Raw genomic sequence first — 53646 nt, 5'->3', positions numbered from 1 at the left:
TGCCGTTTGGGGAGGACGGCAACCACCCCATCTCCTTGGTCAGTCCAAGGTGTCCGGTCGAAATGGGGGCCAGTTCAGCTTGCAGTTCAGTGGTCTTTGCCGGGGGCACTCACCACTCACAATTGCTGGGGCAGTTACGGTCTTGGCGCGCGCCGCGTGCGCTACCGTATTCCGTTTTTATCCCAGACGCCCCTGTGGCGGCTGGAAACCATCGCCATGCCGGGTGAAGCTGCTATCCCGCCTACGGCTCAGTTCGGGGTTTGGTCCTGTCACCGGCAATCACGGCGATCCGCGGTCGCCCTTTATCCCATTGACCCGCAAAATATCGGACCCGCGCAACTTGACCAGCGTGTCGAGCCCAGAGGCCGATCCGATCCGCGCCTTGCTCTGGTGTGTTTGCATCACGGGCGCAACTGCCGAGGGCGCGTGATACGACCGGGCAGGCCGCCCCGCCCCATGCGCTTAGCGCCCAAATTTTAGGAGCTCGACCTCAAATTGCCCAATCGAAAGGCGTTATTGCTGCGCCGCAGAAAGCGACCCCAGGTTAAGGCTTGTTAGAACGCCCCCGGGAAATCGAGGCTGTGGGTGCCTCGCTATGGGGCGGCGCCAAGGGAGTTGTCCGGCAAGGGGGAATCCGCGCGCGATAACAATAAACGCTGTGTGGAGAAGGCGTCTTCGCGTCTTTGCTTTTCCGCACACCAAACGGGGATACCGTCATGAAGTTTTTCACCAAACGCACAGTCACGGCGACCGCTGCCTTTCTACTCGCAGGTTCAGCCGCCGCCGCGGCCTGCGACGATCCGATCAAGGTTGGCGTGCTGCACTCCCTCTCAGGGACGATGGCCATTTCCGAGACGACATTGAAAGACACGATGGAGCTTTTGATCGCGCAGCAAAACGCCGCGGGCGGCTTGCTGGGGTGTGAGATCGAAGCGGTCGTTGTCGACCCGGCTTCCGACTGGCCACTGTTCGCCGAAAAAGCGCGCGAGCTTCTGACCGTCTCCGAAGTGGATGTCATCTTTGGCTCTTGGACTTCGGTCTCACGCAAATCCGCGCTGCCCGTTCTGGAAGAGCTGAACGGCCTGATGTTCTACCCGGTCCAGTATGAGGGCGAGGAAAGCTCGCGCAATGTGTTCTACACCGGTGCGGCGCCGAACCAGCAGGCGATTCCAGCCACCGATTATTTCCTTGAGGAACTGGGCGTCGAGAAATTCGCGCTGCTGGGCACCGACTATGTCTATCCCAGAACCACCAACAACATTCTTGAGCAATATCTGCTGGATAAGGGCATTTCCAAAGAGAACATCTTCGTCAATTATACGCCTTTTGGCCATTCCGACTGGTCCACCATCGTGGCGGATGTGGTCGAACTGGGTGCGGATGGCTCGCAGGTGGGCGTGATCTCAACCATCAATGGCGATGCGAATATCGGATTTTACAAAGAACTGGCGGCTGCCGGTATCTCCGCCGATGACATTCCGGTCGTCGCCTTCTCGGTCGGGGAGGAAGAGCTTTCGGGCCTCGATACCGCTGACCTCGTGGGGCATCTCGCCGCGTGGAACTACTTCCAATCGGCTGAATCCGATCAGAATGACGAATGGGTCGCCGCGTGGAAAGAGGCGATGGGCGAAGACCGGGTGACCAATGACCCGATGGAGGCGCATTACATCGGTTTCAACATGTGGGTGAACGCGGTCACCGAAGCGGGCACCACGGATGTGGATGCGGTGCGCGCGGCGATGTATGGGCAGGAATTCCCCAACCTTACGGGCGGGACGGCTGTCATGCTGCCCAATCACCACCTCGCCAAGCCTGTACTGATCGGCGAAATCACCGAAGACGGCCAATTCGACATCATCAGCCAGACCGAAGAAGTGCCGGGCGATGCATGGACGGATTTCCTGCCTGAATCGGCGGTTCTGGTCTCCGATTGGAAAGACCTCGAATGCGGCATGTACAACAAAGAGACAGAGACCTGCGTTCAGTTGACTTCGAACTACTGAACCCAAGGGCCGGGCGCGTGCTCAGCCGTGCCCGGCATCTGTTTTGACCAGTCCCTCTCCGAAAGCCCCATACCTCATGGTTCGAATGCTGCTCAGCCTGATGTGCTTGCTGGCCTCTGTCGGTCTTGCATCCGCTCAGGATCTCCAGTCCCTTTTGCAGGCCCACGAAACAGAGGTGGTCAAACCCTCGCGTAAATCGGTCGGTGTCCTATTGGACGATCTGGTGGCCTCGGGTCTGCCACAGGTGCCGGCCTTTCTGGAGCAATGGGCCGAGCGGAACGTCTGGCAGGACGATGCCTCGGGTCTGTTCTACTTTGGGACCGAGGACGGCAATACACTCGCGCTGCGCGACGTTGATACGGGCGAAGAAACGACTGCGCCCTCGGATGGATACAGCCAATTGCGCCCCAATGGCGGTGTGCGGCGGGTCATCGGCACGGCGCTGGTGCAGTTCCAACTCTCCGATCCTGACCCCGAACGCCGTCGGGCTGCGCTTGAAAGCATCGCGCGCCGTAGCGATGCCAGCCAGCTTGACCCGCTCGTGGCTTCGCTCGACGGGGAGGATGACCCCGCCCTGCGCGCCCGCAAAGAACAGTTGGCCAATTTCCTGACCGCGCGCTTTGGACAGGCGGCTGATAATCGCATCCGTGCGATTGAAAGCCTGTCCTCCGACACCTCACTCGAAGCGCGGGCGGTACTGAGCCAGATCCTTTCGGTCAAGACCGGCGTGGCCAAACAGCAGCCCGAGGGGAACATCGCCCGCATTCTTGATCCAATGGCAGCACCCTTGGCAAGCTATGAGGCGCTGGTCGAGGCAGGGCTTGCCCCTGCGATCGTGCCACAAGGCGAGATACGTGCGGCGCTGGAAGCCAATATCGTCGATGGCCGTGTGGGCGGCATTCCTTTAACGCAATTGGATGACCCGGCGCGGCGGGTGGATGCCTATCGCGCGCTTGTCGAGGCAGGCAGCCTGCCGCCTTTGGTGACGCAGGATGATATCGACGCCGCTTTGCAAAACGCCGTCTTTTACGAACGCTTCGAAGAGGATGATACCGCGATCACCGACGCGGCCCGCGCCACGCTCGACGCGGTCGAAACGCGGGTTGGCTGGGCGCAGACGTTGGATTTGACGCTCGACGGTCTTTCGCTGGCCTCGATCTACTTTCTCGCCGCGATTGGGCTTGCGATCACCTTTGGGCAGATGGGGGTCATCAACATGGCCCATGGCGAGTTTATCATGATGGGTGCCTATACGGGCTATGTCGTGCAGCTCATCATCCCCGATTACACGGTGTCGCTTCTGATCGCGCTGCCACTGGCCTTTGCCGTCACCTTTGGCGCGGGCGTCGCGATGGAGCGGCTGGTGATCCGGCATCTCTATCATCGCCCGCTTGAGACCCTTTTGGCGACCTTCGGCATCTCGATCGCTTTGCAGCAGATCGCCAAGAACATCTTTGGCACCCAGGCCCGCCCGCTGACATCGCCCGAATGGCTGCGCGGGGCGCTGGTGATCTCGGATGTGATTCAGATCAGTTTCATCCGCATCGCCATTTTCGTGCTGGCGCTGATCTTTCTGTTCCTGCTGCTGTACATCCTCAAGCGCACGCGCCTTGGCTTGGAGGTGCGCGCGGTGACGCAGAACCCCGGCATGGCGGCCTCTATGGGGATCAATCCCGATCGCATCAACATGATGACCTTCGGACTGGGCTCCGGCATCGCCGGGGTCGCGGGCGTCGGCATCGGGCTTTATGCGCAGGTCACCTCCGAGATGGGCACGAATTACATCGTGCAAAGCTTCATGACCGTCGTGGTGGGCGGTGTCGGTTCGGTCTTCGGCACGCTGGCGGGCGCGGGGCTGATCGGCTTCCTGCAAAAGGGGATCGAGTGGTTGAACCCCTCCAACACGCTGGCGGCCCAGACCTACATGATCCTTTTCATCATCCTGTTCATTCAATTCCGGCCCAAGGGCATTGTCGCCCCCAAGGGCCGGGCAGCGGCGGATTGAGCCATGACCCAGACGCACAGCCAAGGCAGTTCCTTCATCGGGCGCAATCCTTCGGTTCTCTACTTCCTTGCCGCGCTTGGCCTGTTCACGGCCCTGGTCACGGTGATGTCCGAAGCGGTCGGCACCGGGCTTGCCTCGACCTCTTTCGTCAAGACGCTGGGCAAAACCCTTTGCCTCTGCCTTGTGGCCATCGCGATGGATGTGGTCTGGGGCTATTGCGGTATCCTCAGCCTCGGGCATTTCGCCTTTTTCGGGATCGGGGGCTACGCCATAGGGATGTGGCTCATGTATGCGCGCACCGAGATCATTGTGGCCGACAGTCTTGCCGGTCAGACCATCCCGCCCACTCCGCAGGAGATATCGGACGCCATCGGAAACCAGATTTTCGGGGTTGTCGGCTCATCCGACTTTCCGCTGATCTGGGCCTTTGCGGACAGTCTGTGGATTCAATTGGCCTTCGTCGTGCTGATCCCCGGCGCGCTGGCACTGGTCTTTGGCTGGCTTGCCTTCCGCAGCCGCGTCAATGGGGTCTACCTGTCGATCCTAACCCAAGCCATGACGCTGGCGCTGGCGCTTTACCTCTTCCAGAACGACAGCGGGCTGCGGGGCAATAACGGCTTGTCGGGGCTGCAAAACATCCCCGGTTTCGCCGATAGTGGGCAAGATGTGGTCTCAATCGTCTTCTTTCTCGCCTCTGCCTTGGCGCTCGCATTGGGCTATCTGTTCTTCGCTTGGATCACCGACAGCAAGCTGGGCAATATCATCCAAGCCATCCGCGACGATGAATCGCGCGTCCGGTTCCTCGGCTATCATGTGGAGAGCTATAAGCTTTTCGTCTTTACCATCACCGCCATCGTCGCAGGCATCGCAGGCGCGCTCTATTATCCGCAGGCGGGCATCATCAACCCGGCGGAAATCGCGCCCATCGCCTCGATCTATCTGGCAGTCTGGGTCGCCATCGGCGGGCGAGGGCGGCTTTACGGGGCGGTCATCGGGGCGGCGGTGGTCTCTCTTTTGTCCAGTTGGTTCACGGGGGGTGGTGCGCCCAGCATTGATCTGGGAGTCTATACGATCCATTGGGTCGACTGGTGGCTGGTGCTGCTTGGACTGAGCTTTGTACTTATCACGCTGTTTGCACCCAAGGGCATCGGCGGCCTCTTTGACAAACTGGTGCGCAAGTCATGACTTCTCTTTTGGAAATGTCCGGAATCTCGAAATCCTTTGACGGGTTTCAGGCGATCAAGAACCTCAGCCTGCAGATTGGGGAGCCGGAGTTGCGGGCCGTCATCGGCCCCAATGGGGCGGGCAAGACCACCTTCATGGATATCATTACCGGCAAGACGAAGCCGGATGAGGGCTATATTCGTTTCGGCGAAGACAGCCGCTCGCTCATCGGTTTGTCGGAAAGCCAGATCGCCATGCTGGGGATCGGGCGGAAGTTTCAAAAGCCCACGGTGTTCGAGGCGCAGAGCGTGCGCGAAAACCTTGCCATGGCGCTCAAGAACCCGCGCGGCACCTTCTCGGTCCTGTTTCATCGCAAAAGTGCAGAGGGGGCGGCGCGGCTGGAACAGATCGCCGATGAGATCAACCTGACCGCCCATCTCTCCCGCCCGGCAGGAGAGTTGAGCCATGGGCAAAAACAATGGCTGGAGATCGGGATGCTGCTTGCGCAATCGCCGCGCCTGCTGCTGGTGGATGAGCCCGCCGCGGGCATGACCGCGCATGAGCGCGAACACACCACCGACATCCTGAAAAAGGCGGCAAAGACCCGCGCCGTTATCGTGGTGGAGCATGATATGGAGTTCGTGCGGCGGCTGAACTGCAAGGTGACCGTGCTGCACGAAGGATCGGTGCTGGCCGAAGGGTCACTGGATCATGTGACCAACAATCAGACCGTTATTGACGTTTATTTGGGGCGCACCGATGCTGCAGATTGAGAACCTGAGCCTGAAATACGGGCAATCGCAGATCCTCCATGACATCACCTTGAACGCGCCCGTGGGGCAGGTGACCTGTGTGACCGGCACGAATGGGGTCGGCAAGACGAGCCTGCTGAAAGCCATCGCGGGGCGGCACCCTTTCTCAGACGGGGCGATCAGGCTTAATGGCGTGGAATTGCAACCGGGGCGTGCGGCAGTCTCGGCCAAGGCGGGCGTCGGGTATGTGCCACAGGGGCGTGAGATTTTTCCGCTGATGACCGTGCAAGAGAACCTTGAGACGGGCTTTGCCTGCCTGCCCAAGTCCGAGCGCAGGATCCCGGATGACATTTTCGACCTCTTCCCCGTCCTCGCTGAGATGAAGACCCGGCGCGGGGGGGACTTGTCGGGCGGGCAACAACAGCAGCTTTCCATTGCCCGGGCGCTTATTGCCCGCCCCAAGGTGCTGCTGTTGGATGAACCCACCGAGGGGATTCAGCCCAATATCATCCAGATGATTGGCCGCACCATCCGGCTTCTGCGCGACCGGGGGGCGTTGGCCATCGTGCTGGTCGAGCAGAACTTCGATTTCGCCTATAACAACGCGGATCATTTCCACGTCATGCAGCGCGGGCAGATCACCCAATCAATCCCAAAGGCCGAAGCGAAAAGAGAGCAGCTTTTGGACGCGCTCGCGCTCTAGCTGACCTTTCAAAGCAGGATCACACGCAGCCTTGGGCGACGCTTTCGTCTCGGAAACCTCCTATTATTGTGGGGCGCGTGGCAGCAAAGTCTTGACTTCCCGACCGTCAAACGGTGTACCTGCGCGAAACCTGAAATAGCCCTAGGAAGGGACCATCATGCACGCCTATCGCAGCCATACCTGTGCCGATCTGAGCCTTGAGAACAAGGGTGACAATGTGCGCCTGTCCGGCTGGGTGCACCGGGTGCGGGATCACGGCGGTGTGCTGTTTCTGGACCTGCGCGACCATTATGGCATCACGCAGGTGATCTGCGACCCCGACAGCCCGGCCTTTGCCGAGATGGAAAAGGTGCGCGCGGAGTGGTGTGTGCGCATCGACGGCACCGTCAAGGCGCGCGACGAGAGCCTGATCAACCCCAAGCTGCCCACGGGCGAGATCGAAGTTTACGCGCGCGACATTGAAATCTTGGGCTCTGCCGCGGAACTGCCGCTTCAGGTCTTCGGTGATCAGGAATACCCCGAAGAGACACGTCTGCGCTATCGCTACCTCGACCTGCGCCGCGAGAAGATGCAAAAGAACATGGCGCTGCGCTCGGATGTGGTGGCCTCGATCCGCAAGCGCATGTGGGATCAGAACTTCCGCGAGTTCCAGACGCCGATCATCACCGCCTCCTCCCCCGAGGGCGCGCGCGACTTCCTCGTGCCGTCGCGTCTGCATCCGGGCAAGTTCTACGCGCTGCCGCAGGCGCCGCAGCAGTTCAAACAGCTGCTCATGGTCTCGGGCTTTGACAAATACTTCCAGATCGCGCCCTGCTTCCGCGACGAAGACCCGCGCGCCGACCGGTCGCCCACCGATTTCTATCAGCTCGACATGGAGATGTCCTTTGTCACGCAGCAGGATGTGTTCGACACGATCCAGCCGGTGATCGCGGGCATCTTCGAAGAATTCGGCGGCGGCAAGAAGGTCGACGAGACGTGGGAGCAGATTTCCTACAAGGACGCCGCGCTGTGGTATGGCTCCGACAAGCCTGACCTGCGCAATCCGATCAAGATGCAGGTGGTGAGCGATCATTTCCGCGGCTCGGGCTTTGCGATTTTCGCCAAACTGCTTGAGCAGGAAGGCACCGAAATCCGCGCCATTCCCGCACCCACAGGCGGCAGCCGCAAGTTCTGCGACCGCATGAACGCCTTTGCGCAGAAGGAAGGGCTGCCCGGCATGGGCTATATCTTCTGGCGCGATCAGGGCAACGGGATGGAGGCGGCAGGCCCGCTGGCCAAGAACATCGGACCCGAGCGCACCGAGGCGATCCGCCAGCAGCTTGGCCTTGGCGTCGGCGATGCGGCCTTCTTCCTCGGCGGCAAGCCGAAGAGCTTCGAGGCCGTCGCGGGCCGTGCGCGCAACGTCATCGGCGAGGAGTTGAACCTGACCGACAAGGAGCGTTTCGCCTTTGCATGGATCGTGGATTTCCCGATCTACGAGCGCGACGAAGAGACCGGCAAGATCGACTTCGAGCACAACCCCTTCTCCATGCCCCAGGGCGGAATGGAGGCGCTGGAGGGCGACCCGCTCAAGGTGCTGGGCTATCAGTACGATCTCGCCTGCAACGGCTACGAACTGGTCTCTGGCGCGATCCGGAACCACAAGCCCGAGATCATGTTCAAAGCCTTTGAGATCGCGGGCTATGGCGAAGACGAGGTGCGCAAGCGTTTCGGTGGCATGGTCAACGCCTTCCAATACGGCGCGCCGCCCCACGGTGGCTGTGCTGCGGGCATCGACCGTATCGTCATGCTGCTGGCCGAAGAGCAGAACATCCGCGAAGTCATCCTCTTCCCGATGAACCAGCGCGCCGAAGACCTGATGATGAACGCCCCTTCCGAACCCACCAGCGATCAGCTGATGGAACTGGGGCTGCGGGTCATCCCGCAGGAGTAATCCTGTCTGAATGAAACGTCGCCCCCGGCTTAACCGGGGGTGATATTGCCCGGTAGGATGCCCAGCACCAGAACCGGGCAGCCGCCGCTGCGCCCGGCGGCGATACGGCTGATCAGCTTGTGGGTGCCGGTGGTGCTGGCCCCGAATTTCGCGCTGACGGTCTTGTCGGTCTCATTGCCGAATTTGTCCAAGCAATTGCCGAGCGATTTGAAAAAGTCGTTCGACAGTTCGCGCGTCACGATGACGCCCACGTCGATCACCCCCGCTTCGAAGAAGCTGCGAAAGGCATAGAGGTCGCGGTCGTAGGTCTGATCTTTGCTGTTCCACTCATAGTCGAATGCCACCCGGCCCCGCCAGAAATCGACCATATGATTGTGGATGAAGTCTTCGCGGATGATGCGGTCAACCTCCGGCGCGCTGTCGCCCTTGCCCGCGGTGAGTTGCACCAGCAGGTCGGCCTTGATCCGCACCTCTTCGTGGAAATTCTCGGCTGCCGCATATTGCGCGAAACGGGTGGTGGCCGACATGCGGTTGCCCCCCGGCGCGCGGATTTCATTGCGGCTGATCGTGAACTGTCGCAGCACCCGGATGATCGCGGCCAGTTCCTCGGGCGCGCGCTGTTGCAGCACGGCGGCGGCGCTGCGGTAACTGGTGACGGAATAGCGGTCGCGCAGATCGACGGGCAGCAGGTCTTCGACGAGCCTGTCGCTGTCGAAAACCGCGTCGTCGATGCGCCGCGCCAGATTACTCAGCCGCGACACTGGAATTGTAGCTGTAGGTCTTCCAATCGGGCTTATAATCCGCTTCGGCCTGATTGCCCCAAACGGTCCAGCCCTCGCGCACGCCGCGCCCGAAAAGTTCGAGGTAGGGGCCCCAAGAGCAGCTTTCGATCAGGTCATATTGCTCATCCGGCTTGCGCGAATGTTCGCGCTTGCGGGTTTGCAGCATGTTCACCTGCCGCCGCCCGGCGTCGAGCGTGCGCACGTTCTTACCGCGCACGCCGAAAAGCAAAATCTCGGTCACATTGCGGAAATAGAAGCCCACGCCGCGCCCATCACTGCCGCCATCCTTGCGGATTTTGTGCCAGATGATGTTGGATTTATACTCAAACCCCCAAGCCTTGAGCACCTGCAAACCTTCGGGCAGCAGCGCATTGGGCACCCACATGTAGCAATGCGCGCGGTCTTCGAGGTGATCGGCCACGGGCAGGGCGCAGATATCCTCAACCGTCATCGTGGGATAACGGGCCAAGCGCTTATGCTCGGGCGCGACCTTTCCGGTGCGGTTGGTAAAGCGCCACGGCGGGTCCGCCATGACGCATCCAAACCGGTCTTTGCCCAGAAAGTCGCGTAGGTCTTGTGATGGATTATCGCTCATATCCAATATATTGCGTTCCCTCGGGCTTTCTTGCAACCGCAACCTGCCCGGCGGGGCTGGATATCCACAAGAACGTTAAGGGAACACATTTAGCAGGGAAGAGCGGCTTGGGTCAATCCTCAAGGCTGTCTTCGCGCTTTTCCTCGATGAGTTTGGCTTCCTTTTCCTTACGCTTCAGGAACTTGTCGCCAAAGGCGTCGTTGTGTTCCTCGCCGATCACCTTCTTTGCGCGGGTGAAAAGCTCGTCTTCTTCCTCATCCATGTGATGCTCGTAATCGTGCTTGAGCTGCTTGAAACGAGTCAGCCAAGCAGACGAGGACATATCGGTTTCGCGCAGCTCTTCCATGATATCGTCAAGCTGCTGGTGCTCATGCACCGAATGGCGCGCGTGATCCTGGCCCCATGTCTCGGACATCAGCGTGGAATAAGAAGTCTCTTCCTCGGCGGCGGCGTGGGATTTCACGTCATGGTAAAAACGGTCCCAAGCTTCGCGGCGCTCGGCGCTGTCGCCTTCGGTGTCGGCAATGGTGTTCAGCAGGGCGCGGTGCTCATCATGATCTTCTTTGATCGCGTCATAGATGGAGGGCATGGGAAAATCCTTTGGTGTTACCTGTGGCTAACGCCGCAGCCACCGGCAGGTTCCCGCCTTAGAAGACCGCGCCCTGGGCCGCTTGGCTGGCGACCTCTTGGAACAGCCCGCCGGTTTGTGCGTGAAATGCCGCCAAGGCGACGACGATCAGCCCAAGCGCATTCGCGCCCACAACGATCCAGTCGACCGGCTTTGCGGGTGTCGCGCTGTCCTTTCTGTGCTGCTGGCTCATCTCACCCTCCCGGGCCTTTGCGGTTGCGACGATGCTGAAGGCCGATTGTGGCATCAATGTGTAGCTTGGATGCCAAGACTGGGGTCTGATGCGATTAATTCAAGTTTATTCAGCTTGGCGGCTCGAAAATGCCGGTGCATAACTTTTCCATGAACAGCAAATCTGACCCGCGCCCCGTTGGCCCCCTTGTCGAGAATTGGTCCGAGCCGCCGCGCCCGGGGGGTGAGGTGCTCACCGGGCAACATGTGGTGTTGGAACCGCTTTCGGCCGAGAAACACGCGGCACTGCTTTACCCCGCCTATGTGGGGGAGGATCACGTTTGGGATTATCTGCCCTACGGGCCATTCTCTTCGGCGGCGCAGTACCACCGCTGGGTGCGCGACAATGCGGAAAAGGCCGATCCCTATTTCATGGCCGTAAAGGACCGCGCGCGGGAGCAATGGCTCGGCGTGGCGAGTTTCCTGCGGATCAAGCCCGAGGCGGGCAGTATCGAAGTGGGTCATATCAACTTCAGCCCCGCGCTTCAGCGCACCCCGGCGGCGACCGAGGCGATCTTCCTGATGATGCAATGGGCCTTCGAGGCGGGCTATCGCAGGTTCGAGTGGAAGTGCGATGCGCTCAACCGTCCGTCGCGCCGCGCGGCGCAGCGTCTGGGGCTAAGTTATGAGGGCGTCTTTCGGCAGGCGACCATCGTCAAAGGGCGCAACCGCGACACGGCTTGGTTCGCCGCGATCGACGCGGAATGGCCCGCGCTGAAAGAGGCGTTCGAGGTTTGGCTTGCCCCCGGCAATTTCGACGGGCAGGGGCAGCAGAAAGAGCGGCTTGGCGATCTGACCCGCCTTGTCCGGGTGGCCGGGGATCCGACGCTTTAACCGCGCGGGCTAGATTGCCAGCTTTTCGGCAAGGCGGTGCTGGATCATCCCGGTGATGGCTGCGGTCTCTGGCCCCGCGGATTGGCCGAGGGCGCGTTTATGGGCCAAGGCGCGGGCGGCCTCTTCCAAACGCTGGTCATTGGCCGAACGGGCCACCCCGCACAGGAATTGCGCAACGTAATCCAGTGTTTGATTGTCAGGCGCGTCCCCCAGCACGTCGGCGATATGGGCGATGTCATCTTGGAAACCGATCCGGTCGGGGGTGACATCCTCATCCGGCAGAATGCGCGGCCCCCGGGGGCGGCGCTCGTCGGACAGCGCGGCGAGGATGGCTTGCTGAAAGGACGATAGCGAGGTGATCGGTTTGAGCAGGAACCCATCCACCCCCGCCGCGCGGGCGTCAGGCTCCATATGGCTGTCGCCCGAGATGGCGATGATCGCCTCGACCCGGGGTGTGCTTTGCATCAGCTCGGCAATCAGGTCCAACCCGCTGCCATCGGGCAGGCCAAGGTCGACCAGCGCCACGCTGGGGCGGTAGACCTGCAAATGCCGCCGGGCCGAGCGCAGGCAGTCCGCCCGTCTGATCCGCGCGCCCGAGCGCAGGCAGAGCAGGCGCATCGCCTCACAGGCGAAACGGCTGTCTTCCACCACCAGAACGGTAAGGCCCAGCAATGGCCGCTCCGCCGTGGGGGTGAGGGTCGGTCTTTCAAAGGGGTCGGTATCGTCCATCATCGCCTCCAACAACAACAACTGCTGCGCCATCGTTACGCCGCGTTGGCTAATGACGCGTTAACGTGACGCATTGTTGTTTACCGGGGTGGCGGGCATAAAGCTGGCAAATCACGAGGAGCATTCAGGATGATCGGACGTCTTAACCATGTGGCCATCGCGGTGCCGGATCTCGAAGCGGCGGCGGATCAGTATCGCCACGCGCTTGGCGCAAAGGTCGGTGCGCCGCAGGCCGAACCGGACCACGGGGTGACCGTGATCTTCATCGAACTGCCGAACACCAAGATCGAATTGCTGCACCCCTTGGGCGAAGACAGCCCGATCAACGGCTTTCTTGAAAAGAACCCGGCGGGTGGCATCCACCATATCTGCTATGAGGTTGAAGACATCCTCGCGGCGCGGGACCATCTGAAATCCACCGGCGCGCGTGTCTTGGGCTCGGGCGAGCCGAAGATCGGGGCGCATGGCAAGCCGGTGTTGTTCCTGCACCCCAAGGATTTCAACGGCGCGCTCGTCGAACTTGAGGAGGTCTGATCATGGGGATCGTTTCGGGGCTCGTCCTCTTTGCCGTCATCTGGTCGATGACATTCCTGATCGCCTTGCCGATTCGGGTGCAGACCCAAGGTGACGCGGGCGCGGTCGTGCCGGGCACCCACGCGGGCGCGCCCGAGCAGCATCATCTGGGCCGCAAGGCGCTGTGGACCACATTGGTCGCCGCAATCATCTGGGCGATCTGCGCGACGATCATTCTGTCGGGCTGGATCAGCGTGGCGGATATCGAAGGCTGGCTGCATCCGAATGCGGCACCAACGCATGGTACAGGTGGGTAAAGGTCGCCGCCCCTAGGATCGGGATCAGCAGGTTCAGCAGCGGCACCGAAAGCGGCACCGCCATCAGCACTCCGGCCATCCAGATCGTGCCCGCATGGCGGCGACGCAGGCGCTTGGTCTCGTCCCGCCCGTGGCGGCGCAGCGCGGCGAGGGTGAAATACTCCCGCCCCAGTAGAAACCCGTTCAGCCCCCAGAAGATAAACAGCGCCGCTGGAGCGAAGAGCAGGTAGAGCACCAGCGCCAGCAGGTTCGCCCCCACCAGCACGCCCATGAAATTGACCGTATCGCGGATGGCGTCGCCGATGCCGACTTGGTTCGCGGGGGGCAGATGGGGGTAGTGCACCTCCTCCACCGCATCGGCCACCTCATCGAGAAACATCGAGGTGATCGCCGAGGCCACGGGCACCATCAAAAAGACCGAGAGCACCATGAGCAGGATCAGTGCGCTCCAACTCAGCAGATCGTCGAGCCAGTGGACCTCGCCCAGCACGGGCAGCCAAGCGTCTTCGGGGGTGACCCAATCCACCAGATAGGCAAAGCCCGCCGTGGCCGCGATCAGCAGCGCCAGCGACAGGCCGACGCCCAAGAGCACCACCTTGCGAAAGCGCGCATCGCCCAATTGGCCAACTGCGCGGGTGAATGACCTGAAGATCGCGTTTACAGCCATGTGGTGATCCCGTCGATGTCCGGGCGCGGACGCTCCGGCGGAGCGGCGGTCTCGGTGCCGATGTGAATGATGCCCGCGATGCGCTCATGCGGGGCGAGGGACAAGCCCTCTTCCATGAAACCCCGGTCATGGGCGGGCCAACCGCTCAGCCAATTGGCGCCCCAGCCTGCGGCGAGGGCGGCATTCAGAAGCGCAAGGCAAACCGCCCCGGCAGAATAGGTCTGTTCCAGCGGCGGAATTTTGGGAGAGGGTTTTTGCACCTCGATCACGGCCACGGCGAGGTTGCCCTGATCGAACTGGCCACGCCCCTTGGCGATGTCTTCGGCCCCAAGGCCAAGCGCCGCGCCGCGTGTTTCGACCACCTCGGCCAAACGCGCCATCGCAGCACGGTCGATGATCACGAAACGCCAGGGCTCCAACTTGCCATGATCCGGCGTGCGCGCGGCAGCGGTGAGAAGCGGGTGCAGGGCTTCGGCATCGGGCACCGGCAGGCCCAATGTCTTGGCCGGGCGCGAGCGGCGATTTTGCAAAAAGGCGAGGGCGGAAGGGTCGGCTACGGGCATCGGGGTCTCTTACAGGTCCAGTTGCTGCGCCATATCGTCAATCGACTGGCGGAGGAAGGCATCAAAGGCGGGCGAGGGTTGGCGCGCATTGAGCGACCGCGCCATCGGGTCCGGCGCGTCAATCGCGCTGCCGCTCAGCGCGGCGATGGTGGCATGGCCGCAGAAGGGGACATAGGCCTCGGAATAGCCGCCCTCATGGACCAGAACCAGCTTGCCATCGCAAAGCCGCTCGGCGGTGCTGCGGATGCGTTTGGTCATCTCGCCAAAGGTCTCTGCGGTGGCCTGCATCCGCGCCAGCGGGTCGATGATCGCCGCGTCATAGCCGCAGGCGACGATGATCATGTCGGGGGCGAAAGCCTCGATCGCCGGGATCACAACGCGGTCCATCGCGTGGAGGTAGGCGGTATGGCCCGCGCCTGCGTGCATCGGCAGGTTGATGTTATGGCCTTCGCCCGCCCCGCGTCCGCGATCCTTCAGGCCGCCGGTGTCGATGGGGTAATTCCCCTCTTGATGGAGCGAGATGGTCAGCACGTCATCGCGGTCATAATAGATCGCTTCGGTCCCATTGCCGTGGTGCACGTCCCAATCCAGCACGGCGACGCGCTTTGCCAGCCCCTTGGCCTGCGCGGCCTCGATGGCGATGGCGATATTGGCGAGAAGGCAAAAACCGTTGGGCAGATCCGGCAGGCAGTGATGCCCCGGCGGACGGCTGAGGGCATAGGCATTCTGAAGCTCGCCCCGCGCCACGGCATCGACGGCGGCGATGGACAGCCCGGCAGAGAGCGCCGCCAGTTCATAGCCGCCGCGGGCGAAGGGGACCGCATGGCCCAGCTCCCCGCCCCCCGCATCCGAAAGGCGCTTGAAATCGTCAAGATAGGTTTCGGGATGCACCCGCGCCAAGGCCTCCCGGCTTGCCGGGGCGGCGCTGCGGGTGTCGAGTTCGGCGAAAAGCCCGGTCACCTCCATCAGGTTTTTCAACCGGCGTTTGGTCTCGGGGTTTTCCGGCAGCCCCCCGGCGGCGAGGGGCTGCACCAGCCCGCCCACCGGCATGGTAAAGACGTAGTTCCCCCCTGCGTGCCAGAAACAGCGTTCGTCCCAGAAAAAACCTGCGGTCATCTTGTGCTCCCCTTCATCCTTGCGGGGAAGGTGGCGCAGGGCGGCGGGATTGTCCATGGCGCGGGGGCTCACGCGGGCGGTGGCGCGTGAGGTGGGTGCGGGATTCGGTATTTGAGAAAGGATGAAGGGGGGAGGGGGCGCTTTGGGTGGAAAGCGGGGGGCTTGGGGCGGCCCTAGCACCTTTGGGGGGGGGGGGGGGCTAGGGTTTCTGGTGGTTAGCCGACCATGCCGACGATCTCATAGGTGCGTTTGAGGATCGGGGCGGTGATCTCGCGCGCTTGTTCCGCGCCGCGGGCGAGGATGCGGTCGATCTCGGCCGGATCGGCCATCAGGCGCTGCATCTCGGCGGTGATCGGGCCCATTTTCGACACGGCCAGTTCGGCCAGCGCGGGTTTGAAGGTGCCGAATTGCTGGCCGCCGACCTCCGCCAGCACCTGATCGACGGATCGGTCGCTGAGGGCGGCGTAGATGTTCACGAGGTTGCGCGCCTCGGGGCGGTCCTTCAGCCCCTCGGCCTCGGACGGGAGGGCGTCGGGGTCGGTCTTGGCCTTCCGGAATTTCTTGGCGATCGTGTCGGCATCGTCGGTCAGGTTGATGCGGCTGGCGGGCGAAGGGTCGGACTTCGACATTTTCTTGGACCCGTCGCGCAGGGACATGACGCGGGTGGCCGCGCCTTCGATCACCGGTTCGGTGAGCGGGAAGAAGTCGACGCCGTAGTCGTGGTTGAACTTCGCGGCGATGTCGCGGGTCAGCTCAAGATGCTGTTTCTGGTCCTCGCCCACCGGCACATGGGTGGCGTGGTAGATCAGGATGTCGGCGGCCATCAGTGCCGGATAGGCGAAGAGGCCCAGCGAGGCGGCCTCGGCGTTTTTGCCGGCCTTGTCCTTCCACTGGGTCATGCGGCCCATCCAGCCCATGCGCGCGACGCAGTTGAAGACCCAGGCCAGTTGCGCGTGTTCGGGCACTTGGCTTTGGTTGATCAGGATGGATTTTTCCGGGTCGATGCCCGAGGCGATGAAACCGGCGCAGAGCTCGCGGGTGCTGCGCTTGAGGTCCGCCGGGTCTTGCCAGACCGTGATCGCGTGCAGGTCGACCATGCAGTAGATCGATTGCACGCCCTTTTCTTGCGCATCGGCGAAGCGTTTCAGCGCGCCGAGGTAGTTGCCCAGATGCAGGTCGCCCGAGGGCTGGATGCCGGAAAACACGCGCGGGGTGAACTGGGTCTCGGACATCGGGAGGCACCTCTGGGCTGGAAAGTCTTGCGCGGCAGGCTTACTTCTGGCCGCGAACCCCGTCAAGGAGCGCCCATGCAAGACCCCGACCTCCAGCCCCCCGTGAACCCGCTGCCGCCCGCCGTTGTCATTTTGTTTCTGGCCATTGCCGGGGTCGAGGTGGTGCTCTCTCTGGCCGAGGCGGGGCTGGTGGGTGGCCCCGCGGCCGTGGGCTGGCGGCTGGCGCTGGTGCGCGACTTTGGCTTTTCGGGGCTGATCTTTGACGCGATGATCGGCGCAGGCCAGTACCCGATCGAACATATCTGGCGGGTGGTGACCTATCCGTTCATCCATCTGGGCTTTACCCATGCGATCTTTGCCGTGGTGCTGCTTTTGGCCTTGGGCAAGATGGTGGCCGAGGCGATGGGGCAGATGGCGTTTTTGGCGATCTTCGTGCTGTCGGGGATCGGCGGGGCGCTTGTCTATGGGGCGCTGTTGAACGATCCGGTCTGGCTCGCCGGGGCATATCCTAATGTTTACGGGTTGATCGGCGGCTATAGTTTCGTGATGTGGCGGCGGCTGCTGGGCTCTGGCGGGCCGCAGTATCAGGCCTTCACGCTGATCGCCCTGCTGATGGGGCTGCAATTGTTCTGGGGCATCTTTTTCGAGACCGGCTTTCTTTGGGTGGCGGAACTGGCCGGGTTCATCTGTGGTTTCGGCCTGAGCTTTCTGGTCGCGCCCGGGGAATGGGCGCGACTGCGGGCGCGGTTGCAGCAGCGTTAACCGCGCCGCATGGCGGATTTGAACTCGGACAGCCGGAATGCGCCGATCAATTGGCCGACGCCGAAGTAGCTGACCGCAGCGATCGCAAGCAACAGCACCAGCGCCAGCCCGCGCCACCACGGTAGGCCCAGCATCGGTTGCAGTGCCGCATTGCCGAGCCAGAGCGCGCCGCCCATGGCGGCAGAGGCGGTGAGGATGCGCCAGATGCGTTTGTGAAACCGCGCGTCGAACTTGACGGCGTCGCCAAAGCGCCGCGCCCCGATGGCGAGGCAAGCAAACATCGTCCAGCCTGCCAGCGTCGTGGCGACCGCCGGGGCGATCCAGCCGATGAAGGGGGCGAGACCCACAGCGAGGGCCGCGTTCACCACCATGGCGACAACGGCGAAGTGGAAGGGGCGGCGGGTGTCTTCGCGGGCGAAATAGACCGGTTGCAGGATCTTTTGCAGCACGAAGGAGGGCAGTCCTAGGCCGTAAACCATCACCGCTGTGGCAATCGCGGCGGTGTCATCGACGCCCGAGGCGCCGCGTTCGAACAGCACGGTGACCAGCGCGAAGGGGATCACGATCAGCGCGACCGACGAGGGGATCGTCAGGGCCAGCGAAATTTCGGCGGCGCGGCTCAGCGCGGTTTGGGCGCCTGCGTCGTCTCCGGCCCGCAGGCGGCGCGACAGGTCGGGAAGCAGCACGATGCCCACGGCGATGCCCACCACGCCCAAGGGAAGTTGATAGAGGCGGTCGGCGGCGAAGAGCCATGAGACGGCCTTGTCATATTGGCTGGCCACCAATTGCCCGACCACGAGGTTGATCTGCATCACGCCCGAGGCCAGCGCGGCGGGCAGGGCGATAACGATCATCGCGCGCATGTCGGGGGTCCAGCGCGGGCGGGAAGGGCGCAGCGGGAAACCCGCTTGGGCCGCGGCGCGCCATGTCAGCGCCAGCTGTGCCACACCGGCGACCGGGATCGACCAGATCAGCCAAAGCGCCACCTCACCCCCGGTGAGGGCAGCGAAGGTCATGGCTGCGATGACGAAGATGTTGAGCAGCACCGGTGCTGCGGCGGCCACGGCGAAGCGCCCGGTGGCGTTGAGGATGCCCGAAAACAGCGCCGAGAGCGACATGCAGAGGATATAGGGAAAGGCGATGCGGCCAAAGGCGACCGTCATGTCGAAGCGCGGGTCTCCGACGAAGCCTTCGGCGGTCAGCCAGACCAAGCCGGGCATGAAAATCATGCCCAGAGCGGTCAGCGCCAGCACCACCAGCGACAAGCCGTTGAAGGCATCGCGGGCGAATGTCCCGGCGCCTTCCTCGCCCTCCAGCTTTTTGGCGAACATTGGCACGAAGGCCGCGTTGAACGCGCCCTCGGCAAAGAAGCGGCGGAACATATTGGGCAGGCGGAAGGCTGCGACAAAAGCGTCCATGACCGGGCCGGGGCCGATGAGCGACAACAGCAGCACTTCGCGCAGAAAGCCGAGCAGGCGGCTCAGCAGGGTCCAGACCCCGACAGTGAAAAAGCCGGACATAAGACGGATAGGTTTCATCGCAGGAGCCTTAAATTGCGCTGCGGTGATCCCTAGCGCGGGCGTTCATCCGGTGCAATCGCGGTGAGCGGGGGCAGATGCCCCAGCCACCCGTTGTGGCAAGGCGGCGCTCATTCGCCGGTGGGGTAGATGAACCCATTGATCGGATAGGTGCCGCCAAAGGCTCCGGGCTGGCTTTCCAAACGCACGGCGGACCAATCGTTGTTGTCGGAGACGTCGATCACCGCCATTTTCAGTGAGACTTCATTGCGCTTCCAATTGGCGTGATCCACCCGGATTTCGCGCGGAGAGACGATGTCGGAAACCACCGCGATATGGCCCATCGGCATGGAGCGGGTGGCGCTGAAGGCCATCACGGCACCGACGACGGGATCATCGCCGCGCGGATAAAGCCCCTTGGCCTTGCCCCACCATGTTTCTGCATTGCCGCGAATCTGGATGCCGCTGACATTGCGGGCGAAGGGCACGCACCAAACACGCTGGCCCTTGGCGCGCATGTCTTGGGCGGTTTGTACGGCCATGAAATGCCGCTGGGGATCGATGCCGCCGAAATCGTAGGTCTGTGGGATATCAGGCGCTTTGGCGCAGGCTGCCGTCAAAAGAAGTGTGGCGCAAAGAGCCATCAGGCCCCGGTTCGGCAGTGCTACGCGTGTGACGCTCATATGTCCCTCATTCATGGAATCCCGCGCTTTTGCCGGGTTGAAAGGGATTTTCAGGATCCGAAGTCAAAAACAAAGCGCGAAAATAGCCGGTGGCGGTATTTCGCCGGTCGGGGCAAGCCGAAGGAACCCTAGCCTTCGGCCCGCTCCACCCCTGCGGCAATCGCTTCGCGCAGACGTTTTTCCAAGGTGCGCTGCTTGGCCTCGGTATAGTATTTCAGGCCGAACATATCTTTGACGTAGAAGGTGTCGACCACCTGTTCGCCATAGGTCGCGATCACTGCATTGGCGATATAGACGTTAGAGGCCGCCAAGGTACGCGTCAGGTCATAGAGCAGGCCGGGCCGGTCGCGGGTGTCGACCTCAATGATCGTGTAGATTTCCGAGCCTTCGTTGTCGAAGGTGATATGCGTGGGCACCTTGAAAGCGCGTTCGCGTTTCTTGACCTTATCGCGGGATTTCAGCGCATCGCGGGCGACGATTTCACCGCGCAGGGTCTTGAGGATCATCTCGCGCAGCCGGGGCAGGCGGCTGGCCTCATAGGGGTGATCCTCGCTGTCCTGAATCCAGAAGGCATCGGTGACGAAACCGTCCTTCGTGGTATAGCTGCGCGCATCCACCACATTGGCGCCGACCAGCGCCAGCGCGCCGGCGAGCCGGGCAAAGATGCCGGGGTGATCGGCCATGACGAAACAGGCCCGTGTCGCGCCGCGGTCCTCATCGGGGTGCAGATCAATGCGGATATCGTCATTGCCGATGTCGCGCAGCAGTTCCGCAAAAGCGACATGGGCGGTGACGTGCAGACCCTGCCAATAGGGCGGATAGTGCCGGGCCGTCTCGCGCTGCAGATGTTTGCGCGGCCAATCGGAAAGCGCGGCGCGCAGGGCTTTCTTGGCCTCCGCGCCCCGGTTTTCGCGGTTGAGGTCTTCGAGCCCAGTATCCAACGCCCGCTCGGTCTGGCGATAGAGCGCGCGGATCAGCACCGCTTTCCAATTGTTCCATGTGTTCGGCCCGACACCGCGAATGTCACAGACCGTCAGCACGCAGAGCAGGTCGAGCCGTTTGACCGTCTGCACCGCCTTGGCAAAGTCGCGCACCGTGCGCGGATCGGCGATGTCGCGTTTCTGGGCCATGTCGGACATCAGCAGGTGATAGCGTACCAGCCATTCCACCGTGTCGACCTCATCGCGTTTCAGCCCCAACCGGGGGCCAATGCGCCGCGCCAGTTTCGCGCCGATGATGGAATGGTCCTCGGGCCGCCCCTTGCCGATGTCATGCAAGAGCAGCGCCACATAGAGCACCTTGCGGTTCACCCCACGTTTCAGGATCGAGGAGGCAACGGGCAGTTCCTCTTCCAGCTCGCCCTTCTCGATCCGGGCGAGGTTGGCGATACATTGGATCGTGTGCTCGTCGACTGTGTAGGAATGATACATGTTGAACTGCATCATCGCGACGATCGGCTCGAACTCGGGGATGAAAGCGCCTAAGACGCCCAATTCGTTCATCCGCCGCAGTGAACGTTCGGGATTGCCGTGTTTCAGCAGTAGGTCGAGGAAGATGCGACGCGCCTCGGGCGTGCGGCGCATGTCGTCGTCGATCAGCGCGAGGTTGGCCTTGATCAGACGCATCGCATCGGGGTGGATCAACATCCCCGTGCGCAGGGCCTCTTCGAAGATGCGCAACAGGTTCAGCTTGTCTTGCAGAAACTCTGCGTCGTCCTTCACCGCGATGCGGTTGTGCACCACCTGAAACCCTTCGCGCATTTTCGGGCGGCGGCGGAAGATGCGTTCCAGCAGCGGTTCGGCCTTCATATGCGACGCTTCGAGCCCGCTGACGAAGATGCGCGTCAGATCCCCCACCGCCGTTGCGTGGCGGAAATAGGCCTGCATGAAGATCTCGACGCCCCGCCGGCCCCCGATGTCCTGATAGCCCATGGCTTGGGCGACCTGCACCTGCATGTCGAAGGTCAGCTGTTCGGTCGCGCGCCCGGCAATCAGGTGAAGATGCCCGCGCACGGCCCAGAGAAAGGCCTCGGCCTCGCGGAAAGTGTCGTATTCATCGGCGCGGAAGACGCCGAGATCGACCAGATCCGCGACCCGGTCCACGTCATGGATGAATTTGGCGATCCAAAACAGCGAATGCAGATCGCGCAGCCCGCCTTTGCCTTCCTTGACATTGGGCTCGACCATATAGCGCTCACCCTGTTTCAGGTGCCGGTTGTCGCGCTCTTCCAGTTTGGCTTCGATGAAATCCTTTCCCGCGCCTGAGAAGAGTTCGTTCTTGAGCCGTTCGGAAAGCTCTTGGGCAAGGGTCACATCGCCGTCGATGAAGCGGTTCTCCAGCAGGGCGGTCTGAATGGTGAAATCATCCGCACCCAGCCGCAGGCAATCCTCAATAGTGCGGGTGGCGTGGCCGACCTTTAGCTTCAGATCCCACAGGATATAGAGCATCGATTCGATCACGCTCTCTGACCAGGCGGTGGCCTTGTAGGGGATGAGAAACAGCAGATCGACATCTGAAAAGGGCGCCATCTCTCCCCGGCCATAGCCGCCGACGCCAATCATGGCGAGCCGTTCACCCTCGGTCGGGTTCGGGTTGGGGTGCAGCACCTGCGTGGCGATTTGCAAGACGCAGCGCAGCAGTTGGTCGGTAAGAAAGGTGTAGGAAGAGGTCATTGCCCGCGCGTCGAAGGGCGATTCAGCAAAGCCTGCCGCGATGGCCTTGCGGCCCGCCTGCCGGGCGTCTTGGATCAGGGGGACAATTTCGGCCCTGAGGGCCGCGCCCTCCAACGTGCTGTCGCGCTGGGCGAGGGCCTGCCAAATGGCCGTGTCGTCAAAGATTTGCTCGGGCGGGCAAATCAGGCGCGGGTGTCGACGCGCGCCTGATGTCGTTGTCGGTTTCGCGAGGTCCAATTCAGAAACCAGCTCCGCCAAAGCCGCGGGGTGCCGGGTCGAGCACGACGACGCGGTTGTTGCGGATCGTGGCCACGGACAATGCGCGTTCGTTGGTGCCATCGCGGCGCAGGCGGAAGATGCCGCTCGCCCCTTGGAAACCCGCCCCTTGGGTCAGCGCGGCCCCGGACAGCGCGTTGGATTTGCCACCCTTCACCAAGGAGCCGATCGCCGCGATCCCGTCAAAGGCCAGCCCGGCCAGAGGGTGCGGATCACTGCCATAGGCCGCGGTGTAACGGTTGGCGAAGGCTCCGCTCGCCGCCGTGTCGGGCAGGGCGAACCAGCCGCCCTGAACCCCGGGCAGTTCCAGCGTTTGGGCGGGGATGTCCCACCGGGTCAGGCCGACATATTGCGTGGTGGCCGATTGAATGCCCGCCTCGGGCAGAAGCTGCGCGAAAAGCGGCAGGGCACTGGCCGAGGAGGTGGTGAGGAACAGCGCATTGGCGCCGCTGCCTTCGATGGTCGCCTTGACGCGCGGCACGGCGGCCACGACCGACTCTTGGCTCAGCGCGTAATCGACGGTGCCCGCCAGTGTCGCGCCATTGGCGCTGATCGCTTGAACGATTGCGTCACGGCCCAGTTGTCCGGCAAGGTCCTGACTATGCAGTACCACCATTTTGTCCTTGCCGTTGCGCTTGGCAAAGCTCACCAACCGATTGGCGGTATTGGCAAAAGTCGGCCCAAGCACGAAAACATTGCCGCCCGCGATGGTCGGGTTGTTCGAGAATGAGATCACGTTGACCCCGGAGGAGGCCACGGCCACCCCTGCGGCATTGGCCGCCTCGCCGTAAACCGGGCCGAGGATGATCTTGGCCCCTTCATTCACCGCCTGCGCGGCGACGGAAGCGGCTGTGCTGGCGTTGCCCGCAGTGCCATAAACGCGCAGGTCGATCTGAACGCCGTCCAGATCGCGCATCGCAAGGCGCGCGGCGTTTTCGAGGTTCTTGGCCAACAACTCATCACCGGCCGAGCCGCCCCGCGGGACCAAGAGCGCCACCGGAACGGGGGCGGCGGGATCGATGCGCGGGCCGCCGGAATTGGCGCCGCCGATGGCAACAGGCTGACAGGCCGCCAGCAGGACCGCGAAGAGCGGCAGTAAGAGCAGGTGCATCTTCTTGCGGATGGCGCGGAAACAGGCAATCATTTGTATTCACTCCCCGGTGGTGGCAAGACGACGATGGTCGCCGGAACATGGCCGCGATCATAGTGACTGCGAAAGGCGGGTCCAGCGTTGAAATTCGACAAGACAGAGCTAGCCCCGGGACTTTATTTCGTGGGCGTCCCCATCGGCACCGCGCGCGATATCACGCTGCGCGCGCTCGACACGCTGGCCTCGGCGGATCTGCTGGCGGCAGAGGATACGCGCAGCCTGCGGCGGCTGATGGAGATTCACGGGGTGCCGCTCGATGGGCGCAAGGTGTTGGCGCTGCACGATCACAGCGGCACATCGGTGCAAGAGCGGCTGATCGCGGCCATCCGCGAGGGCAAATCTGTCGCCTATGCGTCGGAGGCGGGCATGCCGCTGATCGCCGATCCGGGGTTTGAACTCAGCCGCGCCGCGGCCGAAGCGGGGGTGATGCAGACCTGCGCGCCGGGACCATCGGCCGTGCTGACCGCGCTGGCCTTGGGCGCCCTGCCAACGGATGCATTTTTCTTTGCGGGCTTCCTGCCCAATAGCAAATCGGCCCGGATCGCAGCGCTGGAAAAGCTGCGCGACGTGCCGGGGACACTGGTGTTCTACGAATCGCCCAAACGGCTCGGCGCCATGCTGCGCGATGCGGCAACCGCACTGGGCGCGGGGCGCAAAGCGGCAATGTGCCGGGAATTGACCAAGAAATTCGAAGAAATTCAGCGCGATACCCTCGAAAGCCTCGCCGATCTTTATCAAGCGAAGGCGCCGAAAGGCGAGGTGGTCGTGCTGATTGATCGCAGCCGTTCAGACTCTGTTAATCACCTTGACTTAGAAACAGATTTGCAACGGGCGCTAACCGAAATGTCGATGCGTGACGCCGTCGATTTGGTGGCACAGGCCCATGGCCTGCCGCGGCGACAGGTGTATCAAGCGGCATTGGCGCTCGGCAAAGGGTAGAACAGGGATCGGAGCGATGAAAATGGCGCAGGGTGAGACAGGGATACGAACTGCGGCCAAACGCCAACGGGGGCGCATGGCCTATCATGCCGGGATCGCCGCCGAGAACCGGATCGCGCAGGACTATGAAAGGCGCGGTTTTGCCATCGCCCGCCGCCGTTGGCGGGGCCGCGCTGGTGAAATTGATTTGATCCTGCGCGACGGGGCTGCCTTGATCTTTGTCGAGGTGAAGCAAAGCCGTAGTTTTGCACGGGCCGCCGAAAGCCTTTCTGCCAGACAGATGCAGCGCATCTACCGCTCCGCTGAGGAATTTCTTGCCGGCGAACCTGCAGGAAGTCTGACCGAGGTGCGCTTTGACGTGGCGCTTGTCGATGGGCAGGGGGCCACCGAAATCATCGAAAACGCCTTTGGCCACGGCTGACCCATTGCGCATAGGCCCCTGTTGCGCCATCTAAGAAGCGATCCCAAATGCCTGCACCGTCGGTCCGGGTCGGATCACGACAAAGGTAAGCAGCGGGGGACGCCGATGAAAATCGCCTTTCAAATGGACCCGATCGGGGACGTGAACATCAATGCCGACAGCAGCTTTCGGTTGGCCGAAGAGGCGCAGGCGCGGGGGCATGAACTGTTCTTTTACACGCCCGATCATCTGGCGTATCAAGAGGGGCGGATCACCGCGCGGGGCTATGACTTTACCGTGCAGCGCCTGCAGGGCGATCACGCGCGGTTCGGAGAAGAGCGCGAGGTCGATTTGGCGGATTTCGACGTGGTCTGGCTGCGTCAGGATCCGCCTTTCGACATGCATTACATTACCTCGACCCATCTGCTGGATCGGCTGAAAGAGACCACCTTGGTGGTCAACGATCCCTTTTGGGTCCGCAATTACCCCGAAAAGCTTCTGGTCCTCGATTTCCCCGATCTGACACCGCCCACCACGATTGCGCGCGACCTTTCGACCATCAAAGCCTTCAAGGCGAAGCATGGCGATGTGATCCTGAAACCGCTTTACGGCAATGGCGGTGCCGGTGTGTTCCGGCTGGACGCCAATGACCGCAACCTCACCTCGCTGCATGAACTCTTCACCGGCTTCTCGCGTGAGCCTCTGATCGTTCAGAAATTCCTGCCTGCCGTATCCAAAGGCGACAAGCGCGTCATCCTCGTGGATGGGGAGCCGGTGGGCGCGATCAATCGCGTTCCGGCGGAGGGCGAGACGCGGTCGAACATGCATGTCGGCGGGCGGCCTGAGAAGGTCGGGCTGACGGAGCGCGATCTGGAGATCTGCGCGGCCATCGGTCCATTGCTCAAGGAAAAGGGCCAAATCTTTGTCGGGATCGATGTGATCGGCGACTATCTGACCGAGATCAACGTGACCTCTCCCACCGGCATTCAAGAGTTGGAACGGTTCGATGGCGAAAATATTGCCGGAAAAATCTGGGAGGCGATCGAGGCCAAGCGCGGGTGAGCCTGCGCCAGCATCTTCTGAACCGTTACCTGCGTCTGACAGAGAAACCTTTGCTGGCGCATGGAAATCCGCAATTCCTGCGGGCCACGATGGAGATGCAGGCGCGGCTCTTTTTCAAAGGACCGCGCGCGGTGCATGCCGAATGGCGGGGGCTGCCGGGGGCGGGATCGGCGCTTTGGCTGACCCCGCCGCAGGCCTCTTCGGGGCGTGTGATCCTTTACGTCCATGGCGGCGGGTTCGTGTTTGGCAGTCCGGAGACGCACCGGGCGATGGTCGCGCGCCTATCCCTGCTGACCGGTGCGCGGGCGGTGCTGCCGCGCTATGCGCGGGTGCCAGAGGCGGCTTTTCCCAAACCTGCGCAAGATATCCGCGCGGCTTGGGATGCGCTTGGTCAGATGGGCATCGCGGCGGGGAACATCGTAATTGGTGGCGACAGCGCGGGCGGCGCGCTGGTCTTTGACCTGTTGGCGCAGCTTTGCCGCGAGGGGGCGGCGCTGCCTGCTGGCGCCTTTGGGCTGTCCCCCTTGTTGGACCTGACGTTTTCGGGCCCAAGTTTCACGCAGAATGCCGAACGCGACGTGTTGTTGCCCGCCGCCCGCGCTAGGGAAATGGCGCGGCTCTATCTTCGAGGGCAGGATGCGGAGAGCCCCCGGGCGAGTCCCATTCTCGCCGATTTCAAAGGCGCGCCGCCCGTCTGGCTCACCGTAAGTGACAGCGAAATCCTGCGTGATGACAGCCGCCGCTTGGCGGCCCGCCTACGCGAAGCGGGCGTGTCGGCCAGTTTGCAGGAGGTCCATGATCTGCCGCATGTCTGGCCGCTGTTTCAGAACCACCTGCCCGAGGCGCGGCAGAGCCTTGCGGCCCTCGCCGATTGGATCAATGCCCTGCCGCCGGATCGGGCAGGCGAAAGCTGATCGCCTCGGCCATATGGGGGCGGCGGACCTCGGGTTCTCCTGCAAGATCGGCGATGGTGCGCGCGACACGCATGACCCGGTGATACCCGCGAGCCGACAGGGAAAACCGTTCCGCCGCGCGCAGAAGCAGCGCCCGCGCTTCGGCATCTGGGCTGACAACGGTTTCGAGCAAGTCGCCCGGCGCATCGGCATTGACTGAAATCCCGTCATGCGGCGTGTAGCGGGTGGATTGCAACGCCCGCGCGGCAGCGACCCTTGCCGCGACCTCGGCCGAGGTCTCGCCAGTAGCGGGCAGGTCAAGATCGCTGTAGCTCACGGGCGGCACGTCGACGCGCAGGTCGAACCGGTCCATCAAGGGGCCGGAGATGCGCCCGAGGTAGTCTTCGCCGCAGGCCGGAACACGGGCGCAGGCGCGGGCCGGGTCAGGCAGGTAGCCGCATTTGCAGGGGTTCGCCGCCGCGACGAGCATGAAGCGGCAGGGATATTTCACATGGGCATTGGCCCGCGCGATCATGACCTCGCCAGTCTCGATCGGTTGGCGCAGGGTTTCGAGGACCGTGCGGTTGAACTCGGGGAACTCGTCCATGAACAGCACACCGTTATGGGCCAGAGATGCCTCCCCCGGTCGCGCTTGCCGACCGCCTCCGATGATCGCGGCCATAGAGGCCGTGTGATGCGGCTCGCGAAAGGGGCGGCTGCGGGAAATGCCGCCCTCATCCAGCAGCCCGGCGAGGGAGTGGATCATCGAGGTCTCAAGCGCCTCGGATGCCGTGAGCGGGGGAAGGATGCCGGGCAGCCGCGCGGCCAGCATGGATTTGCCCGACCCCGGCGTGCCGACCAGCATCAGGTGGTGCCGCCCGGCGGCGGCGATCTCCAACGCGCGTTTGGCGCGTTCTTGGCCCTTAACCTCGCGCAGGTCGCGGCCCGCCAATGCGAGGGGCACTTCGCCCGGCTCGGCGGGGGCGATCGGCACCTGCCCGGTGTAGTGGCGCACCACGTCGCCCAGATTGGCGGCGGCGATGACCTGTGTCTTGCCCACCCATGCGGCCTCCGCCCCCGACCCTGCGGGGCAAAGCAGGCTGCGGTCCTCGGCGGCGGCGGCCATGGCGGCGGGCAGGGCGCCGACAACGGGCATCAGAGTCCCGTCGAGCGAAAGCTCCCCCAAGGCCACCACATACTGGGTGATGTCATCCGGCAGGATATCGAGGGCCGAGAGCAGCGCCAGCGCGATGGGCAGGTCGAAATGGCTGCCTTCCTTGGGCAGGTCGGCGGGGGAGAGATTGACAGTGATACGTTTGGAGGGCAGCGCGATGGCCAAGGCGCTGAGCGCCGCGCGCACCCGATCGCGGGCTTCCGATACGGCCTTGTCCGCCAGCCCGACGATGGAAAAGCCCGGCAGCCCGGCGGTGACGGCGCATTGCACCTCGACGATGCGCGCCTCGACCCCTTGAAATGCGACCGTATAGGCCCGCGATACCATCACCCCTGCTCCGTCTTGCTATGGTTAATCGGTAGGCAAGACGGGTTTAGGAATGGTTAACGGCACTGTGGGTCAGGGCACTGTGGGTCAGGGCACTGTGGGGTCAGGGCGTGTGATTGATCCCTTCGACCCGCCATTGGCCGTTGGCGTGGGACAGATGCGTGACCGAGAGGTTGTCGATCTTATGGGCCATCGCCTCCAGCGCCCCGCCGCCTTGGGCCTGCTGCACCTGCGTGAGGATTACGCCGAAATGGGCCACGGCGATCACATGGGCAGTGGGGTGGGCGGCGTTGATCCGCGCCACCACCCGGTCGACGCGCGCCTTGGTCTGGTTCCAGCTTTCGCCCTCGGGGGCCATGACATCGCCGGGGGTTTCCCAATAGGCGCGGCTGAGGTCCGGGTCGCGTGCGGCGACTTCTGAAAAATGCAGCCCGTCCCAAGCGCCGAAATGCAGCTCGCGCAGCCCAAGCTCGTGGGGTAGGCGGCGGCGCGAAGGCAGGGCCAGCGCATCCGCCGTATGCACGGCGCGGATCAGGTCCGAAGAGACCAACAGCGCCTCATCCGGCAGGTGTAGGTTCAACCGTGCCAGTCGGGGCGCATCGGAAAGATCCGCCGGGACATCGCGCCAGCCAACGAAGTTCTTCTCATGGGTCGGGCCGTGGCGCACCCAGTGCCAAGTGGTCACGGCATTTCCCCTTTCAGCAGTTGTGGCAGCCCGACGACGACCTGCACCACCGTCTCAGCCTCGGCGGCCAAGGCGATGTTGAGCCGCCCCTGCGCCTCGCGGAACTGGCGCGCCATGGCGTTGTCGGGCACGATCCCTTGGCCGACCTCGTTCGAGACCACGACCCAATGTGCCGCACAGCCCCGCAGGGCCTGCAAAAGCTGCGCCTGAGCGGCTTCCAGATCGCTCCCCTCCATCAGGTGATTGCTGAGCCACATGGTCGCGCAGTCGATCAGCACGATTTCGCCGGCGGGCAATTTCGCCAGCGGTTCGGTCAGATCGAGCGGAGATTCCACGGTGCGCCACCCCGCATCGCGCCTTGCTTGATGTTTGTTCACGCGTTCTTGAACTTCGTCATCCCAGATGCGCCCGGTGGCGAGGTAAGTCTTTGACATGCCGCTGGAATTCACGAGGGCCTCTGCCCATTCCGATTTGCCCGAGGCCGCCCCGCCTAGGGCAAAGGTAGTTCTAGGCAACATCTTCTCACCAAATATTTGAACCAAATGGCATGTCTCTGCGTATCTCCACCAACGGCCCATCACAAGGTGCGCCACGCATTTCTCAAGGGGGATACCAAATGTCATTGCAGACCGCTCGCGAATTTTCACTCACCCGCACCGCAATGAAGGCCGAATTGCTCGATGCCGAGACGGAGTTGGAGTTGGCCTATGCGTGGCGCGATCACCGCGACGAGGCTGCGCTGCACCGTCTGATCACCGCCTACATGCGTCTGGCGATCTCGATGGCCGGCAAGTTCAAGCGCTACGGCGCGCCGATGAACGATCTAATCCAAGAGGCCGGTCTCGGCCTGATGAAAGCCGCCGACAAATTTGACCCCGACCGCGGTGTGCGCTTCTCGACCTATGCGGTCTGGTGGATCAAGGCGAGCATTCAGGATCATGTGATGCGCAACTGGTCGATGGTGCGGACGGGGTCGACCTCCTCGCAGAAATCGCTGTTTTTCAACATGCGCCGCGTGCAAGCCCGTTTGGAGCGCGAGGCCACCGCTATGGGCGAGACGCTGGACAAGCACCAGCTGCGCCAGATGATCTCGACCGAGATCGGCGTGCCGCTGCATGATGTCGAGATGATGGAAGGCCGCCTGTCGGGGTCGGATTACTCGCTGAACGCCACCCAAAGCGCCGAGGATGAGGGCCGCGAGTGGATCGAAGCGCTGGCCGATGAAAGCACGCAGGCCGCCGAACGTGTCGAGGAAGCGCATGACACGGCACAGTTGCGCAACTGGTTGCTGACGGCGATGCAGGGCCTGTCCGAGCGCGAGCAATTCATCGTGCGCGAACGCAAACTGCGGGATCCGGCGCGTACCTTGGAAAGCCTTGGCGACGAGCTCAGCCTCAGCAAAGAGCGGGTGCGCCAGCTTGAGGCCGCGGCCTTTGGCAAGATGCGCAAATCGCTTGAGATGCAATCGCGTGAGGTCTTTGCCTTTCTGGCCTGACGCCGCATTGCGATGCCCGCCGGGGCTGGCAGATTTTCCCGCCCCGGATTAAGGTCTCCCCAACGCAAACGGGGGGCCTTTATGCTGTCGGGCAAACATATTCTGCTGATCATCGGCGGCGGCATTGCCGCCTATAAATCCCTCGATCTGATCCGGCGTCTGCGCGAGCGTGGCGCCAAGGTAACTCCGGTTCTGACCCGCGCGGGCGAAGAGTTTGTCACCCCGCTTTCCGTCTCGGCCCTGACCGGGGTGAAGGTCTTTCGCGATCTTTTCGACCTTGGAGATGAGGCCGAGATGGGACATATCCAGCTCAGCCGCGCGGCGGACCTGTTGGTGGTCGCCCCCGCTACGGCAGACCTGATGGCCAAGATGGCGCAGGGGGCGGCGAATGATCTGGCATCGACCTTGCTTTTGGCCACCGATACGCCGGTGCTGCTGGCGCCTGCGATGAACGTGCGGATGTGGCAGCACCCCGCGACGCAGCGCAACATCGCCACCCTACGCGGCGATGGCATCGCCATGGTCGGGCCGAATGACGGTGACATGGCCTGCGGCGAATACGGGCCGGGGCGGATGGCCGAACCGCTTGAGATTGTCGCGGCGGTAGAGGCGCGGCTGGGGCAGGGGCCGCTGGCGGGCAAGCGCATCCTCGTCACCTCCGGCCCCACCCATGAGCCGATCGACCCGGTGCGCTATATCGCCAACCGCTCTTCCGGGGCGCAGGGCACAGCCATCGCGCGGGCGCTCACGGCTCTGGGCGCCGAAGTGGTCTTTGTCACCGGCCCGGCGGAGGTCGCCCCGCCCGAGGGCGTCGAAGTGGTGCCCGTGCAGACCGCGCAAGAGATGATGCAAGCGGTAGAGGCCGCATTGCCCGCCGATGCCGCCGTCTTTGCGGCCGCAGTGGCCGATTGGCATGTGCAGGGGGCAGGGGACCGTAAGCTGAAGAAATCCAAGGATGAGCTGCCGAGCCTGTCTTTCGCAGAGAATCCCGACATTTTGAAAACCATCAGCCAGCGTTGTGAAGGCCGCCCGCCGCTCGTTGTGGGCTTCGCCGCCGAGACTGACGACGTGCTGGCCCATGCCAAGGCGAAACGCGCGCGCAAGGGCTGTGACTGGATCGTCGCCAATGACGTCTCGCCTGCCACAGGCATCATGGGCGGGCGCGAGAACGCCGTGACGCTGATCACCGATGCCGGGGCCGAGGATTGGCCGCGCATGGGCAAAGATGCCGTGGCCGCCCGTCTGGCCGAACGTATCGCCGCAGCACTTGCCTGAGGGGGCACAATGACCAAGATCAAACTCTGCTGGGCCGAGGGCGCGGACCGCAGCCTGCCGCTGCCCGCCTATGAAAGCGCCGGGGCGGCGGGGGCGGACCTGCGGGCCAATCTGCTCGGCGGCGCTGTTACACTGACCCCCGGCGCGCGGGCGCTGATCTCCACCGGGTTGCAGATGGCGATCCCGCAGGGGTTCGAGGTGCAGATCCGCCCCCGCTCGGGTCTGGCGCTGAAGCATGGGATCACCCTGATCAACAGCCCCGGCACCATCGACAGCGATTATCGCGGCGTGGTGGGGGTGATCATGTGCAATATGGGGGCGGAGGCTTTCACCGTCGAACATGGCATGCGCATCGCACAGATGGTCGTGGCCCCGGTGGTGCAGGCGGACTTTGATCTGGTCGAATGCCTTGATGAGACCCAGCGCGGCGCGGGCGGGTTCGGCTCCACGGGGGCGCGGTGATGTTGGCTGTTTTGATTATCGCGGCGGCACTTTGGTTCGGCGGCGGCCTTCTTGGGTTGCCGCGCGGGCTGCGCGCGGGGCTGATCGGGCTGATGTATCTGGCGCTGGTCGCGCTGCATCTGCTGTTTCCGGCCACCCATCCGTTGCGGCTCGCCACCGGCGGCAGCGCCGCGCCGTGGCTGCTCTTGGGCGGTTTTGTGGTGCTGGTGCTGCTCTACCGGCAGGGGCTGGCGACCCTGCGCGCGCGCGCCACGCGCGGCGCGCCGACCGAAGCCCCCGATTCGGGCCGTTTTTCTGAAAGTGAGTTGAACCGCTACGCCCGGCACATCGTGCTGCGCGAGGTCGGCGGCGCTGGCCAGAAGGCGCTGAAGAACGCCAAGGTGCTGGTGATCGGCGCGGGCGGTCTCGGCGCGCCCGCGCTGCAGTACCTCGCTGCGGCGGGGGTCGGCACCATTGGGGTGATCGACGATGACGCAGTCGAAAACGCCAATCTGCAACGGCAGGTGATCCACAAGGATGCTTCCATCGGCATGCCCAAGGTCTTCTCGGCCGAAGCCGAGATGCTGGCCCAGAACCCCCATATCACGGTCCGCCCTTACCACCGTCGTCTGACCGATGAGATCGCCGAAGACCTCGTGGCCGACTATGACCTCGTGCTTGACGGGACCGACAATTTCGACACCCGCTATCGCGTCAATGCCGCCTGCGTCGTTGCGGGCAAGCCGCTAATTTCCGGCGCGCTCAGCCAATGGGAGGGGCAGCTCAGCGTCTTCGACCCCGCCCGCGGCGCGCCCTGTTATCGCTGTATCTTCCCCGAAGCGCCGGCGGCGGGACTTGCGCCTTCCTGCGCCGAGGCCGGGGTCATCGGCCCGCTGCCCGGTGTAATCGGCACGATGATGGCGCTGGAGGCGGTGAAGCTCATTACCGGCGCGGGCAGCGTGCTGCGCGGCGAGATGATGATCTACGACGGGCTTTACGGCGAGACCCGCAAGATCGGGCTGAAACGGCGTAAGGGCTGCGAAACCTGCGGCGGGTGATTGCATGTCCCCCCGGCGCGCCCCATCTTGGGCGCAAAGGAGACCTGCATGACAAACCCGCTTCTGACCGAATGGGAAACCCCCTTCGGCATCGCCCCCTTTGACCGTATTTCCGACGAGGATTTCGCGCCCGCGCTGGACGAAGCGCTCGCCGCCCACCGGGCCGAGATCGACGCCATCGCCGACAACCCCGAGGCCCCGAGCTTCGCCAATACCATTGAGGCGCTGGAAGCCTCCGGCGCGGCGCTCGACAAGGTGCTGAGCGTGTTCTTCACCGTCGCGGGCGCGGACAGCAACCCGGCGCGGGAGGCGTTGCAGCGCGACTTCTCGCCCAAGCTCGCCGCGCACCAGTCGGCGATCTCGGGCAACGAAGCGCTGTTTTCGCGCATCGCCGCCGTCTGGGAGGCGCGCGACACGCTCGAGTTGACCGAGGAACAGGCCCGCGTGCTGATGCTGACGCATCGTGGCTTCGTCCGCTCCGGGGCCGCGCTGACCGGCGAGGCCGCCGAGCGCATGAAGGAGATCAAGGCACGGCTGGCGTTTCTGGGCACGCAGTTCACCCAGAACCTGCTGGCCGACGAGCGCGCGTGGTTCATGGAACTTTCCGAAGACGACCTGACCGGCCTGCCGGATTTCGTCGTAGAATCCGCCCGCGCGGCGGGGGAGGAGAAGGGCGCCGACGGCCCGGTGATCACGCTCTCGCGCTCGCTCATCGTACCCTTCCTGCAATTCTCCGACCGCCGCGACCTGCGCGAGAAGGCCTTTCGCGCATGGGAAGCGCGGGGCGCGAACGGTGGTGAGACCGACAACCGCGAGATCGCAGCGGAAACGCTGGCCCTGCGCAAGGAACGCGCCGAACTGCTCGGCTACGACAATTTCGCCGCCTACAAGCTCGAAACCGAGATGGCCAAGACGCCCGCCGCCGTGTGCGACTTGCTGATGTCGGTCTGGAAGCCGGCCAAGGCGCAGGCCGATGCCGATGCCGAGGTGCTGACCGCGCTGATGCGCGAGGATGGTGTGAACGGTGCACTGGAGCCCTGGGACTGGCGCTACTACGCCGAGAAGCGGCGCGCCGCCGAGCATGACCTCGATGAGGCGGCGCTGAAGCCCTATTTCCAGCTCGACCGGATGATCGACGCGGCCTTCGACTGCGCCAACCGGCTGTTCGGGCTGGAGTTCGCCCCGCTCGACGTGCCGCTCTACCACCCCGACTGCCGGGCGTGGGAGGTGACGCGGGGCGGCAAGCATGTGGCGGTCTTCATCGGCGACTATTTCGCACGCGGCTCGAAACGTTCGGGCGCATGGTGCTCGGCAATGCGGAGCCAGGCGAAGTTCCCGCGCGCGCAGGCGCCAGTGGTGATCAATGTCTGCAACTTCGCCAAGGGCGATCCGGCGCTGCTGTCCTATGACGATGCGCGCACGCTGTTCCACGAGTTCGGCCATGCGCTGCACCAGATGCTCTCGGACGTGACCTATGAAAGCGTCAGCGGCACCTCGGTGGCGCGCGACTTCGTGGAACTGCCGAGCCAGCTTTTTGAGCACTGGCTGGACCAGCCCGAGGTGCTGCAGAAATTCGCCACCCATGCGCGGACGGGCGCGGCGATGCCGCGGGAGATGCTCGACAAGGTGCTGAAGGCCGCGACCTTCGACATGGGCTTTCAGACGGTGGAATACATCGCCTCCGCCCTTGTCGATCTGGAGTTCCACGATGGCGAACCGCCCGTCGATCCGATGGCGAAACAGGCCGAGGTGCTCCGCAGCATCGGCATGCCGCAGGCGATCCGCATGCGCCACGCCACCCCGCAATTCGCCCATGTCTTCTCGGGCGACGGCTATTCCAGCGCCTACTACAGCTACATGTGGTCCGAGGTGATGGACGCCGACGCCTTCGCCGCCTTCGAGGAAGCGGGCGGGGCTTTTGATGCGGAACGTGCCGAGGCGCTGGAGGAACACATCCTCTCGACCGGCGGCAGCCGTGATCCGGCGGAGCTGTACACCGCATTCCGGGGACGTCTGCCGGGGGTCGAGGCGCTGCTCAAAGGGCGCGGGCTGGCGGCGTAGGTCAGGGGCCGGGGGTCAATACCCCCGGTCGCGATCCACCAGATGCAGCAGAGGCTCACCGGCCTCGCTGCGGCGGATGTTCTCGGCGATAACTTCTGAGGCGGTGTCGTTGCGCGTGGCCGCCGCGATATGCGGGGTCACGGTCACCTTCGGATGTGCCCAATAGCGGTGATCCTCAGGCAGCGGCTCCACCCGGAAGACATCCAGCGTCGCATGGGCGATCTGCCCGCTGTCGAGCGCCGCCAGCAAGGCGTCGTCGTCAATCAGCGGCCCGCGACCGGGATTGATGATGAACGCGCCTTTGGGCATCTGCGCTAGCGTCTTTTCGTTCAGAACGTCTCGTGTGGCGGGCGTGTCGGGCATCAGAAGCACGGCGATTTCGGCGCGTGTCAGCGCCTCCGCAAGGCCGTCGTCGCCGTGCAGGCAGCGCACGCCTTCGATCCGCTTCGCGCTGCGCGACCAGCCGGTCACGTCAAAGCCCAGACCCACCAGCGCCTCGGCCACCGCTTGGCCGAGCGCCCCGATGCCCAGCACCGCGACACTGCGCTCGCGCGCCAGCGGCGGGGTGCGCGGCTCCCATTTGGCATCCGTGCGCAGGATATCGGTATCCATCCCCAGATGATGGCGCAGCACATGGCCCGTGCACCATTCGACCATGCCGTGAGTCAGGCCGAAGTCCACCATCCGCGCCAGCGGTATTTTCAAGGTCTCATTGCCGGTGATCGCCTCGACCCCGGCCCAGAGGTTCAGCACCGCCTTGGCGCGCGTGTAGGGGGTGAAGTCCTGCAACTCGCTGTTCGGGGCATAGACGATATAGTCGACCTCTTCGGGCGGCAGATCGGTGGCCAGCGTGAAATCCTGCCCCGGCAGGGCCTTGCGCAGCGCTGCGTTCAAAGGCTGTTCGTAGCCGTCCCAGCGTTCGGCTTTGGCGGCGAAGAGAATGTTGATCGTCATGAATTACCTCGGTCTATGAACATGCGCCGATTGCACCAAGCCGAAAGCCAGCAGCAGCACCAGCATGGCCGAGCCGCCATAGCTCACCATCGGCAGTGGCACGCCAACCACGGGGGCCAGCCCCATGACCATCGACATGTTAACGGCGAAAAAGAGAAAGAAGTTCAGCGCGATGCCAAGGGTCAGCAGGCTTGAAAACCGGTCCTTGTTCTTCACCGCCGAGGCCACGCAGAACAGGATGATCAGCGCGTAAAGCCCCAGAAGGGAGACGCCTCCGACGAAGCCGAACTCTTCGGCCAATGTGGTGAAGATGAAGTCGGTGTGTTTCTCGGGCAGGAAGTTCAGCCGCGATTGGGTGCCCTGCATATAGCCCCGGCCCGACCAGCCGCCCGAGCCGAGTGCGATCTTCGACTGGGTGATGTGATAGCCCGCGCCAAGCGGGTCTTGGCTGGGGTCGAGAAAGGTGTCGATGCGGCGGTATTGGTAGTCTTTCAGCAGTTGCCACGGTGTCCCGCGCGACTGAAAAACGGCGGTGATCAGCCCGATGGCGGCGGTGATGACGGCGGCGAAATAGGCCCAATGCACGCCTGCGAGGAACATCAGCCCGCCCCCGGCGGTCAGCAACAGGATCGAGGTGCCAAGGTCGGGCTGTTTCAGCACCAGTGCGGTGGGGATCACGATGATCAGAATGGGCAGCAGCACCCAAAAGGGGCGCGAGACCTTTTTGACCGGCAGCCAGTCGTAATAGGCCGCCAGAAACAGGACCAGCGTGATCTTCATCAGTTCCGACGGTTGCAGCCGCATGAAGCCGATGTCGATCCAACGCTGCGCGCCCATGCCGACAGAGCCGAAGAGTTCGACCGCGACCAGCAGCACCAAGGTCGCCCCATAGGCCACACCCGACAGGTTGCGCCAAAGCCAGATCGGCACCATCGCCACGGTGAACATAATTGCCATGCCCATGGCGAAACGTTTCATCTGCGGTTCGGCCCAGGGCGAGAATGACCCGCCCGCGACCGAATAGAGCATCAGAAAGCCGACGCCCGCGACACTGGTCAGCAGGATCGCCAGCGGCCAGTTCATAAAGAGGATTTTGCGCAGCCCCGTGGGGACGGATTTGACCGTATGCTCAAGATAGCTCATGCCTGATCCTTCCCCTCCAGCTTGGCGGTCGTCTCGGGCGTGGTGTTGCGCAGTTCCTCTTGCTGGGTGGCGATGCGGCCCCGGTCGGACTTGGGGTAGGCTTCGAGCGGCGGCTCGCCGCCCGCCATGGCCTGCAACATCACGTCGCGCGCAATCGGGGCTGCGGCGGTCGAGCCGCCGCCGCCGTGTTCCACCAGCACGCAGGCTGCGTATTTCGGTTTGTCATAGGGCGCAAAGCAGACAAAAAGCGCGTGATCGCGCCGCTCCCACGGGAGGTCGGCGTTGCTGGTCACACCGCGCGCGCGTTCGGCGGCGGTGATGTTGCGCACCTGACTGGTGCCGGTCTTGCCCGCCATGCGCATCGTGTCGTCGATAATGCGGCTGCGGTAGCCGGTGCCGCGGCGGTCGTTCACCACGTCGTACATCGCCTTGCGCAATTGGCGCAGGTTGTTTTCGTTCAGCCCCATCGGCTCGCCCGCGCCGCTGGGTTGCTCCACCCCGTCGATGGATTTGATCAACCGCGGTGTCACCGTGCGGCCCGTGGCGATCCGCGCGCTCATCACCGCCAGTTGCAGCGGGGAGGAGAGGGTGAAACCCTGCCCGATAGAGGCGTTGACCGTATCGCCCACAACCCAATCCTCACCCCGGGCCGAGCGTTTCCACTGTTTTGTGGGCGCAAGCCCGCCCGCGACCGAGGACAGCGCCAAGTCATGTTTGATCCCAAGGCCAAAGCGGTTCGCCATGGCGGTGATTTTCTCAATCCCGACCTTTACCGCCAGATCGTAGTAATAGACATCGCAGGACTGCTTGAGCGAATGTTGCAGATCGACCCAACCGTGGCCCGCGCGTTTCCAACAGTGGAACCGCCGCCCTGCGACCTCAAGATGGCCGGGGCAATAGACCGTCTCATCGGGGGTGACGATGCCCTCTTCGATTGCGGCGAGCGCCACGATCATCTTGAAAGTCGAGCCGGGCGGGTAGGTGCCCTGCACGGGTTTGTTCACCAGCGGGCGGTATTTCGAGTTCAGCAACGGGTTGTAATCCGCCGAGGAAATGCCGCCGATAAATAGGTTCGGGTCGTAGCTGGGGGAGGAGGCGAGGGCGGCCAGATCGCCATTCTCGCAGTCGATGATGACCACGGCGGCGCTTTCCTCGCCCAGACGGGCCTGCACATAGCGTTGCAGATTGGCGTCCACGGTCAGTTGCAGATCGGCTCCGGCCTGCCCCTCGCGCCGCTCCAACTCGCGCATCACGCGGCCCGTGGCGTTGACCTCCACATGTTTGGTGCCCGCCGCGCCGCGCAGCAGGTTTTCGGCGCGGGCCTCGACGTTGATCTTGCCGATCTGAAAGCGCGGGATGCGCAGCACCTGATCGGGGTTCTCCAGCGCGTCGAGGTCGGCTTGGCTCACCCGGCCCACGCGGCCCACCACATGGGCGAAATCCGCGCCGCGCGGGTAGACGCGGGTCAGGCCCACTTCGGGCGTGACGCCGGGCAGGGCGGGGGCATTGACGCTGACCTTGCTCACGACTTCCCAACTGACGTCATCGACGATGGTGACGGGCAGGAAGGGGGCAGAGCGCGACATCTCGGTCATGGCGCGTTCGCGGGTCTCCTCGTCGATCTCGATGACTTGGGCGAGCCGCTCCATCACCGCTTCCACGTCGCCCGCATCTTCGCGGACCATGACGATCCGGTAGGAGGGCACATTGTCAGCAAGCTGCACTCCGTTGCGGTCGAAAATCTCACCCCGGGCGGGGGGGATCAGGCGGATGTTGATGCGGTTCTCTTCGGCCAGCAGGCGGAATTGGTCGGCCTGATCGACTTGTAGATAGCGCATGCGCGCGGCCAGCCCGCCCATGAACAGCAGCTGAGCCCCGCCCAAAAGGGCGGCGCGGCGCGTCAGGCGCGTGTGGGTCGCATCATTGTCGGCGCGGCTCCGTCTCATCTCATCGCTCCCCGATCACACCCGTTTGCCAAGCGCATCCAGATCGCCCGGCGCGGTCTTGCGCACGCCCATGATACCATGGGTCACCGCTACGATCAGCGGATAAGCAAGAGTCGTCAGTGCCAATTCCGTGAGGTTCAGCGTCAGCGAAGGCGTCGGCACCAGCGCAAGGCTGAGCAAGATACGGTTGGCAAAGATCACCATGGTCAGGATTACTGCCACGGTCAGCCATTCAGCGGCAAAGCTCGCATCCCGCAGGTGCCGCCCCCGCGATTTGAGGTTCTCGACCCCGATCAGGGCCAGCACCGCCCAAAGTCCGGGCGGGCGTTGCAGCAACAGGTCCGCCAGCAGAAAGACCAGCGCCAGAAAAAGCGAGGGCACGTATTCAGGCCGTCGGAGCCCCCAGGCACAGGCAAAGCCCAGCAGCAGGTCCGGCCCGGCCCAAGCGCGCGGGGTCGTCTCAAGCGGGAGAAGGTGGAAGAACAGGATCACCAGTGTCAGCGCGACAAAGCTCAGGCGCATGACCCAGAGGCGGCTGCGCGACAGATCGGTCATGGCTGCACCCCGACCGGCGCTGCCGGATCGGCCAAGGGGCCGTCAGAGGTGATGACATGGGCGGTATCCGGCACGGTTTCATTGCCGTGATGGCGCAACACGCGCAGGAACTCCAACCGCTCGTAATCCGCCGCCAGCCGCACGCGCAGCCGCCCGCCCGGATCGGCGGCCACCTGACCGATCAGGATGCCCGCCGGGAACACGCCGCCATCGCCCGAGCTGATCACCCGGTCGCCTGGGCGGACCAACTCACGGTTCTCGATGAAATCCAAAGGCGGCGCGGCGCTGTTGTCGCCCGCGACGATGGCGCGTTGGCCCGAGGGCTGGATCGTCGCCGGAATACGGCTGGAAGCATCTGTCAGCAGGATCACCCGCGCGGTGTTCTTGCCCACCCCCGCGATGCGGCCCACAAGGCCGATGCCGTCCATCGTAGCCCAGCCCTCGACCAGCCCGTCGCGCGCGCCGACGTTCAAAAGCACCGACTGGCGATAGGGCGAGCCGCTGTCGGCCAGCACCGTGCCGGTGATGAAGGTCAGCCGCGGGTCGAGCCGCACGTTGTTGAGGTCCAGAAGCCGGGCGTTCTCTTGCTCCAGCTGAAGCGCCGCCTCTTTCCACGCCTGCATCTGCCGCAGTTCCGAGCGCAGCTCGCGGTTCTGTTCGCTCAGGCGCTGGTAGCTTTGGAAGTCGCGCAGCAGGTTGATGGTGCCGGTGACCGGGGCCATGGCCCAGTCGAGGTTGGGCACGAAACGGTCGGTCACCTGCGCGCGAAACCGCTCGACCCGCGGGCTGTCGATGCGCCACAGCAAGAAGATGCCGGTCAACGCCAGCACCAGCACGGCCAGCAGCAGCCGCCGCAGCGGGCCGGTGAAATCGCTGGAACTGGAACGGTCCTTGGCCATCTGTGCCGAAACTCCCACCCGGTCAGGCGGGGCGGTGTCGCCGCATGCCGGGTCTGGCTAACTTGCCAGTGTTAACTGTCGTAGTCGATCGCGTGGCGCAGCTGCTTCTCGTATTCCAGCGCCTTGCCGGTGCCGAGGGCCACGCAATTGAGCGGCTCGTCCGCGACCGAGATCGCAAGCCCCGTCTGTTCGCGCAGCGCGAGATCGAGATCACCCAGCAGCGCACCGCCGCCCGTGAGCATCACGCCGCGGTCAACGATGTCGGCGGCAAGGTCGGGCGGCGTGGTTTCCAGCGCGGTCATCACCGCTTCGCAGATCTGCTGCACCGGTTCGGCCAGCGCCTCGGCGATCTGGGCCTGCGTGACTTCGATCTCTTTCGGCACACCGTTCAACAGGTCGCGGCCCCGGATCTGCATCGAGGTGCCACGCCCGTCGTCAGGCATCCGCGCCGTGCCGATGGAGGTCTTGACCCGCTCGGCCGTCGTCTCCCCGATCAGCAGGTTCTGCTGGCGGCGCAGGTAGCTGATGATGCCCTCATCCATCCGGTCACCGCCGACGCGGACCGAGCGGGCATAAACGATGTCGCCCAGCGAAAGCACCGCGACTTCGGTGGTACCGCCGCCGATGTCGACGACCATATTGCCCGTCGGGTCGGTGATCGGCATGCCCGCGCCGATGGCGGCGGCGATCGGCTCGGCGATCAGGCCCGCGCGGCGCGCGCCTGCCGACAACACCGACTGGCGGATCGCGCGTTTTTCCACCGGGGTGGCGCCATGGGGGACGCAGACGATGATCTTGGGCTTCGAGAAGGTCGAGCGCTTGTGCACCTTGCGGATGAAGTGTTTGATCATCTCCTCGGCGGTGTCGAAATCCGCGATGACACCTTCGCGCATCGGGCGGATCGCCTCGATGCTGCCCGGCGTGCGGCCCAGCATGAGCTTGGCGTCTTCACCCACGGCGAGCACTTTCTTGACGCCGTCCTTGACGTGATAGGCCACAACCGAAGGTTCGCTCAGCACGATGCCCTTGCCCTTGACGTAAACCAGCGTGTTCGCGGTGCCGAGGTCGATCGCCATATCAGAGGAGAACAGGCCGCGGAATTGATCGAGGATGGACATAACAGTAGCGGAGCCTTGCAACAATTCGGACAGGCCCGCTTGCATGGGTCCACGCGCGGGCTATTGGCTCTTATAGGGCGCACGGGGGCAGGGTGAAAGGGGCAAGACCGCAAAGGTGGCGCGATATTGCCGCCGCGCTATCATAGAGCGGTATATTTAGGGCGCAGCACAGGCGGAGGTCGGCGATACCATGCAGAAAATACAGACACTTGGAGTGCATCACATCACCCTCACCGGGGCGGACCGGCAAAGCTCGATCGACTTCTGGGAGGGGGTGTTGGGGATGCCTTTCATCTTTGATCAGCCCAATCTGGATGACCCGGACGAGGGGCATTTGTATTTCGATCCCGGCGACGGGCGGCTGATCACGATCTTTACGAATGAGAACCGCAAGCGGGTGCACAACCGCACGCCGATGGACCCGGGCTGCGTGCATCATCTGGCCTTCGAGGTCGACCGCGCGATGTTCGATCAGGTGCCCGCGCGGTTGGAGGCCCGGGGCATCGGGCATTCCGGCGTGAAGGACCGGGGGTTCATGCATTCGATCTACTTCAAGGATCCGCTGGGGCTGTTGATCGAACTGGCCTGCTACACTTTCATCCCGCCGCGCGGGTCGAGCCATGCCGAGGTGATGCTGGAGGCGCATAAGCTGCGGGTTGCGGCGGGGGATGATCATATCCAGCGGCAGCATCTCGCGGATGCGGTGGTGATGATTGTCGAGCGGGGGCAGGCATCGCTAAGTGCGGATCGCGGGGCGAAGAACCCGTATTGATGGGGTAGTGGGCATCCCCAGCCCGGAATCAAGCCGCAGGCGCCGGGCATCGCCTGCCCGCCCGGACGGGGAGGCGATTTAGTGAGGCTGGGTATGCCACTTTAAGGGTGCGCCATGGCAGATCAATAAAGTGGTATGAACTAAGGTTTGGTTCGCCACCCCGCGGGCAGACGATGCCCTACTTCCATACTGTATACGTAAATAAGGCGGGGTCTCCCCCGCCCTATAGCTCAGCTCACATCTTTATAGTTAATCTCGCGCTTGTCCGTGCCGCCCTTCTCGCGCCGCACCAGCAGGCGGTTGAGCGCGTGGATATAGGCCCGGACGCTCGCTACCACGGTATCGGTATCCGCCGACTGGCCGGTCACGATGCGGCCCTCTTCCTCCATCCGCACGGAAACCGTCGCCTGCGCGTCGGTGCCCTCGGTCACCGCATGCACCTGATAAAGCTGCAACCGCGCGGAATGTGGCACCAGCGCCTTGATGCAGTTGAACGCCGCATCGACGGGGCCGTCGCCGGTCTGGTTGGTGGTCTGCTCCGCGCCGTCGATCTCAAGCACCATATCGGCGGTCTGTGGGCCATCGGTGCCGCAAACGACCTTGAGCGATTTCAGGCGGATACGGTCTTCCTCGGGGTCCGTCGCGGTGCGCATCAGCGCAATGAGGTCATCCTCATAGATTTCCTTTTTGCGGTCGGCCAATTCCTTGAACCGCACGAAAACATCCTTAAGCTGGTTGTCGCCCAGTTCAAACCCGAGGTCTTCGAGCTTGGAGCGCAGCGCAGCGCGGCCCGAGTGCTTGCCCATGACGATATTGGTCTCGGTGAGGCCCACGTCCTCGGGGCGCATGATCTCGAAGGTCTCGGCGTTCTTCAGCATACCGTCTTGGTGGATGCCGCTCTCATGGGCAAAGGCGTTCTTGCCGACGATGGCCTTGTTGAACTGCACAGCAAAGCCCGAGACGGCGGCGACTCGGCGCGAGATGTTCATGATCTTGCGGCTGTCGATGCGGGTCTCGTATGGCATGATGTCGTTGCGCACCTTGAGCGCCATGACGACCTCTTCCAGCGCGGTATTGCCCGCGCGTTCGCCAAGGCCGTTGATGGTGCATTCGATTTGCCGCGCCCCGGCCTCCACGGCGGCGAGGGAGTTGGCCGTCGCCATGCCGAGGTCGTTGTGACAATGGGTGGCAAAGACGATCTCATCCGCGCCGGGCACGTTTTCCAAGAGCTTCGCGATCAGCTCGGCGCTCTCGCGCGGGGCGGTATAGCCCACGGTGTCGGGGATGTTGATCGTCGTGGCACCCGCCTTGATGGCAATCTCCACCACCCGGTAGAGGTAGTCGAGCTCGGTCCGCGTGGCGTCCATCGGGGACCATTGCACGTTGTCGCAGAGGTTGCGGGCGTGGCTCACCGTCTCATGGATGCGGTCGGCCATTTCATCTTTGGTGAGGTTCGGGATGGCGCGGTGCAGCGGCGAGGTGCCGATGAAAGTGTGAATGCGCGGCTGGGCTGCGTGTTTCACTGCCTCCCAACAACGGTCGATGTCGCCCAGTTGCGCCCGGGCAAGGCCGCAGATCACGGCGTTCTGGCTCTGCCGCGCGATCTCGGAAACCGCTTTGAAGTCGCCTTCTGAGGCGATGGGAAAACCGGCCTCGATGATGTCGACGCCCATCTCGTCCAGAAGCTGCGCGATCTCCAGCTTCTCGGCATGGGTCATCGTCGCCCCGGGGGATTGTTCGCCATCCCGCAAGGTGGTGTCAAAAATCAGCACACGGTCCTGTTTCGTCATATCTGTCATCCTGGGTTCTTTCTTTGCTGGTATCCTTGGCGCGCGACACATCCCTCTGAGCGGGCGCGCCGAAGGGCACGCTCAGAGGCGGATTAGGTGCAGCAAGTTGGCGCGCAGCAGGCCCGCGCAGTTGCGCGGCAGGGTCGGGATATGGACGGCCTGTGTCATGGCAGTAGTTATACGCCCGTCTTTTCAAATGAAAAGGGGGTGTTGCGGCTTTTGTTTGCCCCTGCGTCAGCGCCGCCTATCTGCCTATTAGCAAGGGAGATCGGGATGCAGCGACAAGCGATACCATGGGCGGCGGCGTGAGCGCGCGGGTGCTGGTGATCGGGGCCAGTGGCGGGATCGGCGCGGCGCTGAGCGAGGCGCTGCGCGCGCGCGGCGATGAGGTAACGGCGTTCTCTCGCGCCAGCGATGGGCTGGACCTGACCGATGAGGCATCTGTCAATGCGGCGCTGGAGGGGCTGAGCGGCCCTTTCGACGCGGTGATCGTCGCCACCGGCGCGTTGGAGATCGACGGGGCCACGCCGGAAAAGTCGCTGCGCGCCATCACGCAAAAGGCAATGCTGGATCAATTCGCGCTCAACGCCGTCGGCCCGGCGCTGGTCCTGCGACACGCGGGGCGGCTCTTGCCGCGCGACAGGCGGGCGGTTTTCGCCGTGCTCTCGGCGCGGGTCGGCTCCATCGGGGACAACCGTCTGGGCGGTTGGATCAGCTACCGCAGCGCCAAGGCGGCGGTGAACCAGATCGTGCATACCGCCGCGATCGAACTGACCCGCTCTCATCCGCAAAGCATCTGCGTGGCGCTACACCCCGGCACGGTAGAGACGCCCTTCACGGAGAAATACCTTGGCCGCCATCCGGCTGTTCCGGCTCCCGAAGCGGCGGGCAATCTGTTGCGGGTGATCGACGGGCTGACCCCGGAGGCGAGCGGCGGGTTCTTTGATTGGGCCGGAAAGGCGGTGCCATGGTGAGCCGTCTAGTGCTGGTTCTGGGCGATCAACTCTCGCTGAACCTGTCGTCCCTGCGCGCGGCCGACAAGGCGCGCGATGTGGTGGTCATGGCCGAAGTGGCGCAGGAGGCGGAATATGTCCGCCACCATCCTAAGAAAATTGCACTGGTCTTTGCCGCGATGCGCAAGTTCGCCCGTGCGTTGGAGAAAGACGGCTGGACGCTGCGCTACACCCCCTTGGACGATCCCGAGAATGCGGGTTCGATCGTCGGCGAATTGCTCCGCCGGGCCGGGGAGACGGGCGCGGGCGAGGTGATCGTGACTGAGCCGGGGGAGTGGCGTCTGATCAACAAGCTAACCCACGCGCCGATCCCCACCCGGCTTTTGCCGGACGACCGTTTCATCGCCAGCCGCAAACGGTTTGAGGATTGGGCCGAGGGGCGCAAGGCGCTCAGGATGGAATACTTCTATCGCGAGATGCGCCGCGAGACAGGGTTGCTGATGGAGGGCGACGCCCCCGCGGGCGGCAAGTGGAATTTCGACCACGACAACCGCAAACCTCCGAAGGAGGGGCTTGATATCCCCGGCCCGCTGACCTTCGCTCCGGATGCCGAGGTGGAGGCGGTGCTGGAACTGGTGGCGGCGCGCTATGGCGATAACTTCGGCGATCTGCACCCCTTTGACTTTGCCACAACGCGCGCGGAAGCCTTGCAGGTGCTGGGTCATTTCATCGCCCATGCCCTGCCGCGCTTTGGCGACTATCAGGACGCGATGCTGGAGGGGCAGCCCTATCTCTTTCACGCGCTGATCTCGCCCTATCTGAACCTCGGACTGCTGGACCCCATGGAGGTCTGCCGCGCCGCCGAGGAAGCGTGGCAGGCAGGAGACGTGCCGATCAACGCCGCCGAAGGGTTCATCCGCCAGATCCTCGGTTGGCGCGAATATGTGCGCGGCATCTATTTCCTCGAAGGGCCGGACTATGTGGCGCGCAATGTGCTGCGCCATGATCGGGACTTGCCCGCCTTCTACTGGGGGGCCGCGACGCAGATGAATTGCTTGCGGCAGGCCGTGGGGCAGACCCAGAAACACGCCTATGCCCACCATATCCAACGGCTGATGGTGACGGGCAATTTCGCCCTGCTGGCGGGGGTCGACCCGCATCAGGTGCATGAGTGGTATCTAGAGGTCTATGCGGACGCCTATGAATGGGTCGAAGCGCCCAACACGGTGGGCATGAGCCAATTCGCCGATGGCGGGGTGATCGCCTCGAAACCCTATGTCTCCTCCGGGGCCTATATCAATCGCATGTCGGATTACTGCAAAGGGTGCAGCTACAGCGTCAGCACCAAGGCGGGGCCGAAGGCTTGCCCGTTCAACCTGCTCTACTGGCATTTCCTTGACCGCCATCGCGAACGGTTTCAGGGCAATATGCGGATGAAGAACATCTATGCCACCTGGGACCGTATGGATGCCGACCGGCGTGAGGCGGTTCTGCGCGATGCGGATAGATGGTTGCAACGGTTGGACGCGGGCGAGACGGTTTAGGCGCGACCTGCCGTGGGCGCGGGCCGCGGCGGGTGGATATCCCGGCTGTCCTGTGGCGCTTCGGCGCGGTCGAACATGCCATAGTCGCGGATCACATGGGCAATGCGCAGGTGGTAGTCGATAAATATCCCCTCGCGCCCTGCGGCCTGCGCGCCGCGATGGGCGGTCAGCTTGCGCCAGTTTTGCACCGCCTCTTCGTCGCGGAAGAAGGATAGCGAAAGCAGTTTCTCGGGGTTGGTCAGGCTTTGGAACCGTTCGACAGAGATAAAACCGTCCACCTCTTCCAACAGCGGCCGCATCTTGGCTGCGATATCGAGGTACTCCGCGCGGCGGTCTGGGTCGGGGAAGACTTCGAAAATGACGGCGATCATGCTGGCTCCCTGCACTTGCTGCCCCATGCTAGCCCCAATCTTCGGGCAAAGAAAAGGCCCGGAGATCACGCTCCGAGCCTTCTTTAGCTAACCCTGTGACGGCTTAGCGTACAACGTCGACGATCAGGTTGGTCTCGTTATCGACGATCACGGTCGCGCCGTTGATGTTCACATAGCGGTATGTGGATTCCGGCACCTCATAGGTGGTTACCGATGTAGGGATTCCCGCGCCGACCACGACTTCACCGTCGAGGTACACGGTTTCGACCGGGTTCTCGCGGACGTAGGTGATGGTGGATTCTTCGGGTTCAGCGGCGGCGGAGCCAGCGGCGCCACCGGCAATGCCACCCGCGATAATGCCACCGATCGGGCCACCCACGGCATAGGCCGTCAGCGCACCAATCGTCGCGCCAGCAGCAGCGCCAGCGGTTTCATTCTCGGCGGTGCCTTCGGGGTCTTCATAGGTCACGGTGCCCACTTCGACGGTCGCGGGGCGCGTGGTCAGGGCCACAGCCTGCTCTTCGACTTCAACGGCGAGGTAATCGGAATAGGACCAACCTGTCGCGTCGCCAAAGGAGACTTGGCACCAAGATTGGCCGTCAAGGCAGCCTTCCACCATGGCAGCTTCGCCACCGGGGATGACGCCGACGATGTCATACTGAGGGCCGGGGCCCGAACGGATGTTGAGATCGGTTGCCGCATAGGCTTCGGCCGATTGTGCATAGACGGGTGCAGCGGCACCCAGAGCGATGGCGGATACCATTCCAAGTTTGACGATATTCATCTCTTACCCTTTCTGTTCGGCGGGGAGTGCCCTGCGGGATGTCCGGCGCCGTTGTTGGTCGTGTTCGGACAACAATGGGAAAGAGGGTTCGTTCCACGCTGTTCGCGGAGTGCTGAGCCGTTGCGCCCTTTTGCTGCATATTTGAGCGGCAAACTGCCCGGCATCGGCGGAATGATGCCTGCCTCCGCGGCTGTGCAGTTTGTTGGAAACCCAAGCGTTGGGCGCGACGTTATGGGCTGTCGCCGCATCATGTGGCACGTGTGGAGGAAATGCGTGGGCCCGGGGTGGAACGGCTGTTTCGTGAGCGGCTGCGGAGGCGTTCTGCGACACTTCGGGCGGTCTGCCGGTCCAGCCCCGCCGCGGCGCAGTCCTCCGCACTGCCCTGCGCGTTCTGCAAAATGTGCAGGATATCATCCAACTGCCTATCCTCTGCGGATGGTTCGGAGAGGCGCAGCACCGTGTTCGCCGGGCCGAGCATCCACGGGTGGTGGGTCTTGTTGCGCCACTGGCAAAGCGCATGCACTTCCGTTTGATACAGGTCTTTGATCGGGTTGAAATCGCCGGATATGGCCCCTTGTCCCATCACGGCGGCGGATTTGTTCTGCGGCGAAAGCAATATTTCCCCGGCGTCACCGGCCAGCGCACGCAGGATCAGGTCGCGCAGGGGCAGGGCGAGGGTGTCGGCGCCGCCCTTCGCGCCCAGCTCTGCCAGGGTTTCGTGCAGCGTGGCATGTAGATCACCCTCCGTAGGGACTGCGATCTGACGGACATTTTTGGCCCCCAAAGCATCCCGGGCTATCGCTGCCGCGAGCGCGGTATCGTTCCCCTCTGCCTGTTCCATCACCACCTTCGAGGCGCCGGTTTTGGCAACATAGTCCCGCAGCCCCACGACCAAGGCGCGGTAGTCCCGTTCCTGTGCCTCCGGCTGCGGCGCGAAGGCGCTTTCCACGATCCGCCAGCCCTCCGGTCCGCGCGCCAGATCGACATGAGCAAGCGCCGTGTCGAAGGCGGGCATCTGCAATGCCAGCTTGCCGCCGGGGTTCAGCGCGAATGTGGCGCCGTCAAAGACCGTCTCATCCGCGCCGCCAGTCCTATTGAGGTGGATCACCGGCAGTTCCGTCTCGATCACCCGCGCGACCATGTGGTTGAGGCGCCGCTCCATCGCGCCGCGCAGATGGGGCGTGGCATTGGGGATCAGCAGCAGTTCGGCCCCCGTCTCGGCCTGGGTTTCGGCCACGTCGCCCGTCTCACCATCCGCGCCGATGGGAGAGCCTATGCGCAGCCCCGCCACCGCATAGGGGCCGCTGATCGGCGCGGGATCGAACAGACCGCGCGGGCGGGGCGCGTGTTGCAGCACCCTTTGGGCAATCTTTCCGCCTTGCAGGATGAGGTAAGCGTTGTGGATCTTGCCCGCCGCGACCCAAGGTGCGCCCAAAGCCAAGGCGGGGCCATCGGCGCAATGCGCGGCCAGTGCTTCAAGCTGCGCCAGGACATCGCGCTGGTAGGCAGGGTTCTGGAACAGTTCTTCTGCGTCATGCCCTGCCAGGAAGCGTTCGGGCAGGGCGACCATCTGCGCGCCTGCGTCGCGTCCGGCCTGCCAGGCGTCGCGGGCCAATGCCGCGTTCCCGGGCAGATCACCGGCGGTCGGGTTCAACTGCCCGAGGGTGAGGCGGAAACGGTCTGACATGGCGCGGCTCCGTGTTGGCAGGCGTCAGGTGGATCTAGCAGATCGGGCGGGGGGCGAAACCCCTGCGCGCAGGCACGGCAGCGCGGGATCCGCCCAAACCGGCGCGCCCGTCTTGCAAACACGTTGCCTCTGCCCGCCATCACCCGTAACCTCGGGCCAAATGCCACTTAACGAGATCGGGAATTTCCGCCCATGTTGCACCGCAGCCTGCCCCTCTGTCTGATCGCCCTTCTGGCCACGCCGCTTGCGGCGCAGGACGGGCAGGTGCTGACCAAGGAATATGACGACGGCGGCATCTATGAGGGCACCTTTCAAGGCGGTCTCCAGCATGGCACCGGCACCTATAAGCTGCCCAATGGCTATGAATATTCCGGCGAGTGGGTCGAGGGGGAGATCAAGGGCGAAGGCGTCGCGCGTTTCCCCAACGGATCGGTCTATGAGGGCAATTTCGCCAAGGGCAAGCCCGACGGGCTGGGCAAGATCACCTTTGCCGATGGCGGCACCTATGAAGGCGAATGGGAAGCGGGCGCGATCATGGGGCAGGGCGTGGCGATCTACGCCAATGGCGTGCGCTATGAGGGCGAGTTTCGCAACGCCAAGCACCACGGCAAGGGCGTGATGCAAAGCCCCGGTGGCTATGAATACAAAGGCGATTGGGTCGATGGCGTCAAACAGGGCGTTGGCACGATCACCTACCCCGATGGCGCGGTCTATGAAGGCGCGATCGAAGCCGGCAAACGCAGCGGCGAAGGCACGCTGACCATGCCCGACGGGCTGGTCTATGTCGGCAAGTGGAAAGACGGCCAGATCGACGGCTCCGGCACGTTGACGCAGCCCAACGGCGATGTCTACGAAGGCACGCTGGTCGCGGGCCGCCGCGAGGGCAAGGGCAAGGTCACCTATGAAAACGGTGACACCTATGAGGGCGATTTCAAGGATGACCGCCGCGATGGGCAGGGCACCTTCACCGGCACCGATGGCTATGTCTACACCGGCTCTTGGGTGGCCGGGCAGATCGAAGGCGAGGGGCAGGTGACCTATCCCGACGGGTCGGTCTATGTCGGCACCTTCCGCAATGATCTTGCCGATGGCACGGGCAAGATCACCTATCCCGATGGCTCCACCTATGAGGGCGAATGGGTCGCCGGGGTGATCGAGGGCGAGGGCATCGCCACCTATACCAATGGCGTGGTCTATGAAGGCGAATTCAAGGATGCCCGCAATCATGGCCAGGGCGTGATGACCTATGCCGATGGCTACCGCTATGAGGGCGGCTGGCAGGACGGCCAGCGGCATGGGCAGGGCAAGGCGACCTATCCCGATGGCACCGTTTATGAGGGGGCCTTCAGGAACGGCCAGCGCCACGGTCAGGGCAAGATCACCATGGCCAGCGGTTTCGTCTATGAGGGCGCGTGGACCGAGGGCGAGATCGAAGGTCAGGGTGTTGCGACCTATGCCAATGGCGATGTCTATGAGGGCACGTTCAAAGCGGGCAAGCGGCAGGGCAGCGGCACCATGCGCTATGCCAGCGGCGAAGAAGCCTCGGGCGAATGGGAGAATGGCGCGCTGAGCGATGAGAGCGCCGGGGCCGAAACCTCGGAGGCGGCGGATGCGGCTTCGGAAGAGGCTGACGGTGAGGACGCGGCCACCGAAACACCCGCGCCCGAAGACAGCACCGACGCGGATACGTCAGAGGCCACGCCCACGCAGACCGGCACCGCAGCAGACGGGGGCTGACCCCCGCCTTTGCTGGACAACGCCCGCGCCCTGTGGCAAGCCCGCGCGCAACAGGAGTACGCCAGATGTCCAACCCCACAGTCACCCGTTTCGCCCCGTCCCCCACTGGCTATATCCACGTGGGCAACCTGCGCACCGCGCTGATGAACTACCTCATCGCGCGCAAGGCGGGCGGCACTTTCATCCTGCGCATCGACGACACCGATCCCGAGCGCAGCAAGGAAGAATATGTCGACGGCATCAAGCAAGACCTCGAATGGCTGGGTCTTGAGTGGGACCGGGTCGAGCGTCAGTCCGAGCGGCTGGACCGCTACCACGCCGCCGCCGATGATCTGCGCGCCAAGGGCCGTTTCTACGAGGCTTTCGAGACGCCGACAGAGCTGGACCTCAAACGCAAGAAACAGCTCAACATGGGCAAGCCACCGGTCTATGACCGCGCCGCGCTGAACCTGTCGGACGATGAGAAGGCGGCCCTGCGCGCCGAACGTGGCGACGGGGTCTGGCGGTTCAAGCTCGATCACGAGCGCATTGAATGGGACGATGGTATCCTTGGCGATATTTCCATCGACGCGGCCTCGGTCAGTGATCCGGTGCTCATCCGCGGCGACGGGCAGATCCTTTACACGTTGGCAAGCGTCGTCGACGACACCGAGATGGGCGTGACCCATGTGGTGCGCGGCTCGGACCATGTGACCAACACCGCCACGCAAATTCAGATCATGCAGGCGCTTGGCAATGCAGCGGTGCCCTCCTTCGCGCATCACTCGCTGCTGACCGGCCCGCAGGGCGAGGCGCTGAGCAAGCGTTTGGGCACATTGGCGCTGCGCGACCTGCGCGAGCAGGGGGTCCAGCCCTTCGCGCTGCTGAGCCTGATGGCGCGGCTCGGCTCTTCCGATCCGGTGGAGCTGCGCACGGAGATGGCCGCGTTGATCGACGGCTTCGACATCAACCGCTTCGGCTCGGCCCCGACGAAATTCGACGTGGCTGATCTCTTCCCGCTGACGGGGCGCTACTTGCAGCAATTGCCGCTGGAGGCCGTAAAAGACGACATCACGGCGCTTGGCGTGCCGGAAGACAAGGCGGCGCAGTTCTGGGCCGTGACCCGCGAAAATATCTCGACCTTGAAGGATCTTGGCCCCTGGTGGGCCATGTTCCGCGACGGGGCGGAGCCGGTGATCGCCGAGGAAGACCGCGAATTCGTGGCGCAGGCCATGTTGCTGCTGCCCGATATGCCTTTCGATGAGACCACTTGGTCCAGCTGGACCGCAGCGGTCAAGGAAGCCACGGGCCGCAAGGGGCGCGGGCTGTTTCGGCCTTTGCGTCTGGCGCTGACGGGGCAGGAACATGGGCCGGAGATGGCGCAGGTGATGCCGCTGTTGCAGGTGGTGAAGGCGCGCGGCTGATTGGCGGGCCTAAGGGGCATGAGGCACCCTTTCGGGGGCGCTGCCCCCGGACCCCCGAGGGTATTTGAGAAAGGATGAAGGAAGTTTGGGGGGGCGTGTTTTCGCCCTTTAGAAGTTCCTTGCGGCGAAGGTTGTTTCGGCGCGTTCTTTGATCTGCACAGACAGGCGATCCATGTGGTGGTCGACCACGGCGGTTTCCGCCTTCGTCAGCGTTTGGTGGCGCGGGTAGAGCGGGGCTGCGCGGTCGTCGAGGATGGGCGTGTCCCAGCCGTCGGTCGTGTCGAAAAAGCGTGCCGCGCCCTCGGTGCCGAATTCGCGCAGGAAGCCTTGGACCACCACGTCGAGATAGCTGA

General features: G+C 63.6%; 51 protein-coding genes (1 of these 51 cut by a window edge). 24 read left to right on the top strand and 27 right to left on the bottom strand.

Annotation, left to right across the window (positions count from 1 at the left end; translation table 11 throughout):
• The first annotated feature begins 716 nt into the window (after nucleotides 1–716).
• The 6 genes from urtA to aspS all read left to right on the top strand — a co-directional run bounded on the left by urtA (nucleotide 717) and on the right by aspS (nucleotide 8560).
• Complete coding sequence (gene urtA / locus ACGYLC_RS13610) at nucleotides 717–2003, top strand: urea ABC transporter substrate-binding protein (RefSeq protein ID WP_394423345.1); 1287 nt, start codon at nucleotides 717–719, stop codon at nucleotides 2001–2003.
• A 76-nt stretch (nucleotides 2004–2079) separates the two neighbouring features.
• Nucleotides 2080–4008 (top strand): urea ABC transporter permease subunit UrtB, encoded by a 1929-nt coding sequence (gene urtB, locus ACGYLC_RS13605; RefSeq protein WP_394423344.1) that lies wholly within the window; start codon nucleotides 2080–2082, stop codon nucleotides 4006–4008.
• A gap of 3 nt (nucleotides 4009–4011) precedes the next feature.
• Nucleotides 4012–5193 carry an urea ABC transporter permease subunit UrtC gene (gene urtC, locus ACGYLC_RS13600; RefSeq protein ID WP_394423343.1) on the top strand — a complete coding sequence of 394 codons (1182 nt, stop codon included), beginning with the start codon at nucleotides 4012–4014 and terminating at the stop codon, nucleotides 5191–5193.
• The gene (gene urtD, locus ACGYLC_RS13595; RefSeq protein WP_394423342.1) at nucleotides 5190–5945 is read left to right on the top strand and encodes an urea ABC transporter ATP-binding protein UrtD; all 756 of its coding nucleotides are present in this window, start codon (nucleotides 5190–5192) and stop codon (nucleotides 5943–5945) included. The genes urtC and urtD overlap by 4 nt, the downstream gene beginning before the upstream one ends.
• Nucleotides 5932–6627, top strand: coding sequence for an urea ABC transporter ATP-binding subunit UrtE (gene urtE / locus ACGYLC_RS13590; RefSeq protein WP_394423341.1), 696 nt, complete (start codon nucleotides 5932–5934; stop codon nucleotides 6625–6627). The genes urtD and urtE overlap by 14 nt, the downstream gene beginning before the upstream one ends.
• A gap of 157 nt (nucleotides 6628–6784) precedes the next feature.
• The gene (gene aspS, locus ACGYLC_RS13585) at nucleotides 6785–8560 is read left to right on the top strand and encodes an aspartate--tRNA ligase (RefSeq protein WP_394423340.1); all 1776 of its coding nucleotides are present in this window, start codon (nucleotides 6785–6787) and stop codon (nucleotides 8558–8560) included.
• A 29-nt stretch (nucleotides 8561–8589) separates the two neighbouring features.
• Here aspS and ACGYLC_RS13580 read toward each other — a convergent pair whose 3' ends face one another.
• From ACGYLC_RS13580 to ACGYLC_RS13565, 4 genes are all read right to left on the bottom strand, one after another.
• Nucleotides 8590–9321, bottom strand: a complete 732-nt coding sequence (locus ACGYLC_RS13580) for a BglII/BstYI family type II restriction endonuclease (protein WP_394423339.1) — start codon at nucleotides 9319–9321, stop codon at nucleotides 8590–8592.
• Entirely contained in the window at nucleotides 9305–9937 is a 633-nt protein-coding gene (locus ACGYLC_RS13575) for an MT-A70 family methyltransferase (protein WP_067261508.1), read from the bottom strand. Before ACGYLC_RS13575 ends, ACGYLC_RS13580 begins: the two co-directional genes overlap by 17 nt.
• A 112-nt stretch (nucleotides 9938–10049) precedes the next feature.
• Nucleotides 10050–10526, bottom strand: a complete 477-nt coding sequence (locus ACGYLC_RS13570) for a hemerythrin domain-containing protein (RefSeq protein WP_394423338.1) — start codon at nucleotides 10524–10526, stop codon at nucleotides 10050–10052.
• 58 nt (nucleotides 10527–10584) lie between these two features.
• A complete protein-coding gene (locus ACGYLC_RS13565; protein ID WP_394423337.1) occupies nucleotides 10585–10758 on the bottom strand; it encodes a hypothetical protein in 174 nt (57 codons plus the stop codon).
• Between the two features lie 149 nt (nucleotides 10759–10907).
• Between ACGYLC_RS13565 and ACGYLC_RS13560 the strand changes: the two genes are divergently transcribed.
• On the top strand, nucleotides 10908–11630 hold the full coding sequence (locus tag ACGYLC_RS13560) for a GNAT family N-acetyltransferase (RefSeq protein ID WP_394423336.1): 723 nt from the start codon (nucleotides 10908–10910) through the stop codon (nucleotides 11628–11630).
• Between the two features lie 9 nt (nucleotides 11631–11639).
• Here ACGYLC_RS13560 and ACGYLC_RS13555 read toward each other — a convergent pair whose 3' ends face one another.
• Nucleotides 11640–12359: a response regulator gene (locus ACGYLC_RS13555; protein ID WP_394423349.1), complete on the bottom strand. Its 720-nt coding sequence runs from the start codon at nucleotides 12357–12359 to the stop codon at nucleotides 11640–11642.
• Nucleotides 12360–12488: 129 nt separating this feature from the next.
• Here ACGYLC_RS13555 and mce point away from each other — a divergent pair, with 129 nt between their 5' ends.
• The gene (mce, locus tag ACGYLC_RS13550; protein WP_067261515.1) at nucleotides 12489–12893 is read left to right on the top strand and encodes a methylmalonyl-CoA epimerase; all 405 of its coding nucleotides are present in this window, start codon (nucleotides 12489–12491) and stop codon (nucleotides 12891–12893) included.
• Between the two features lie 2 nt (nucleotides 12894–12895).
• Nucleotides 12896–13189: a DUF1467 family protein gene (locus ACGYLC_RS13545; protein ID WP_394399716.1), complete on the top strand. Its 294-nt coding sequence runs from the start codon at nucleotides 12896–12898 to the stop codon at nucleotides 13187–13189.
• On the opposite strand, the gene ACGYLC_RS13540 is transcribed toward ACGYLC_RS13545, so the two are convergent.
• From ACGYLC_RS13540 to trpS, 4 genes are all read right to left on the bottom strand, one after another.
• Nucleotides 13122–13856 carry an EI24 domain-containing protein gene (locus tag ACGYLC_RS13540; protein WP_394423335.1) on the bottom strand — a complete coding sequence of 245 codons (735 nt, stop codon included), beginning with the start codon at nucleotides 13854–13856 and terminating at the stop codon, nucleotides 13122–13124. The two genes, ACGYLC_RS13545 and ACGYLC_RS13540, sit on opposite strands and share 68 nt — an antisense overlap.
• A complete protein-coding gene (locus ACGYLC_RS13535; RefSeq protein ID WP_394423334.1) occupies nucleotides 13847–14419 on the bottom strand; it encodes a nitroreductase family protein in 573 nt (190 codons plus the stop codon). Before ACGYLC_RS13535 ends, ACGYLC_RS13540 begins: the two co-directional genes overlap by 10 nt.
• Nucleotides 14420–14428: 9 nt before the next feature.
• Nucleotides 14429–15535 carry a class II histone deacetylase gene (locus tag ACGYLC_RS13530; protein ID WP_394423333.1) on the bottom strand — a complete coding sequence of 369 codons (1107 nt, stop codon included), beginning with the start codon at nucleotides 15533–15535 and terminating at the stop codon, nucleotides 14429–14431.
• 215 nt (nucleotides 15536–15750) lie between these two features.
• Nucleotides 15751–16767: a tryptophan--tRNA ligase gene (gene trpS, locus ACGYLC_RS13525; protein WP_394423332.1), complete on the bottom strand. Its 1017-nt coding sequence runs from the start codon at nucleotides 16765–16767 to the stop codon at nucleotides 15751–15753.
• A 75-nt stretch (nucleotides 16768–16842) separates the two neighbouring features.
• On the opposite strand from trpS, the gene ACGYLC_RS13520 reads away from it, so the two are divergent.
• Nucleotides 16843–17529, top strand: a complete 687-nt coding sequence (locus ACGYLC_RS13520; RefSeq protein WP_322328941.1) for a rhomboid family intramembrane serine protease — start codon at nucleotides 16843–16845, stop codon at nucleotides 17527–17529.
• On the opposite strand, the gene murJ is transcribed toward ACGYLC_RS13520, so the two are convergent.
• The 4 genes from murJ to ACGYLC_RS13500 form a co-directional block, all read right to left on the bottom strand.
• Nucleotides 17526–19067 (bottom strand): murein biosynthesis integral membrane protein MurJ, encoded by a 1542-nt coding sequence (gene murJ, locus ACGYLC_RS13515; RefSeq protein ID WP_394423331.1) that lies wholly within the window; start codon nucleotides 19065–19067, stop codon nucleotides 17526–17528. The genes ACGYLC_RS13520 and murJ overlap by 4 nt on opposite strands.
• Before the next feature lie 110 nt (nucleotides 19068–19177).
• The gene (locus ACGYLC_RS13510) at nucleotides 19178–19729 is read right to left on the bottom strand and encodes a CHAP domain-containing protein (RefSeq protein ID WP_394423330.1); all 552 of its coding nucleotides are present in this window, start codon (nucleotides 19727–19729) and stop codon (nucleotides 19178–19180) included.
• 128 nt (nucleotides 19730–19857) lie between these two features.
• Nucleotides 19858–22638: a [protein-PII] uridylyltransferase gene (locus tag ACGYLC_RS13505; protein WP_394423329.1), complete on the bottom strand. Its 2781-nt coding sequence runs from the start codon at nucleotides 22636–22638 to the stop codon at nucleotides 19858–19860.
• Nucleotide 22639: 1 nt separating this feature from the next.
• Complete coding sequence (locus ACGYLC_RS13500) at nucleotides 22640–23821, bottom strand: penicillin-binding protein activator (protein WP_394399701.1); 1182 nt, start codon at nucleotides 23819–23821, stop codon at nucleotides 22640–22642.
• Nucleotides 23822–23908: 87 nt separating this feature from the next.
• Here ACGYLC_RS13500 and rsmI point away from each other — a divergent pair, with 87 nt between their 5' ends.
• From rsmI to ACGYLC_RS13480, 4 genes are all read left to right on the top strand, one after another.
• The gene (gene rsmI / locus ACGYLC_RS13495) at nucleotides 23909–24766 is read left to right on the top strand and encodes a 16S rRNA (cytidine(1402)-2'-O)-methyltransferase (protein WP_394423328.1); all 858 of its coding nucleotides are present in this window, start codon (nucleotides 23909–23911) and stop codon (nucleotides 24764–24766) included.
• Between the two features lie 22 nt (nucleotides 24767–24788).
• Nucleotides 24789–25187: a YraN family protein gene (locus ACGYLC_RS13490; RefSeq protein ID WP_394423348.1), complete on the top strand. Its 399-nt coding sequence runs from the start codon at nucleotides 24789–24791 to the stop codon at nucleotides 25185–25187.
• Nucleotides 25188–25292: 105 nt separating this feature from the next.
• The gene (gshB, locus tag ACGYLC_RS13485) at nucleotides 25293–26228 is read left to right on the top strand and encodes a glutathione synthase (RefSeq protein ID WP_394399695.1); all 936 of its coding nucleotides are present in this window, start codon (nucleotides 25293–25295) and stop codon (nucleotides 26226–26228) included.
• Nucleotides 26225–27142, top strand: coding sequence for an alpha/beta hydrolase (locus ACGYLC_RS13480; RefSeq protein ID WP_394423327.1), 918 nt, complete (start codon nucleotides 26225–26227; stop codon nucleotides 27140–27142). The genes gshB and ACGYLC_RS13480 overlap by 4 nt, the downstream gene beginning before the upstream one ends.
• Here the strand turns inward: ACGYLC_RS13480 and ACGYLC_RS13475 are convergent.
• The 3 genes from ACGYLC_RS13475 to cobU form a co-directional block, all read right to left on the bottom strand.
• Nucleotides 27105–28622: a YifB family Mg chelatase-like AAA ATPase gene (locus ACGYLC_RS13475; protein ID WP_394423326.1), complete on the bottom strand. Its 1518-nt coding sequence runs from the start codon at nucleotides 28620–28622 to the stop codon at nucleotides 27105–27107. The genes ACGYLC_RS13480 and ACGYLC_RS13475 overlap by 38 nt on opposite strands.
• Before the next feature lie 103 nt (nucleotides 28623–28725).
• A complete protein-coding gene (locus ACGYLC_RS13470; RefSeq protein WP_394399689.1) occupies nucleotides 28726–29307 on the bottom strand; it encodes a histidine phosphatase family protein in 582 nt (193 codons plus the stop codon).
• The gene (gene cobU / locus ACGYLC_RS13465; protein ID WP_394399687.1) at nucleotides 29304–29825 is read right to left on the bottom strand and encodes a bifunctional adenosylcobinamide kinase/adenosylcobinamide-phosphate guanylyltransferase; all 522 of its coding nucleotides are present in this window, start codon (nucleotides 29823–29825) and stop codon (nucleotides 29304–29306) included. Before cobU ends, ACGYLC_RS13470 begins: the two co-directional genes overlap by 4 nt.
• Nucleotides 29826–29923: 98 nt before the next feature.
• Between cobU and ACGYLC_RS13460 the strand changes: the two genes are divergently transcribed.
• The 5 genes from ACGYLC_RS13460 to ACGYLC_RS13440 all read left to right on the top strand — a co-directional run bounded on the left by ACGYLC_RS13460 (nucleotide 29924) and on the right by ACGYLC_RS13440 (nucleotide 35637).
• Entirely contained in the window at nucleotides 29924–30802 is an 879-nt protein-coding gene (locus ACGYLC_RS13460; protein ID WP_394399685.1) for an RNA polymerase factor sigma-32, read from the top strand.
• An 81-nt stretch (nucleotides 30803–30883) separates the two neighbouring features.
• On the top strand, nucleotides 30884–32077 hold the full coding sequence (coaBC, locus tag ACGYLC_RS13455; RefSeq protein ID WP_394423325.1) for a bifunctional phosphopantothenoylcysteine decarboxylase/phosphopantothenate--cysteine ligase CoaBC: 1194 nt from the start codon (nucleotides 30884–30886) through the stop codon (nucleotides 32075–32077).
• Nucleotides 32078–32086: 9 nt separating this feature from the next.
• Complete coding sequence (gene dut / locus ACGYLC_RS13450; protein WP_394423324.1) at nucleotides 32087–32539, top strand: dUTP diphosphatase; 453 nt, start codon at nucleotides 32087–32089, stop codon at nucleotides 32537–32539.
• Nucleotides 32539–33576: a HesA/MoeB/ThiF family protein gene (locus ACGYLC_RS13445; RefSeq protein ID WP_394423323.1), complete on the top strand. Its 1038-nt coding sequence runs from the start codon at nucleotides 32539–32541 to the stop codon at nucleotides 33574–33576. Before dut ends, ACGYLC_RS13445 begins: the two co-directional genes overlap by 1 nt.
• Nucleotides 33577–33624: 48 nt before the next feature.
• Nucleotides 33625–35637 carry a M3 family metallopeptidase gene (locus ACGYLC_RS13440; protein WP_394423322.1) on the top strand — a complete coding sequence of 671 codons (2013 nt, stop codon included), beginning with the start codon at nucleotides 33625–33627 and terminating at the stop codon, nucleotides 35635–35637.
• A 15-nt stretch (nucleotides 35638–35652) separates the two neighbouring features.
• Here ACGYLC_RS13440 and ACGYLC_RS13435 read toward each other — a convergent pair whose 3' ends face one another.
• From ACGYLC_RS13435 to ACGYLC_RS13410, 6 genes are all read right to left on the bottom strand, one after another.
• The gene (locus ACGYLC_RS13435; RefSeq protein WP_394423321.1) at nucleotides 35653–36591 is read right to left on the bottom strand and encodes a 2-hydroxyacid dehydrogenase; all 939 of its coding nucleotides are present in this window, start codon (nucleotides 36589–36591) and stop codon (nucleotides 35653–35655) included.
• A gap of 3 nt (nucleotides 36592–36594) precedes the next feature.
• Complete coding sequence (gene rodA, locus ACGYLC_RS13430; RefSeq protein ID WP_394399673.1) at nucleotides 36595–37734, bottom strand: rod shape-determining protein RodA; 1140 nt, start codon at nucleotides 37732–37734, stop codon at nucleotides 36595–36597.
• On the bottom strand, nucleotides 37731–39680 hold the full coding sequence (gene mrdA, locus ACGYLC_RS13425) for a penicillin-binding protein 2 (protein ID WP_394423320.1): 1950 nt from the start codon (nucleotides 39678–39680) through the stop codon (nucleotides 37731–37733). The genes rodA and mrdA overlap by 4 nt, the downstream gene beginning before the upstream one ends.
• Before the next feature lie 15 nt (nucleotides 39681–39695).
• Nucleotides 39696–40235, bottom strand: a complete 540-nt coding sequence (locus tag ACGYLC_RS13420) for a rod shape-determining protein MreD (RefSeq protein ID WP_394399668.1) — start codon at nucleotides 40233–40235, stop codon at nucleotides 39696–39698.
• Nucleotides 40232–41134, bottom strand: coding sequence for a rod shape-determining protein MreC (gene mreC, locus ACGYLC_RS13415; RefSeq protein ID WP_394399666.1), 903 nt, complete (start codon nucleotides 41132–41134; stop codon nucleotides 40232–40234). The genes ACGYLC_RS13420 and mreC overlap by 4 nt, the downstream gene beginning before the upstream one ends.
• A gap of 71 nt (nucleotides 41135–41205) precedes the next feature.
• Nucleotides 41206–42252: a rod shape-determining protein gene (locus ACGYLC_RS13410; protein ID WP_040700660.1), complete on the bottom strand. Its 1047-nt coding sequence runs from the start codon at nucleotides 42250–42252 to the stop codon at nucleotides 41206–41208.
• A 190-nt stretch (nucleotides 42253–42442) separates the two neighbouring features.
• On the opposite strand from ACGYLC_RS13410, the gene ACGYLC_RS13405 reads away from it, so the two are divergent.
• Entirely contained in the window at nucleotides 42443–43024 is a 582-nt protein-coding gene (locus ACGYLC_RS13405; protein WP_394399664.1) for a VOC family protein, read from the top strand.
• Between the two features lie 230 nt (nucleotides 43025–43254).
• Here ACGYLC_RS13405 and ACGYLC_RS13400 read toward each other — a convergent pair whose 3' ends face one another.
• Complete coding sequence (locus ACGYLC_RS13400) at nucleotides 43255–44823, bottom strand: 2-isopropylmalate synthase (protein ID WP_394423319.1); 1569 nt, start codon at nucleotides 44821–44823, stop codon at nucleotides 43255–43257.
• Nucleotides 44824–45107: 284 nt separating this feature from the next.
• Between ACGYLC_RS13400 and ACGYLC_RS13395 the strand changes: the two genes are divergently transcribed.
• Both ACGYLC_RS13395 and ACGYLC_RS13390 read left to right on the top strand, forming a co-directional pair.
• Complete coding sequence (locus tag ACGYLC_RS13395) at nucleotides 45108–45788, top strand: SDR family NAD(P)-dependent oxidoreductase (RefSeq protein WP_394423318.1); 681 nt, start codon at nucleotides 45108–45110, stop codon at nucleotides 45786–45788.
• Entirely contained in the window at nucleotides 45782–47311 is a 1530-nt protein-coding gene (locus tag ACGYLC_RS13390; RefSeq protein WP_394423317.1) for a cryptochrome/photolyase family protein, read from the top strand. The genes ACGYLC_RS13395 and ACGYLC_RS13390 overlap by 7 nt, the downstream gene beginning before the upstream one ends.
• Here ACGYLC_RS13390 and ACGYLC_RS13385 read toward each other — a convergent pair.
• The 3 genes from ACGYLC_RS13385 to ACGYLC_RS13375 form a co-directional block, all read right to left on the bottom strand.
• Entirely contained in the window at nucleotides 47308–47682 is a 375-nt protein-coding gene (locus ACGYLC_RS13385; protein ID WP_394423316.1) for an antibiotic biosynthesis monooxygenase family protein, read from the bottom strand. The two genes, ACGYLC_RS13390 and ACGYLC_RS13385, sit on opposite strands and share 4 nt — an antisense overlap.
• A gap of 103 nt (nucleotides 47683–47785) precedes the next feature.
• Nucleotides 47786–48466 (bottom strand): DUF1236 domain-containing protein, encoded by a 681-nt coding sequence (locus tag ACGYLC_RS13380; protein ID WP_394423315.1) that lies wholly within the window; start codon nucleotides 48464–48466, stop codon nucleotides 47786–47788.
• Between the two features lie 247 nt (nucleotides 48467–48713).
• Nucleotides 48714–50153: a nitrilase-related carbon-nitrogen hydrolase gene (locus tag ACGYLC_RS13375; protein WP_394423314.1), complete on the bottom strand. Its 1440-nt coding sequence runs from the start codon at nucleotides 50151–50153 to the stop codon at nucleotides 48714–48716.
• Nucleotides 50154–50345: 192 nt separating this feature from the next.
• Between ACGYLC_RS13375 and ACGYLC_RS13370 the strand changes: the two genes are divergently transcribed.
• Nucleotides 50346–51890 carry an MORN repeat-containing protein gene (locus tag ACGYLC_RS13370; RefSeq protein ID WP_394423313.1) on the top strand — a complete coding sequence of 515 codons (1545 nt, stop codon included), beginning with the start codon at nucleotides 50346–50348 and terminating at the stop codon, nucleotides 51888–51890.
• A gap of 65 nt (nucleotides 51891–51955) precedes the next feature.
• Complete coding sequence (gene gltX, locus ACGYLC_RS13365; protein ID WP_394399645.1) at nucleotides 51956–53293, top strand: glutamate--tRNA ligase; 1338 nt, start codon at nucleotides 51956–51958, stop codon at nucleotides 53291–53293.
• 108 nt (nucleotides 53294–53401) lie between these two features.
• On the opposite strand, the gene ACGYLC_RS13360 is transcribed toward gltX, so the two are convergent.
• Nucleotides 53402–53646, bottom strand: the 3' portion of a protein-coding gene (locus ACGYLC_RS13360) for a gamma-glutamylcyclotransferase family protein (protein WP_394423312.1). Its footprint extends 346 nt past the window's final position; the window shows 245 of its 591 coding nt (coding positions 347–591); the start codon falls outside the window, past its right edge — the gene reads right to left on this strand; the stop codon is at nucleotides 53402–53404.

Origin of the sequence: Sulfitobacter sp. 1A12157 (genome assembly GCF_043557345.1) — a bacterium.
Taxonomy (GTDB): domain Bacteria; phylum Pseudomonadota; class Alphaproteobacteria; order Rhodobacterales; family Rhodobacteraceae; genus Sulfitobacter.
Note: the sequence above shows the minus strand (reverse complement) of the source record. Positions and strands in the feature narration are given on the sequence as shown.

What these genes read in the sequence shown, in the direction of transcription:
- urtA (WP_394423345.1), top strand. Translation starts at nt 717, where the DNA reads ATGAAGTTTTTCACCAAACGCACAGTCACGGCGACCGCTGCCTTTCTA.
- urtB (WP_394423344.1), top strand. Translation starts at nt 2,080, where the DNA reads ATGGTTCGAATGCTGCTCAGCCTGATGTGCTTGCTGGCCTCTGTCGGT.
- urtC (WP_394423343.1), top strand. Translation starts at nt 4,012, where the DNA reads ATGACCCAGACGCACAGCCAAGGCAGTTCCTTCATCGGGCGCAATCCT.
- urtD (WP_394423342.1), top strand. Translation starts at nt 5,190, where the DNA reads ATGACTTCTCTTTTGGAAATGTCCGGAATCTCGAAATCCTTTGACGGG.
- urtE (WP_394423341.1), top strand. Translation starts at nt 5,932, where the DNA reads ATGCTGCAGATTGAGAACCTGAGCCTGAAATACGGGCAATCGCAGATC.
- aspS (WP_394423340.1), top strand. Translation starts at nt 6,785, where the DNA reads ATGCACGCCTATCGCAGCCATACCTGTGCCGATCTGAGCCTTGAGAAC.
- ACGYLC_RS13575 (WP_067261508.1), bottom strand. Translation starts at nt 9,937, where the DNA reads ATGAGCGATAATCCATCACAAGACCTACGCGACTTTCTGGGCAAAGAC.
- ACGYLC_RS13570 (WP_394423338.1), bottom strand. Translation starts at nt 10,526, where the DNA reads ATGCCCTCCATCTATGACGCGATCAAAGAAGATCATGATGAGCACCGC.
- ACGYLC_RS13565 (WP_394423337.1), bottom strand. Translation starts at nt 10,758, where the DNA reads ATGAGCCAGCAGCACAGAAAGGACAGCGCGACACCCGCAAAGCCGGTC.
- ACGYLC_RS13560 (WP_394423336.1), top strand. Translation starts at nt 10,908, where the DNA reads ATGAACAGCAAATCTGACCCGCGCCCCGTTGGCCCCCTTGTCGAGAAT.
- ACGYLC_RS13555 (WP_394423349.1), bottom strand. Translation starts at nt 12,359, where the DNA reads ATGGACGATACCGACCCCTTTGAAAGACCGACCCTCACCCCCACGGCG.
- mce (WP_067261515.1), top strand. Translation starts at nt 12,489, where the DNA reads ATGATCGGACGTCTTAACCATGTGGCCATCGCGGTGCCGGATCTCGAA.
- ACGYLC_RS13545 (WP_394399716.1), top strand. Translation starts at nt 12,896, where the DNA reads ATGGGGATCGTTTCGGGGCTCGTCCTCTTTGCCGTCATCTGGTCGATG.
- ACGYLC_RS13540 (WP_394423335.1), bottom strand. Translation starts at nt 13,856, where the DNA reads ATGGCTGTAAACGCGATCTTCAGGTCATTCACCCGCGCAGTTGGCCAA.
- ACGYLC_RS13535 (WP_394423334.1), bottom strand. Translation starts at nt 14,419, where the DNA reads ATGCCCGTAGCCGACCCTTCCGCCCTCGCCTTTTTGCAAAATCGCCGC.
- ACGYLC_RS13530 (WP_394423333.1), bottom strand. Translation starts at nt 15,535, where the DNA reads ATGACCGCAGGTTTTTTCTGGGACGAACGCTGTTTCTGGCACGCAGGG.
- trpS (WP_394423332.1), bottom strand. Translation starts at nt 16,767, where the DNA reads ATGTCCGAGACCCAGTTCACCCCGCGCGTGTTTTCCGGCATCCAGCCC.
- ACGYLC_RS13520 (WP_322328941.1), top strand. Translation starts at nt 16,843, where the DNA reads ATGCAAGACCCCGACCTCCAGCCCCCCGTGAACCCGCTGCCGCCCGCC.
- murJ (WP_394423331.1), bottom strand. Translation starts at nt 19,067, where the DNA reads ATGAAACCTATCCGTCTTATGTCCGGCTTTTTCACTGTCGGGGTCTGG.
- ACGYLC_RS13510 (WP_394423330.1), bottom strand. Translation starts at nt 19,729, where the DNA reads ATGAGCGTCACACGCGTAGCACTGCCGAACCGGGGCCTGATGGCTCTT.
- ACGYLC_RS13500 (WP_394399701.1), bottom strand. Translation starts at nt 23,821, where the DNA reads ATGATTGCCTGTTTCCGCGCCATCCGCAAGAAGATGCACCTGCTCTTA.
- ACGYLC_RS13490 (WP_394423348.1), top strand. Translation starts at nt 24,789, where the DNA reads ATGGCGCAGGGTGAGACAGGGATACGAACTGCGGCCAAACGCCAACGG.
- gshB (WP_394399695.1), top strand. Translation starts at nt 25,293, where the DNA reads ATGAAAATCGCCTTTCAAATGGACCCGATCGGGGACGTGAACATCAAT.
- ACGYLC_RS13475 (WP_394423326.1), bottom strand. Translation starts at nt 28,622, where the DNA reads ATGGTATCGCGGGCCTATACGGTCGCATTTCAAGGGGTCGAGGCGCGC.
- cobU (WP_394399687.1), bottom strand. Translation starts at nt 29,825, where the DNA reads ATGTTGCCTAGAACTACCTTTGCCCTAGGCGGGGCGGCCTCGGGCAAA.
- ACGYLC_RS13460 (WP_394399685.1), top strand. Translation starts at nt 29,924, where the DNA reads ATGTCATTGCAGACCGCTCGCGAATTTTCACTCACCCGCACCGCAATG.
- coaBC (WP_394423325.1), top strand. Translation starts at nt 30,884, where the DNA reads ATGCTGTCGGGCAAACATATTCTGCTGATCATCGGCGGCGGCATTGCC.
- dut (WP_394423324.1), top strand. Translation starts at nt 32,087, where the DNA reads ATGACCAAGATCAAACTCTGCTGGGCCGAGGGCGCGGACCGCAGCCTG.
- ACGYLC_RS13445 (WP_394423323.1), top strand. Translation starts at nt 32,539, where the DNA reads ATGTTGGCTGTTTTGATTATCGCGGCGGCACTTTGGTTCGGCGGCGGC.
- ACGYLC_RS13440 (WP_394423322.1), top strand. Translation starts at nt 33,625, where the DNA reads ATGACAAACCCGCTTCTGACCGAATGGGAAACCCCCTTCGGCATCGCC.
- ACGYLC_RS13435 (WP_394423321.1), bottom strand. Translation starts at nt 36,591, where the DNA reads ATGACGATCAACATTCTCTTCGCCGCCAAAGCCGAACGCTGGGACGGC.
- rodA (WP_394399673.1), bottom strand. Translation starts at nt 37,734, where the DNA reads ATGAGCTATCTTGAGCATACGGTCAAATCCGTCCCCACGGGGCTGCGC.
- mrdA (WP_394423320.1), bottom strand. Translation starts at nt 39,680, where the DNA reads ATGAGACGGAGCCGCGCCGACAATGATGCGACCCACACGCGCCTGACG.
- ACGYLC_RS13420 (WP_394399668.1), bottom strand. Translation starts at nt 40,235, where the DNA reads ATGACCGATCTGTCGCGCAGCCGCCTCTGGGTCATGCGCCTGAGCTTT.
- mreC (WP_394399666.1), bottom strand. Translation starts at nt 41,134, where the DNA reads ATGGCCAAGGACCGTTCCAGTTCCAGCGATTTCACCGGCCCGCTGCGG.
- ACGYLC_RS13410 (WP_040700660.1), bottom strand. Translation starts at nt 42,252, where the DNA reads ATGTCCATCCTCGATCAATTCCGCGGCCTGTTCTCCTCTGATATGGCG.
- ACGYLC_RS13405 (WP_394399664.1), top strand. Translation starts at nt 42,443, where the DNA reads ATGCAGAAAATACAGACACTTGGAGTGCATCACATCACCCTCACCGGG.
- ACGYLC_RS13400 (WP_394423319.1), bottom strand. Translation starts at nt 44,823, where the DNA reads ATGACAGATATGACGAAACAGGACCGTGTGCTGATTTTTGACACCACC.
- ACGYLC_RS13395 (WP_394423318.1), top strand. Translation starts at nt 45,108, where the DNA reads ATGGGCGGCGGCGTGAGCGCGCGGGTGCTGGTGATCGGGGCCAGTGGC.
- ACGYLC_RS13390 (WP_394423317.1), top strand. Translation starts at nt 45,782, where the DNA reads ATGGTGAGCCGTCTAGTGCTGGTTCTGGGCGATCAACTCTCGCTGAAC.
- ACGYLC_RS13385 (WP_394423316.1), bottom strand. Translation starts at nt 47,682, where the DNA reads ATGATCGCCGTCATTTTCGAAGTCTTCCCCGACCCAGACCGCCGCGCG.
- ACGYLC_RS13380 (WP_394423315.1), bottom strand. Translation starts at nt 48,466, where the DNA reads ATGAATATCGTCAAACTTGGAATGGTATCCGCCATCGCTCTGGGTGCC.
- ACGYLC_RS13375 (WP_394423314.1), bottom strand. Translation starts at nt 50,153, where the DNA reads ATGTCAGACCGTTTCCGCCTCACCCTCGGGCAGTTGAACCCGACCGCC.
- ACGYLC_RS13370 (WP_394423313.1), top strand. Translation starts at nt 50,346, where the DNA reads ATGTTGCACCGCAGCCTGCCCCTCTGTCTGATCGCCCTTCTGGCCACG.
- gltX (WP_394399645.1), top strand. Translation starts at nt 51,956, where the DNA reads ATGTCCAACCCCACAGTCACCCGTTTCGCCCCGTCCCCCACTGGCTAT.